Annotated in this window: 55 protein-coding genes and 2 pseudogenes (1 of these 57 cut by a window edge); 27 read left to right on the forward strand and 30 right to left on the reverse strand. The window is 63.5% G+C overall.

Annotated features, from left to right (window positions below; all coding sequences use genetic code 11):
* The 7 genes from FJ967_RS33995 to FJ967_RS20230 form a co-directional block, all read left to right on the forward strand.
* Positions 1-2694, forward strand: a 2694-nt coding sequence (locus FJ967_RS33995) for an Ig-like domain-containing protein (protein ID WP_140733591.1), incomplete at its 5' end; no start/stop codon positions are given.
* Positions 2695-2770: 76 nt separating this feature from the next.
* Entirely contained in the window at positions 2771-3142 is a 372-nt protein-coding gene (locus FJ967_RS20205; RefSeq protein ID WP_140733592.1) for a hypothetical protein, read from the forward strand.
* Between the two features lie 30 nt (positions 3143-3172).
* Positions 3173-3922: a transglycosylase SLT domain-containing protein gene (locus FJ967_RS20210; protein WP_140733593.1), complete on the forward strand. Its 750-nt coding sequence runs from the start codon at positions 3173-3175 to the stop codon at positions 3920-3922.
* Positions 3923-4027: 105 nt separating this feature from the next.
* A complete protein-coding gene (locus FJ967_RS20215) occupies positions 4028-5230 on the forward strand; it encodes an ABC transporter substrate-binding protein (protein WP_140733594.1) in 1203 nt (400 codons plus the stop codon).
* Positions 5190-5948: a thermonuclease family protein gene (locus FJ967_RS20220; RefSeq protein ID WP_246675329.1), complete on the forward strand. Its 759-nt coding sequence runs from the start codon at positions 5190-5192 to the stop codon at positions 5946-5948. Before FJ967_RS20215 ends, FJ967_RS20220 begins: the two co-directional genes overlap by 41 nt.
* Positions 5949-6046: 98 nt before the next feature.
* On the forward strand, positions 6047-6802 hold the full coding sequence (locus FJ967_RS20225; RefSeq protein ID WP_140733595.1) for a GGDEF domain-containing protein: 756 nt from the start codon (positions 6047-6049) through the stop codon (positions 6800-6802).
* Between the two features lie 144 nt (positions 6803-6946).
* On the forward strand, positions 6947-7819 hold the full coding sequence (locus tag FJ967_RS20230; RefSeq protein WP_181176027.1) for a phytanoyl-CoA dioxygenase family protein: 873 nt from the start codon (positions 6947-6949) through the stop codon (positions 7817-7819).
* An 89-nt stretch (positions 7820-7908) separates the two neighbouring features.
* On the opposite strand, the gene FJ967_RS20235 is transcribed toward FJ967_RS20230, so the two are convergent.
* Positions 7909-8808 (reverse strand): LysR family transcriptional regulator, encoded by a 900-nt coding sequence (locus FJ967_RS20235; RefSeq protein ID WP_140733596.1) that lies wholly within the window; start codon positions 8806-8808, stop codon positions 7909-7911.
* 125 nt (positions 8809-8933) lie between these two features.
* On the opposite strand from FJ967_RS20235, the gene FJ967_RS20240 reads away from it, so the two are divergent.
* The 4 genes from FJ967_RS20240 to FJ967_RS33450 all read left to right on the forward strand — a co-directional run bounded on the left by FJ967_RS20240 (position 8934) and on the right by FJ967_RS33450 (position 11943).
* Complete coding sequence (locus FJ967_RS20240) at positions 8934-10571, forward strand: ABC transporter substrate-binding protein (RefSeq protein WP_140733597.1); 1638 nt, start codon at positions 8934-8936, stop codon at positions 10569-10571.
* A 567-nt stretch (positions 10572-11138) separates the two neighbouring features.
* Positions 11139-11507 carry a VanZ family protein gene (locus FJ967_RS20245; RefSeq protein ID WP_140733598.1) on the forward strand — a complete coding sequence of 123 codons (369 nt, stop codon included), beginning with the start codon at positions 11139-11141 and terminating at the stop codon, positions 11505-11507.
* 38 nt (positions 11508-11545) lie between these two features.
* Complete coding sequence (locus tag FJ967_RS20250) at positions 11546-11734, forward strand: hypothetical protein (protein ID WP_140733599.1); 189 nt, start codon at positions 11546-11548, stop codon at positions 11732-11734.
* A 41-nt stretch (positions 11735-11775) separates the two neighbouring features.
* A complete protein-coding gene (locus FJ967_RS33450) occupies positions 11776-11943 on the forward strand; it encodes a hypothetical protein (RefSeq protein ID WP_181176029.1) in 168 nt (55 codons plus the stop codon).
* 22 nt (positions 11944-11965) lie between these two features.
* Here the strand turns inward: FJ967_RS33450 and smc are convergent, their stop codons facing one another.
* From smc to FJ967_RS20265, 3 genes are all read right to left on the reverse strand, one after another.
* Complete coding sequence (smc, locus tag FJ967_RS20255) at positions 11966-15424, reverse strand: chromosome segregation protein SMC (RefSeq protein WP_140733600.1); 3459 nt, start codon at positions 15422-15424, stop codon at positions 11966-11968.
* Positions 15425-15481: 57 nt separating this feature from the next.
* Complete coding sequence (locus FJ967_RS20260) at positions 15482-16225, reverse strand: DsbA family protein (RefSeq protein WP_140733601.1); 744 nt, start codon at positions 16223-16225, stop codon at positions 15482-15484.
* 164 nt (positions 16226-16389) lie between these two features.
* Complete coding sequence (locus tag FJ967_RS20265) at positions 16390-16890, reverse strand: DUF721 domain-containing protein (protein WP_140733602.1); 501 nt, start codon at positions 16888-16890, stop codon at positions 16390-16392.
* Positions 16891-16943: 53 nt separating this feature from the next.
* On the opposite strand from FJ967_RS20265, the gene mutY reads away from it, so the two are divergent.
* Entirely contained in the window at positions 16944-18068 is a 1125-nt protein-coding gene (gene mutY / locus FJ967_RS20270) for an A/G-specific adenine glycosylase (RefSeq protein WP_140733603.1), read from the forward strand.
* Positions 18061-18672, forward strand: coding sequence for an HAD family phosphatase (locus FJ967_RS20275; protein ID WP_140733604.1), 612 nt, complete (start codon positions 18061-18063; stop codon positions 18670-18672). Before mutY ends, FJ967_RS20275 begins: the two co-directional genes overlap by 8 nt.
* Positions 18673-18737: 65 nt before the next feature.
* Here FJ967_RS20275 and FJ967_RS20280 read toward each other — a convergent pair whose 3' ends face one another.
* Entirely contained in the window at positions 18738-19871 is a 1134-nt protein-coding gene (locus FJ967_RS20280) for a site-specific DNA-methyltransferase (RefSeq protein WP_140733605.1), read from the reverse strand.
* 175 nt (positions 19872-20046) lie between these two features.
* On the opposite strand from FJ967_RS20280, the gene FJ967_RS20285 reads away from it, so the two are divergent.
* Positions 20047-20736, forward strand: coding sequence for an HAD family phosphatase (locus FJ967_RS20285; protein ID WP_140733606.1), 690 nt, complete (start codon positions 20047-20049; stop codon positions 20734-20736).
* 47 nt (positions 20737-20783) lie between these two features.
* Here the strand turns inward: FJ967_RS20285 and FJ967_RS20290 are convergent, their stop codons facing one another.
* Entirely contained in the window at positions 20784-21518 is a 735-nt protein-coding gene (locus tag FJ967_RS20290; RefSeq protein WP_140733607.1) for a hypothetical protein, read from the reverse strand.
* A 130-nt stretch (positions 21519-21648) separates the two neighbouring features.
* Here FJ967_RS20290 and thrC point away from each other — a divergent pair, with 130 nt between their 5' ends.
* The 4 genes from thrC to FJ967_RS20310 are packed head-to-tail and all read left to right on the forward strand — an operon-like array spanning position 21649 to position 27854.
* Positions 21649-23046 carry a threonine synthase gene (gene thrC / locus FJ967_RS20295; protein ID WP_140733608.1) on the forward strand — a complete coding sequence of 466 codons (1398 nt, stop codon included), beginning with the start codon at positions 21649-21651 and terminating at the stop codon, positions 23044-23046.
* Between the two features lie 14 nt (positions 23047-23060).
* Positions 23061-24353 carry a pitrilysin family protein gene (locus FJ967_RS20300; RefSeq protein WP_140733609.1) on the forward strand — a complete coding sequence of 431 codons (1293 nt, stop codon included), beginning with the start codon at positions 23061-23063 and terminating at the stop codon, positions 24351-24353.
* Positions 24354-24365: 12 nt separating this feature from the next.
* Entirely contained in the window at positions 24366-24962 is a 597-nt protein-coding gene (locus FJ967_RS20305; RefSeq protein ID WP_140733610.1) for a GNAT family protein, read from the forward strand.
* Between the two features lie 54 nt (positions 24963-25016).
* Entirely contained in the window at positions 25017-27854 is a 2838-nt protein-coding gene (locus FJ967_RS20310) for an EAL domain-containing protein (RefSeq protein WP_246675330.1), read from the forward strand.
* Between the two features lie 32 nt (positions 27855-27886).
* On the opposite strand, the gene FJ967_RS20315 is transcribed toward FJ967_RS20310, so the two are convergent.
* Complete coding sequence (locus FJ967_RS20315) at positions 27887-28777, reverse strand: LysR family transcriptional regulator (RefSeq protein WP_140733612.1); 891 nt, start codon at positions 28775-28777, stop codon at positions 27887-27889.
* Between the two features lie 97 nt (positions 28778-28874).
* On the opposite strand from FJ967_RS20315, the gene FJ967_RS20320 reads away from it, so the two are divergent.
* Complete coding sequence (locus tag FJ967_RS20320) at positions 28875-29666, forward strand: MBL fold metallo-hydrolase (RefSeq protein WP_140733613.1); 792 nt, start codon at positions 28875-28877, stop codon at positions 29664-29666.
* 63 nt (positions 29667-29729) lie between these two features.
* Here FJ967_RS20320 and FJ967_RS20325 read toward each other — a convergent pair whose 3' ends face one another.
* Positions 29730-30338 carry a YqgE/AlgH family protein gene (locus tag FJ967_RS20325; RefSeq protein ID WP_140733614.1) on the reverse strand — a complete coding sequence of 203 codons (609 nt, stop codon included), beginning with the start codon at positions 30336-30338 and terminating at the stop codon, positions 29730-29732.
* 172 nt (positions 30339-30510) lie between these two features.
* Here FJ967_RS20325 and FJ967_RS20330 point away from each other — a divergent pair, with 172 nt between their 5' ends.
* The 3 genes from FJ967_RS20330 to FJ967_RS20340 all read left to right on the forward strand — a co-directional run bounded on the left by FJ967_RS20330 (position 30511) and on the right by FJ967_RS20340 (position 32435).
* Positions 30511-31317 (forward strand): protein-disulfide reductase DsbD domain-containing protein, encoded by an 807-nt coding sequence (locus FJ967_RS20330; protein WP_140733615.1) that lies wholly within the window; start codon positions 30511-30513, stop codon positions 31315-31317.
* 78 nt (positions 31318-31395) lie between these two features.
* Positions 31396-31878: a peroxiredoxin gene (locus tag FJ967_RS20335; protein WP_140733616.1), complete on the forward strand. Its 483-nt coding sequence runs from the start codon at positions 31396-31398 to the stop codon at positions 31876-31878.
* Between the two features lie 80 nt (positions 31879-31958).
* Positions 31959-32435, forward strand: coding sequence for a DUF2938 domain-containing protein (locus FJ967_RS20340; protein ID WP_140733617.1), 477 nt, complete (start codon positions 31959-31961; stop codon positions 32433-32435).
* A gap of 4 nt (positions 32436-32439) precedes the next feature.
* Here FJ967_RS20340 and FJ967_RS20345 read toward each other — a convergent pair.
* The 15 genes and pseudogenes from FJ967_RS20345 to coxB form a co-directional block, all read right to left on the reverse strand.
* A pseudogene (locus tag FJ967_RS20345) lies at positions 32440-32751 on the reverse strand (type II toxin-antitoxin system RelE/ParE family toxin).
* Positions 32741-32969 (reverse strand): annotated as a pseudogene (locus FJ967_RS20350) (type II toxin-antitoxin system ParD family antitoxin). The pseudogenes FJ967_RS20345 and FJ967_RS20350 overlap by 11 nt, the downstream one beginning before the upstream one ends.
* Positions 32970-32980: 11 nt before the next feature.
* Positions 32981-33559 (reverse strand): histidine phosphatase family protein, encoded by a 579-nt coding sequence (locus FJ967_RS20355; RefSeq protein WP_140733618.1) that lies wholly within the window; start codon positions 33557-33559, stop codon positions 32981-32983.
* Between the two features lie 44 nt (positions 33560-33603).
* Entirely contained in the window at positions 33604-34134 is a 531-nt protein-coding gene (gene rnhA / locus FJ967_RS20360; RefSeq protein ID WP_140733619.1) for a ribonuclease HI, read from the reverse strand.
* Positions 34131-35108: a homoserine kinase gene (locus FJ967_RS20365; protein ID WP_140733620.1), complete on the reverse strand. Its 978-nt coding sequence runs from the start codon at positions 35106-35108 to the stop codon at positions 34131-34133. Before FJ967_RS20365 ends, rnhA begins: the two co-directional genes overlap by 4 nt.
* 5 nt (positions 35109-35113) lie before the next feature.
* Positions 35114-36124 carry a 4-hydroxy-3-methylbut-2-enyl diphosphate reductase gene (ispH, locus tag FJ967_RS20370; RefSeq protein ID WP_140733621.1) on the reverse strand — a complete coding sequence of 337 codons (1011 nt, stop codon included), beginning with the start codon at positions 36122-36124 and terminating at the stop codon, positions 35114-35116.
* A gap of 82 nt (positions 36125-36206) precedes the next feature.
* The gene (locus FJ967_RS20375) at positions 36207-36962 is read right to left on the reverse strand and encodes an SURF1 family protein (protein WP_181176031.1); all 756 of its coding nucleotides are present in this window, start codon (positions 36960-36962) and stop codon (positions 36207-36209) included.
* Positions 36959-37345 carry a DUF983 domain-containing protein gene (locus FJ967_RS20380; RefSeq protein WP_140733622.1) on the reverse strand — a complete coding sequence of 129 codons (387 nt, stop codon included), beginning with the start codon at positions 37343-37345 and terminating at the stop codon, positions 36959-36961. The genes FJ967_RS20375 and FJ967_RS20380 overlap by 4 nt, the downstream gene beginning before the upstream one ends.
* Before the next feature lie 40 nt (positions 37346-37385).
* A complete protein-coding gene (locus FJ967_RS20385) occupies positions 37386-37898 on the reverse strand; it encodes a L,D-transpeptidase family protein (RefSeq protein WP_246675323.1) in 513 nt (170 codons plus the stop codon).
* A 70-nt stretch (positions 37899-37968) separates the two neighbouring features.
* Positions 37969-38847 (reverse strand): cytochrome c oxidase subunit 3, encoded by an 879-nt coding sequence (locus FJ967_RS20390; protein ID WP_140733623.1) that lies wholly within the window; start codon positions 38845-38847, stop codon positions 37969-37971.
* A gap of 1 nt (position 38848) precedes the next feature.
* The gene (locus FJ967_RS20395) at positions 38849-39478 is read right to left on the reverse strand and encodes a cytochrome c oxidase assembly protein (RefSeq protein ID WP_140733624.1); all 630 of its coding nucleotides are present in this window, start codon (positions 39476-39478) and stop codon (positions 38849-38851) included.
* Entirely contained in the window at positions 39478-39639 is a 162-nt protein-coding gene (locus FJ967_RS20400; protein ID WP_140733625.1) for a hypothetical protein, read from the reverse strand. Before FJ967_RS20400 ends, FJ967_RS20395 begins: the two co-directional genes overlap by 1 nt.
* A 2-nt stretch (positions 39640-39641) precedes the next feature.
* Positions 39642-40586 carry a heme o synthase gene (locus FJ967_RS20405; RefSeq protein WP_140733626.1) on the reverse strand — a complete coding sequence of 315 codons (945 nt, stop codon included), beginning with the start codon at positions 40584-40586 and terminating at the stop codon, positions 39642-39644.
* A 73-nt stretch (positions 40587-40659) separates the two neighbouring features.
* Positions 40660-42315, reverse strand: a complete 1656-nt coding sequence (gene ctaD / locus FJ967_RS20410) for a cytochrome c oxidase subunit I (RefSeq protein WP_140733627.1) — start codon at positions 42313-42315, stop codon at positions 40660-40662.
* A gap of 38 nt (positions 42316-42353) precedes the next feature.
* On the reverse strand, positions 42354-43355 hold the full coding sequence (gene coxB / locus FJ967_RS20415; RefSeq protein WP_181176033.1) for a cytochrome c oxidase subunit II: 1002 nt from the start codon (positions 43353-43355) through the stop codon (positions 42354-42356).
* 259 nt (positions 43356-43614) lie between these two features.
* Here coxB and FJ967_RS20420 point away from each other — a divergent pair, with 259 nt between their 5' ends.
* The 4 genes from FJ967_RS20420 (at position 43615) to FJ967_RS20435 (ending at position 47181) form a co-directional block, all read left to right on the forward strand.
* Positions 43615-44160: an invasion associated locus B family protein gene (locus tag FJ967_RS20420; protein WP_140733629.1), complete on the forward strand. Its 546-nt coding sequence runs from the start codon at positions 43615-43617 to the stop codon at positions 44158-44160.
* A gap of 73 nt (positions 44161-44233) precedes the next feature.
* Positions 44234-44701, forward strand: a complete 468-nt coding sequence (locus FJ967_RS20425) for a YbjN domain-containing protein (RefSeq protein WP_140733630.1) — start codon at positions 44234-44236, stop codon at positions 44699-44701.
* 119 nt (positions 44702-44820) lie between these two features.
* The gene (gene tldD / locus FJ967_RS20430) at positions 44821-46233 is read left to right on the forward strand and encodes a metalloprotease TldD (protein WP_140733631.1); all 1413 of its coding nucleotides are present in this window, start codon (positions 44821-44823) and stop codon (positions 46231-46233) included.
* A 255-nt stretch (positions 46234-46488) separates the two neighbouring features.
* Positions 46489-47181 (forward strand): transglutaminase-like cysteine peptidase, encoded by a 693-nt coding sequence (locus FJ967_RS20435; RefSeq protein WP_181176035.1) that lies wholly within the window; start codon positions 46489-46491, stop codon positions 47179-47181.
* Between the two features lie 109 nt (positions 47182-47290).
* Here FJ967_RS20435 and FJ967_RS20440 read toward each other — a convergent pair whose 3' ends face one another.
* The 4 genes from FJ967_RS20440 to FJ967_RS20455 form a co-directional block, all read right to left on the reverse strand.
* Entirely contained in the window at positions 47291-47566 is a 276-nt protein-coding gene (locus tag FJ967_RS20440) for a hypothetical protein (RefSeq protein ID WP_140733633.1), read from the reverse strand.
* A 137-nt stretch (positions 47567-47703) separates the two neighbouring features.
* Positions 47704-49995, reverse strand: a complete 2292-nt coding sequence (locus FJ967_RS20445) for a caspase domain-containing protein (protein ID WP_181176037.1) — start codon at positions 49993-49995, stop codon at positions 47704-47706.
* A gap of 141 nt (positions 49996-50136) precedes the next feature.
* Complete coding sequence (locus tag FJ967_RS20450; RefSeq protein ID WP_140733635.1) at positions 50137-51378, reverse strand: class I SAM-dependent RNA methyltransferase; 1242 nt, start codon at positions 51376-51378, stop codon at positions 50137-50139.
* The gene (locus FJ967_RS20455; RefSeq protein ID WP_140733636.1) at positions 51375-52139 is read right to left on the reverse strand and encodes a TlyA family RNA methyltransferase; all 765 of its coding nucleotides are present in this window, start codon (positions 52137-52139) and stop codon (positions 51375-51377) included. The genes FJ967_RS20450 and FJ967_RS20455 overlap by 4 nt, the downstream gene beginning before the upstream one ends.
* Before the next feature lie 179 nt (positions 52140-52318).
* Here FJ967_RS20455 and FJ967_RS20460 point away from each other — a divergent pair, with 179 nt between their 5' ends.
* Entirely contained in the window at positions 52319-52720 is a 402-nt protein-coding gene (locus FJ967_RS20460; protein ID WP_140733637.1) for a GFA family protein, read from the forward strand.
* Here the strand turns inward: FJ967_RS20460 and FJ967_RS20465 are convergent.
* The 3 genes from FJ967_RS20465 to FJ967_RS20475 form a co-directional block, all read right to left on the reverse strand.
* Positions 52717-53010 (reverse strand): hypothetical protein, encoded by a 294-nt coding sequence (locus tag FJ967_RS20465; protein WP_140733638.1) that lies wholly within the window; start codon positions 53008-53010, stop codon positions 52717-52719. The genes FJ967_RS20460 and FJ967_RS20465 overlap by 4 nt on opposite strands.
* 148 nt (positions 53011-53158) lie before the next feature.
* Positions 53159-55072, reverse strand: coding sequence for a 1-deoxy-D-xylulose-5-phosphate synthase (gene dxs, locus FJ967_RS20470; RefSeq protein ID WP_140733761.1), 1914 nt, complete (start codon positions 55070-55072; stop codon positions 53159-53161).
* A 239-nt stretch (positions 55073-55311) separates the two neighbouring features.
* On the reverse strand, positions 55312-55558 hold the 3' portion of the coding sequence (locus FJ967_RS20475; protein ID WP_140733639.1) for a pirin family protein. 674 nt of this gene lie beyond the right edge of the window; only the last 247 of its 921 coding nucleotides appear in the window; the start codon falls outside the window, past its right edge; its stop codon occupies positions 55312-55314.

Below are 55558 nucleotides of genomic sequence, written 5' to 3' on the forward strand. Positions count from 1 at the left end.
TGGATCGGCAGCCAGCTGATCGGCTACGTCCATGGCACCGATCCAAACCTTGCCGCCAACCAGGTGTTCACCATCGCCGTCAGCAATGTCGGCAACACCGGCGCCGACTACACAATGACCCTGCTGCAGCCGGTCCAGCACACCGTCAGCGGCACCGAGGACAACACCGCCCCGTTCACCGTCACCGCAACCGTCACCGACGCCGACGGCTCGACCGCGACAACCGCCTTCACCGTCGTCATCGACGACGATGTCCCGGTGGCCGTCAATGACACCTGGGTCCCGACCATCACCGGCCCGACCGTCCTCACCGGACTGCTCGCCAACGACAAGTTCGGTGCCGACGGCGTCGATACGGACAATGCTCCAACGCCAGGCCAGGTGACCGCAACGAACGGCGCCCATGGCACGGTTACCTACAACAACAATGGAACGTTCACCTACACGCCGACGGGCGTCTATGTCGGCACCGACTCCTTCACCTACACGATCAAGGACGGCGATGGCGACACGTCGACCGCGACGGTAACGCTCAACGTGCAGACCAACACCGTGCCGTCGGGCGGCGGAACAGTGGCGCTGACCTTGAACGAGGCCGCGCTCGACACCACACTCGACGCCACGGCGCCCGCCGATCTCCACGCCGGCGTCGTGACCGGCACCAACCCTGGCAGTCGCGGCGAAACGACCCAGGCAAACACCGGCATCACCTTCACCTCCACCGGCGAAGCCATCACCGTTGCGTTCGCCAACCCGACCGGCGGGGATCCGAGCTGGACCGCGCCGGTGGTCAATGGTCTGGCCGCCGGCTACACGATCAGCTGGGCGAAGGTCGGTGGCGAGCTTGTCGGCACGTTGATGCAAGGTGTCACCAACCTCGGCCCGGCAATCTACCTGTCGCTGTCGAACACCAGCGCCGGCGCCAACAGCTCACTGACGCCGGTGGTGACCGCGACGCTGACCGATCAGCTCCAGCATGCCGCAGGCTCCGGCAACATCACCATCAACGGCCTCCAGGTGGTGGCGACGGACACCAGCGGCGATCATGTTTCCGGCGCGGTCAACCTGACCGTGCTGGACGACGCTCCGCTGCCGTTCAGGCCCGACGGCATCTTCGTGGAGAACACCACGCATACCGCGCTGACGGAAAACCTCAACTTCGCCGCCAGCGCCGGCGCCGACGGCGTCGGCAATGTCGTGTTCAACGTGACCGAGGGTGCAGCCGTCACATCAGGCACTACAAACATATTCCTGAATGGCGAGCAGGTGTTCTTCCATATCGTCGACACGCACACGGTGGAGGGGCGGACCTCGGCCGCCAACGGCAGCGACCTCGCTTTCACGGCGACCCTGAACCCGGCGACGGACAGCTGGACCTTCACCGAGGCAGCGACGATGTTTGCCGGCAACCAGTTCAACACGGCGAATTTCTCGCCCAGCGGCGCCAACAGCCAGGCAATCGTCCTGGACTCCATCGGCTCGACAAGTGACCTGCTGGCAACCGCCAACAGCCCCAATTCCGTGAATACGAGCACGGGTAGTTGGGGTGTCGATGGCGGCAACAGCATCGCTCCCGGCGAAAAGATCCGTTTTGATTTCGTCAGCAATGCAACGACCGACGGCACCATCGCGGGAACGCCCGGCGGTACCGGAGCCGGAACCCACTATACGGATCACTATGAGGTGGCCAGCTATACCCAGGCGATCGGCAATGTCTCGGGGCCAGGACTGGTTTCGATTACGATCCGCCCGGTCAACGCCGACTATGACAACACCTACATAGGCGATGCTTCCGGCGAAAGCACGGCGCTCGGTGCCTCGGTTACGGTCGTCAACGGTTCCGGTGGCGCTGCTCCGACGGCCACGAACAATGGCGACGGGACCTGGACCATAACCGGCATGGCGCAAGGCGATACCTTTACCGTGATCGCCAATTCCGATCCGTTCAGCGCGATCGAGATTGCGGCCAATACCGGCTCCAATGACTTCAAGCTGGGACCGGTCACCTATACGACCGCCAACGCCGTCACGCCTTTCGACATCACGATCCCGGTCAATGCAACGGATGGTGACGGCGATCTGATCGCCAGCTCGGTGACGGCGCACCTGTCACCCGATGCCAGCACGTGGCAAGGAACGGCCAGCGCCGATACGCACACGACCACGCTCACGGAAATCGCGCTGTTTGGCGAAGACGGCAACGATATCTTGACCGGCCTTCCGGGACAGGCCGATCTGCTCGCCGGCGGGCGCGGAATCGACATCCTGTTTGGCGACACCGGGAACGACGCGCTTTATGGCGGCTCGGGCAACGACACGCTCAATGGCGGTGGCGGCAACGATCTGCTGGTCGGCGGGTCGGGGCAGGATACACTCACCGGCGGCACTGGAGCCGACACGTTCAAGCTCGAGCATCTCGATATCAAGGATCTGATCAGCGACTATAGTGGCGTCGGCGGTGACGGCGACGTGATCGACCTGACGTCGCTGTTCAAGACCGGAGCCGGCAACGTCGCCGACTTCGTGAATTACGACGCCTCGACGAAGACCTTGAGTGTGGATGCCGACGGAACGGCCAACGGTGCCGCTTTCGTGGATGTGGCGACGTTCCAGAACAACCCGGTGACCAATACGATCACCCTGCTCTACGACGATGGAACGACGACCCATACGACGACGGCAAATCTGGTCTAGGAGCATGGTGCGCCACCGGGATCATCATGATATATATTAGTCGAAGGTTTATTAGAGATACCGAGGGGAGTTCAGTATGAAGACTGTTGCAAAACTGCTGGTTTCGGCAACGGCTCTGTTGTTGACAGCCGGCTCCGCCGGCTATGCCGCCGACATCATAGGCGGTTCGACGGCAGACTATTGCCGCACCGTTGGGACATCCAACCTCGTGCTGACCGAAAACACGGTCGACCTCACGAAGCAGGTCGTAAAGCTGATGGATGAGTCCAGCGCCGTCGCCAGTAGCCCGGAATGGATCAACTCGTCCCGGCCGGTCTTCGTCTGGGCTTCTGAAGCCAAGGTCGCTTGCGGCAAGGCCTATGGCTATCTCAAGACCAACTATCGCGACGAGGACTATCTCAACAAGTGCGAGTGTTTTCACGACCGCATGGTCGAGTACATGAACTGACCGCGGAGCGAGCGCGCGCCGGCAGGTCCGATGATATGCGATCGCGCACCGCTCGCCGTGCTCGCTGGCGCGATTGCGCTGACAGGTTGGCTGATGCCGGCAGGTCTGGCCAGGGAATTCGACCAGCCTGCCGTCGAACAGGCACCTTCAGCTATCGCGGCGCCGCCAACACGCTGCAGCGCCGCATCCGCGTGGTCGCGCGAGACCTACAAGGCGTTCGCGACCTGTCAGGCGTCGATCTACGGCCTTGAACCGACGCTGGCGCATGCCGTGATCGAGATTGAAAGCGGCTTCGATCCCGATGCACGCGGAGGCGACGGAGAGGTCGGATTGATGCAGGTCATGCCGGCGACCGCCCGCATGCTCGGCTTTCGCGGTTCGCTCGAGGATCTTGGTGCGCCCGCGACCAATATCGCGCTCGGCGTCGAGTATCTGGCGCTGGCCAACAAGCTTGCCGGCGGTGACCTGTGCACGACCGTGATGAAATATCGCGCCGGGCACAGCGAGACCCGTTTCTCGGTGCTTTCCGTACGCTATTGCCAACGCGCCAGGGCCATTCTGGCAAGGGAGGGCCTGGAGGTGGCCGGGCCGTTGCCGGTGGCGACATTCGGCTATTCGGCTCTTTCGCAGGACCCGGGAGCCAGCGCGGCAGGGGCAAGGCGTGTCTGTGTGCGCAGGTTTTTCGTGCCCGGTCCGCGTTACATGAAATGCGCCGACTATCGAGAACCGGATCAGGCCAGACGGATCAGAACACTCCGGGCTCAGCTGTTTCGTGACTGAACAAGACCGCCAGATGAGACGCAGAATCGCCGCGAAGTATGTCGAGAAAGAAGCCGGGAAGGACATGTCAGCGGCGCGGGCCGCGGACAGAGGTTGGGGGCGAGGATGACATGTGACCGAAAGGTCCGCCATGGTCCGTGGACATGGGCCGCGGCCTGTGGGCTGGCCGTGGCGTTGTTCGGCTGTCAATCGGGCGGCTCGGTCTCCGATGCGCTCGACCCGGCCGCCATCGCCGCCGGCGCTCAGCAGCCCGGCGTCGCGGCCGCCGGCCCGGGCCAGGCCACGCAGACCTTCGGCACGGGCCCTGCGCGGATCGCCATGCTGCTGCCGCTGTCCGCCCCCGGATCCACAGGCGAGAACGGCAGAAAGATGCTGGATGCCGCCAAGCTTGCCATGACGGATCTGGGCAATCCGTTGCTGACGCTTACCGTAGAGGACACGAGGGGAGACGCCGCCTATTCCCAGCAACTGACGGTAAAGGCCATAACTTCAGGAGCGAAAGTGGTGATCGGTCCGACCGAACTGCCGGCGGCGCAGCACGTGGCCAGACTGTCGGGCTCGAATCGCCCTGTGGTCCTGGCCCTCGCCGACAATTTTGCCGGCGGACCGGGTGTCTATGCGGTCTGCCTTACCGAAGCCGACAGTGCGGCGGCAGGCGCCGGCGCGATCGCGGCCAAGGGCGGCAGGAAGTTCGTGCTGCTGGTGCCGGCAGGTGCCAATGCCGATGCTGTCGCAAAGCGGGTCGCCAACAGCCTCAGCATTTACGGAGCCGCCCTGGCCATCACCATACCTTACACGAGCGCCGACAGCGCGGCAAAGGCGGTGGCGGACATGGGTTCTCTGGTGGACGCTCCCGACGCCGTCATCGTCGCCAGCGGCGACGGCAATCCCTCGCCAATCCTGATCGCCCTGAAGGCAAAAGGCATTCCGGGAAAATCGACCTCCGTGGTCGGCACGAACCGCTGGCTGGAGCACCCGATCACTCCCCTTTTCGAAGGCGCCTATATCGCGACGCTCGACCAACACGAAACAGGTCCGATTTCGGATCGTTTCAAGGCAAGTTACAACCACCAGGCCGACGTCAATGTCGCTTATGCCTATGACATGGTCGCCCTGACCGCGGGGATCGCGAGCGCTGCCGGACCTACCGGCTTCAACAGGCAGGTTTTCGAGAATCCGAGCGGATTTCGCGGATCGACCGGCTTGTTCAGGTTCCGCGCGGATGGATCCAGCGAACGCTCGATGCCGTTTTACCGGGTTGAAAAAGGTGCGCTTAAACTGGTTGCCAAATCGACATCCAGCTTCTAGCCAATCGGGCGCGGGCGGCCTGATGGGACAAACGGGGCGCCTTCGCATGATGATCGCGGTGGCAGGCCTCGAGCTTCTCGTCGGCATCCTGCTGCTGGCCAAGGCAGCGGCCCTGTTCCCCGTCGAGCGGGCCGTCACCGACCCCACGCCTGATGTCAGCGATGACGTCGCGCAACATCCGGTTCGATCGATCGTCAATTCAGCCCGCAAGATCGCCGAGGATCTCATCGCGCCGCCGCAGATCGACGGGACCGAGATGGAGCGGGTGGAACCTCGTTTACCCCTCGGCGACCTCGGCCTGGCGTCTCGCCCCAAGTCGGCGATGCCCAAGGATTGGCGCGAAACGCTGCTCTACCGCCCTGTGGCAACCTCGTCGGCTGGTTTCGAAGCGATGGGGCGAAAACTGTTCATCAGCGGCACCCAAAGCGTCGAGACGGACAGGATCTGCAGGTTTCACGACATTGCCTGGCCTTGCGGACAGCGGGCGCGCGCGGCTTTCAACAACTGGATGCGCGGGCGGGCGCTGAACTGTTTCGTGCCTCCGGCGGTCGACCGCTTCCCGGTCGCGGCGACGTGCAGGCTGGGCAAGCAGGATGTCGGCGCCTGGCTCGTATCGAATGGTTGGGCGCTGGCCTTGCCGGGCGGCATCTATGGCAAGGCAGAAGCTACGGCCAGGACGGCGGAAATGGGAATCTTCGGTCCGTCTTTCCTGCAATGAGCCGGGCGATCTATTCCGACGCCTCAAATTGTATTGTTCTTCGAAACCTAAATCCTAATTTGCCGGTCTTATGCTTGGCGATCGAACGGAGATCGACCATGAGCAATACAGCAGTTGATGTCCCGGCCCGTCACGAATGGAAAGCGATAGCCTGGCTGGCCTTCCTTGGAACCGTCGTCAGCCTGGCCATGTCCCTGGCCGTGAATTATCTGCTTCTGTTCAGCGAGACGCTGACACCTTTCGGGCGCGGGGTGATCACCGCAACGCTTTTGCCGGTGGTGATCTGCCTGCCGCTTTTTGTGTTCATAGGCCTGAAACTGGCCGAGGTCAGTCGTTACAGGCGCGAACTCAACAGGGCCGCCACCTTCGATACGCTGACCGGTTGCCTGAACGGCAAGGTTTTCACGTCGCTGATCGAGCGGCGCGCGATCGAGGGTTCCCCTGCGGGCAGGCGATCCGGCGCCTTCCTGGTCATTCATCCGCAACATCTGAACGCCATCAACTTGCGCTTCGGCCTGAGTTGGGGCGACGAGGCCTTGCGCCTCATAGCCTCAAGCATACGGTCTTGCGTGCGCTCGCAAGACGTCATCGGCCGCATAGGCGCATCCATGTTCGGTGTCTTCCTTCCCGGAACGAGCGAGGCCGAGGCCAGAACGGTTGGCGAGCGTATCCGTGCGGGTGTGTCGCAGGTCTATTTTGCCCCTCAGGGCGCCGAGGAGATTCTGGCGGTGACCGTCGGGGGCGTGGTTTTCGAGCAGGAACTGGACTTCGAGGACATGTTCCGGCCGGCGGAAGAGAGCTTGTCTGGCGAAGGCGGCTTTGAACTGTCGCGTATCCAACGCGCCTCGAACTGACGGTCCCTGACCCCTTCCAGGACTGGTTCGGCTTGCCACGATTTTTGCGATAATCGGGAAAGTCGATGCCACAATGCGTGGCTTATCGCCCGCGATCCCTTCGCTACCATCCCTGGAGATCATCAGACAGGGATTCCCAGGGATATGCTGACGGACAAGCAGGCGCGCGAGGCGGTGGAGCAGTACCGCGAGGAAGGATATGCGGTCGTTCGACAATTCGTCGATGGCGACGAAATGATCCGGCTGAAGAAGGAAACCGATGCCGTCTATGCCGAAGGGCTCAAGCATCATGCCACTTTCCGGTACGGCAACCTCAACTTCCAGATCCTGCCCGAGTCGGATTTCGGCCAGCGCTATGTGCTGCAAGCCTACTGGTTCTCCTGGATCAATTCCTATTTCGAGGAATTCCGGCGCAACCCCAACTATCTGAAACTGCTCGAAGGCCTGATTGGCCGTGACATCAAGCAGATCGCCCAGCAACTGCACTGGAAGCCGCCCGGCGCCAATGTCACGGGTTACCGTTTCCATCAGGACCTGCGCTTCCGCAACCAGGCCGCCTTCGACAATGTCGCCGACGCGACGGTGACGACAGGCCTCGCGGTCGACCGGGCGACGCTCGACAATGGTTGCCTCCAGGTCGTGCCAGGCAGTCACAAACTCGGCTATCTCGGCCTGTCCGACGAGGGCAAGGGTGAACTGATGAAGGGGCTGACCGCGGAGGAGGAATTGCGCAAGGTCGGCATCGATCCGGCGACGATCGTTCCGCTGGTGCTGGAACCGGGCGACCTTGCGATGTGGGGGCTGCTTACCGTGCACGGCTCCTCGCCCAACCTGTCGCAGCACGACCGCGCCTTTGCCCTCTCCAGCTATGTACGGGCCGATTCGACACAACGTGGCGAATGGGCGTTCAAGGATGGTGCCTCGGTACCGCTCGGCGAAACGCCGGCGCTCTGCAAATACGAGAAGCTCTTCGAGGAGCCGGGACCGACGTACGACAACACCGCATGGTGGAAATGACACCGCCGGGTTTGCCGTTGGGGGCAAAGGGGGCCTGGCGTTCGCGCCGGGCCCTCACTGGCGTCGTCAGGCTATCCGTGGCCTCCGCGTCAGGTTGTGAAATCCGCCGACAGTTCGCGGATCAGGAAATCGACGAAGGCGCGCACCTTGGCCGCGATATAGGTCCGGTGCGGATAGAGAGCATAGATCGGGCTGGAATCCGGGCGAAACTCATCGAGCTGCACCTCCAGCCGTCCATCGCCGATCGCCGCATCGACCAACAGGCTCGGCAGATTGCCGATACCGAAGCCAGCGATCGTCATCTGATAGGCGGCTTCGACGCTGTTGGTCGAGATGCGCCCGCCGATCGCCGCGTCAAAAGGCCCGTCGGGGCCCATGAAGGGCCACGTGCCGAGCCGCTTGGCGAAATTGCTCAGGACACACGAATGATTTGCGAGTTGGTCCGGATGGGTCGGCCGGCCCTTTCTGTCCCAGTAATCCGGCGTGGCGCAGACATAGTTGCGGACCTCGCCCAGGCGCCGCGCGATAAGGGCCGAATCCGCCTGGCCGCCGAAGCGGATGGCAACGTCGTAACCCTCCTCGACGATGCCGACGACATAGCGTGCCGTCAGATCGAATTCGATTGTGGTCAGCGGGTTCTCATCGAGGAACTTCGGCACGAGCTTGGTGATGCGCGTGTGGCCAAGGACATTGGAGCAGGAAACCCGGATCAGGCCGCGCGTCTCCTTGTGCAGGCCGCGCGTCGAATCCTGCAGTTCGGAAATGTCATCCAGCAGGCTGCGGGCGCGCGGAGCATAGTCGCGTCCCGCTTCGGTGAGGCTGAGGCGCCGGGTCGTGCGGTTGATGAGGCGCACGCCGAGATCCTCTTCCAGCTCCTTGATCGTTCGGCTGACCGCCGTCGTCGACATGTTGAGATCGCGCGCCGCCGCCGAGAGGCTGCCCAGCAGGCAAACCCGATCGAACACCCGCATGGCGGTCAGAAGATTCATCCTGGTTCCCCCTCGCCGCATCGGCTTGACCACTCGCGGCTGCCAACAAAAGACCGTGCCCAGCGCATTCGCGGCAAGGGCATTGCACCGAATTTGGACGTAAAATCAACAATGGGAGACATGATATGACATCCAGGCCTCTTCATCCCGCGATCGACGCCCTTGCGCGGGGAGCCAGAAGCGGCGCGCTCAGCCGCCGCGAATTCCTGGCGCTCGCCAGTGCCTTCGGCGCCAGCACGGCGGTCGCCTACGGGCTGATCGGCCAGCCGGTTCCCGCGCTGGCCGATGAAGCGACCCAGCCCAGGAAAGGCGGCATCGTGCGCGTCGCCATGCAAGTGATGGAGCTGGAGGATCCACGCAGCTTCAAGGTCTCCCAGATGGGCAACATCGCCATGCAGTTTCTCGAACCGCTGGTGCGCTGGAAGCCCGATTTCACCTTCGCGCCGGTGCTTTTGCAAAGCTGGGAAATCAATGCGGATGCCACCGAATATGTGCTCAAGGTGCGCCCAGGCGTGAAATGGTCGAACGGCGACGATTTCACCGCCGCCGACGTCGCCTTCAACATCACGCGCTGGTGCGAGAAGGACGCCGCCGGCAATTCGATGGCCGGGCGCATGGGCGCGCTGATCGATCCCGAAACCAAGGCCGCCCGCGCCGGCGCCATCACGGTTCGCGACGACCACACCGTGGTGCTGACACTGGCGCAGCCCGACATCACCATCATTCCGGCGATGACCGACTATCCGGCGCTGATCGTGCATCGCAGCTTCAATCCGAAAGAAGCGGCCCTGTCCGCCAAGCCGATTTCGACCGGTCCCTTCCAACTTGAGAAGCTCGACGTCGGTGTCGCCGCTTCCGTGCGCAGGCGGCCGGACGGGTCCTGGTGGGGCGGCGAGGTGTTCCTGGACGGTATCGACTGGATCGACTACGGCACCGATTCCGCCGCCACCGTCTCGGCGTTCGAATCCGGCGAGATCGACCTCAATGGCCAGACGCAATCCTATGACGTCGCCATGCTCGATGGGTTGGGCCTGAAGAAGAGCGAGATCGTCACCGCCGCCACCATCGTCTCGCGCTGCAACGTCAACGCCAAGCCTTATGACGACAAGCGCGTGCGCAATGCCATCCAGCTTGCCGTCGACAACGAGGCGGTGCTGCAACTGGGCGCCAACGGCATGGGCATCGTGGCGCAGAACGATCACGTCGGCCCGATGCATCCAGAACATGCCGACCTGCCGCCGATCAAGCGCGATCCGGCCCGGGCCAAGGCATTGCTGGAGGAAGCCGGCCAGCTCGATTTCGAGTTCGACCTGATCTCGGTCGAGGCCGACTACCGGAAGGAAAGCTCCGACGTCGTCGCCCAGCAGATGCGTGACGCCGGCTTCAAGGTAAAGCGTACCGTCATCCCGGAATCGGCGTTCTGGAACGACTGGACGAAGTATCCCTTCGCCACGACCAACTGGAATGCCCGCCCGCTCGGCATCCAGACCTATGCCCTTGCCTATCAGAGCGGCTCGGCCTGGAACGAAACCGGCTTTGCGGATGCAGAGTTCGATGCCAAGGTTCACAAGGCCAATGCCATCGCCGATCCCGATCAGCGGCGCGCCGTGATGAGGGAGTTGCAGGTGATGCTGCAGGAGTCCGGCATCATCGTCCAGCCCTATTGGCGCAAGCTGTTCTGCCATATGAAACCCGCCTTGATGGGCTATCGCATGCACCAGGCCTATGAACAGGATTTCACCAGGGCCTGGCTCGCGGCCTGATACCCGATCTGGCGGGGCGGCGCATTTTTGTGGCGCCGCCCTTGCCGCATCTCTTCACTTGATCGCGCGCTCCGCCGCGGCAGGGTCGAGGCCGGTCGAGGGGCAGCCAGCGCCGCGCATCGGGCACGATGCGCAGATACGTCCGCACGCGCCCTGCCCCGATGGACTGGCGTGAAGTCTTGGCTGCGGTACCATGCCGGCCCGTACCTCTGACGGGCCAGAAATCCCGGTATCTACGTCTGTCATGGTCAGGCTCCCTTCCATGACCGGAGCTTAGCCTTGCGCGGAAGAAGCAGAACCCGCTTTGCGGGACAACGACCTTCCCAGAATCCGGGAAAATCCGGGCGCTCAATCGGCAATGGCTGACAGATGTGTCCTGCGCAGGCAAAATGAGCGGCGTCTTTGTATCTTCAGATGGCGACGAGGTGGCTCGTTGCATTTCAGACACGGCTGATGCAATCGTGGTTGCACGACGCCAGTCTGTCCCGGACTTTGGATATTGCCACCCCACCAATATCCCCGAGCCGGCTTCAAAGACTGGCGCACCGACGCGGACCGTGGAGCAGAATGAAGTTTTTCTCAGCCGCCGAGCGGATTGCTTTTGTCGCCACGCTGCTTGCCGTGCTGGTGCTGGCGCTGCTGCCGATATCCCGGCTGCAGGAATTCGGCATCGATATCGGCTTCCACTACGACAAGGCCAACCACGCCAGCGCCTTCGCCGTCCTGGCGTTTCTGGGATATCTGGGCTGGCCCGGTCGCAGGGCAAGGCTGATCGTCTTCCTCGCCCTGGTCGGTGCCGCGATCGAAATCCTCCAGGGCACGTCGCTGATCGACCGCGATCTCGACGTGTTCGACTGGATCGCCGATTGCATCGGCATGGCTTTCGGCCTGCTGGCGGCAGCGTGCGCGAGCTGGGTCTGGCGGCGCAGGAATTGAGATAACCAAATCGACGAATTGACGGCACAAGAAACACGATGACCCTGAAAATCAGGCTTCCAGGCGGCACGTTGAAATTGAAGCAACACCATGAATTGCGCCGCCGCGAGCAGAAGCGCGAGGTTCCGGTCTGGCAGGTCGGCAAGTATTTTATCATCTGGTGGCCGGCCACGATTTCCGACCGGCCATCCAAACACCCGGACGTGGAGCAGAACGACTTTCACTGACACTTTGTGAGATCGGCAAATCTGCGTATACTGACGCCGTCATGGCACTGCGAATCAGATTGCCCCGCGGCACGCTGAAGCTGAAGTCCTACCGCGAACTGCGAGATCGCGAGCGGGATCGCAGGGTGCCCGTGCTGAAACTGGGCTGGATCTATTTCGTCTGGGCCTCCGCCAAGCAGCATTCTCACAGACACGACCAAGCCGGCTGAAGACTTCCGGGTCCGAATGCCCTCAGCTTGCCTCGCGCATGGCCTCGGCAGCCTGCAGGTCGACCGAAACGAGTTGGCTGACACCCTGCTCGGCCATGGTCACGCCGAACAGTCGGTCCATGCGCGCCATGGTGATCGGATTGTGCGTGATGATGACAAAGCGCGTCTCGGTGGTCTTCGACATTTCGTCCATCAGATTGCAGAAGCGCTCGACATTGTGGTCGTCGAGCGGCGCATCGACTTCGTCAAGCACGCAGATCGGCGCCGGGTTGGTCAGGAACACGGCAAAGATCAGCGACATCGCGGTCAGCGCCTGCTCGCCGCCGGAGAGCAGCGTCATGGTCTGAGGCTTCTTGCCGGGCGGACGGGCAAGAATTTCAAGCCCGGCTTCGAGCGGATCCTCGGATTCGATAAGCTGCAATTCGGCCGTGCCGCCACCGAACAGATGCGAGAACAGCCGCTGGAAATGGCTGTTGACCACGTCGAAGGCGGCCAGCAGCCGCTCGCGGCCTTCACGGTTGAGGCTCTGGATCGCCTGCCTGAGCTTGCGGATCGCTTCGATGATGTCCTCGCGCTCCGACACGATCGTCTCGAGGCGCTCCGAAAGCTCCCTCTGCTCTTCCTCGGCGCGCAAATTGACGGCGCCGAGCCGCTCACGTTCGATCTTCAAGCGGTCGAGCTGGCGCTCGATCTCTGCCATTTCGGGCATCGGATCGTCGGCTTCAAGGCCGGTGTGGCGGATGACCAGGTGCGGCGGCGTGTTCAGCGTTTCCTGAATACGCGCCTCGACCTCCAGCCGGCGCTCGTCCGCTGCTGTCAGCCGCTCCTCGGCGCGAGCGCGGGTCTCGCGCGCTTCGGCCAGAGACTGGATGGCCGATGTGGCCGCCTTGTCCAGCTCTGCCTGCCTGTTCTCCGCTTCCTGCAGACGGTCGGCGGCCGCCCTGCGCAAGGTTTCGGCTTCAGTGAGCTGCGACAGCAGCGCACGGCGCTTGGCGTCGATCTCGTCGGGCGCATCGGCCAGCCGTTCGCGCTCGGCCTCGGCCTCGGCCTTGCGTTCGCCGAGCGATGCGATCTGTGTCGAGGCGTTCTCGGCACGCACCAGCCAGTTGCTGCGCTCGGCGCCGATGGCGTCCAGCCGGCGCGTTCTCGCATCGGCCTCGCGCCGCAGCCCTTCATGTACGGCGCGCGCATCGGCCAAGGCGGCTCGATCCCGGGCTACATTGGCCGAGGACTGCTCGAGCTGCAATTGCAGGTCGCCGAGATCGGGAGCGTCCTGCAGCAACATCTCGGCCTCGACGAAAGCCGCCGAAGTCTCCTCATGGCTGTCGACGATGCGGGCGCGCGCCTCGTCCAGCGCGGCACGCCGGCTGGACAATTCGCCGCCAGCCTTCTCTGCCTCCGCCAGTGCATTGCGGGCCGCGTCCAGCCTATGCTGGGCGTCGCGTCCGGCCTGGCGTGTGCTGCGTTCAGCCTCGCTCGCCAGACGGAGCGCCTGCTCGGCCTCAGCCAGCGCTTCCTCGGCCCGGCGCAGGACGAGCGTCGCCTGCACCGCCTCGGCATCGAGTTCGGCAAGCCGGTTCTTCTGGGCCAGCCGCTGCGCGGCGGCGGTCGGCGCATCGGCGCTGGCAGTCAGGCCGTCCCACCGCCACAGCGCGCCCTCGCGGCTGACCAGGCGCTGGCCGGGAGCCAGAGACCCCTGCAACCGGCGGCCGTCAGCGGCTTCGACAATGCCGATCTGCGCCAGACGGCGGGCAAGCTGCGCCGGCGCGCGAACCACGCTGGCGAGGCTTTTGATACCTTCCGGGAGCGCGGCGTCGCCTGGCTGGATACCGCTCTCGCCCCAATGGACGGGCGCGCTGCGGTCGAGCGGCACGTCGAGATCTTCGCCCAGGGCGGCACCCAGAGCCGTCTCGAAGCCGCGCTCGACGCTGATCTGTTCCAGCACGGAAGGAAAGAGGTCGCCGCTGGCCGCGTTCAGGATCTTCGCAAGGGTCCGGGCTTCGGTCTCGATCCGCGCCAGTTCCGCCCTGGCATCCTGAAGCGGCGGGCGGGCGGCACTTTCGGCGCCACGGGCGTCGATGACCGACTGCTCGGCCTGCGCCACGGCGGCCTCGGACTCTTCCAGCAGTGCCAGCGCCTGTTCGACCAGGACCCGTTTCTCCGCCGGATCGGGCAGGCCGGCGATCTTGGCAAGGATGTCGGACAATTCCCGATCGACATCGGCAAGCTGGCGGGCGAAGCGGTCGCGCCGCTCGGCGGTTTCGCGCAAAGTCCGTTCGATCTGATGGCGCGAGGCGGCGGCCTCGGCCCGCTCCGCGGTCAGCGCGGCAAGCCTGGCTTCGCTCTGCCCAAGCGTCGAGGCGGCTTGTTCGAATGCGGCGCGGGTGGTGGCCTCGCGCTCGGCGGCGCCGGCGTTTTCGGAGTTCAGCGCGGCCTCTTCCGCGCGCAGGCGCTCGAGAACGTCGGCATTGTCGCGCACCATCCGCTCTTCGCGAGCGATGTCGCCGTCGAGCTGCTGCAACCGGCGCTCGAGTTCGGCCTGGCGGGTCCGGATGCGGCCGGCCTCTTCCTCGATCTGGGACCTGGCGATCGACAGCCGCTGGAAGGCCGCGGCGGCCGCGGCCTCCGCGTCGCGCAGGTCGGGCAGGCGATGGGCGGAGATGGCCTGCTCCTTGGCCGCGTTCATCTGCGTGGCGGCGCGGTCACCGACGAGCGCCGTGGCGCCAGCCAGCGCCGAGCGCGCCTCACCTTCCTGCGTCTTGGCCAGCGTCCAGCGCAGATGGAGCAACGTTGCTTCGGCCTTGCGGATGTCGGCCGAGAGGTTCTTGAAGCGGGAAGCCTGGCGCGCCTGGCGCTTCAGGCTTTCGATCTGGCTTTCCAGTTCACCGACGACATCGTCGAGCCGTTCGAGGTTCTGCTCGGCCGCCTTCAGCCGCAGTTCCGCCTCGTGGCGTCGGGTATGCAGGCCGGAAATACCGGCCGCCTCTTCGAGCAGGGCTCGGCGCGCCTGGGGCTTGGCCTGGATCAGTTCGCCAATGCGGCCCTGCCCGACCATCGACGGCGAGCGCGCGCCGGTCGACTGGTCGGCGAACAGAAGCTGCACGTCCTTGGCGCGCGCTTCCTTGCCGTTGATGCGGTAGAGCGAGCCCGCTTCGCGCTCGATGCGGCGCGACACCTGCAATTCGTCGGCATCGTTGAAGGCCGATGGAGCCGAGCGGTCGCTGTTGTCGAGGAACAGCGTGACCTCGGCGGTGTTACGGGCAGGGCGCGTGCCCGAGCCGGAAAAGATCACGTCGTCCATGCCGGACGCACGCATGTTCTTGTAGGAGCTTTCGCCCATCACCCAGCGCAGCGCCTCGACAAGGTTCGACTTGCCGCAGCCATTAGGCCCGACAATACCCGTCAGCCCGCGTTCGATGACGAACTCGCCGGGCTCGACGAAGGACTTGAAACCGAGGAGGCGGAGGCGCGAAAACTTCATTCACGCGCCCCGTAAAGGCGAGCGCCGAAACGCTGCCGCTTCAGCGCTGACCTGATGTCAGAGCAGCGGGTCGATGATGGCCGACATTTCCTCAATCGACATCGCCCCTTTGTAGGTCTTACCGTTGATGAAGAAGGTCGGTGTCGAGTCGACCTTGAATTCATCGGCGCCGCGCTTCTGAACCGATCTCACATCGTCCAGAAGTTTCTGGTCCGTCAAGCAGGCCTCGAACGACTCCTGTGTAAAACCGGCAAGCTTCGAGATTTGCAGCAGGGCATCCTTGGTGTTGGACACGCCGACCCAGTTCGCCTGCTGCCGGAACAGCACGTCGACCATGGGGAAATAGTTGTCCTTGGCGCAACGCGCCAGCATGAAGCCGGCTTCGGCGCTTGGGTCGAACGGGAATTCGCGCAGGATGTAACGGGCCTTGCCCGTATCGATGTACTTGGTCTTCAAATCCGGGAAGGTGGTCTCGGCAAAATGCGCGCAATGCGGGCAGGTCATCGAGGCGTATTCGACGATGGTGACCTTGGCGTCATCCTTGCCGAGCTGCTTGTCGGGCAGCGCGCCCGGCTTCAGCAGTTCGGCCATGTCCACCGTGCCCTGCGCTTCCGGCACCTGGACCGCGGCAGGCGTGGCCGGCTTTGGGGGCGTTGCCGGATTCGCGGGCTTGACGTCCGCCGCCTTGGCCTCTTCGCCGGAATCGCTGCAAGCGGCGAGCAGGGCCACCGCCGGGATGGCGGCCAGCGAAGTCAGGACGTTTCTGCGAGAGAAGCTTTGGCCAAACGGAGGACGGCTCATACGAATCACCTGATAAGGGTTGGATTTTGCAATGCAAAGGCACGAAAAAGCGAGAGTTGGCGCGAATTAAGGCATCCCTGTCCCCAATCCAATCGCGAAACCTGACAAGGGTGATCACGAATGCGCGAGATTAACGACAATCCTGTGACTCTTTCCAGTGAGAACTAAGCTTTCCTCCCGCCCAGAATTGTCGCACCCAGCCTTTCCAGCGAGGCGCGCAGCCCGTCATCCTCGATCAGCCCGACAGTATTGGACAATTTCGCTTTTTCGGCCTCGCTCAGTGCCCTGAGGACAGGCTTGGGCCGGGCTTTACCTGAAGTAACAGGCTTCTGTACGATCCTGATGCGGCCTATCGCGGTGAAGCCCAGGAAAGCGTTCACCCGGTTGATGATCTCGCCGGTCTCGTGCTGCAGGTGCAGCGCGGCCATGCCCTCGCAGGCGATCACCAGCACGGCCGGTTCGAACGGATCGTCCTCGTGGAGACGGCGCGGCCATTGGATTTTCTCCGGCCGCGAGTGGTTGGCGAGGCGTGGCCCGGCGATCTCCTCCCAGGACTGGACGAGGCCAATCGAGATGCCCGCCCGCTTGCGCAGCACCGGATCGAGGATCTCGGTGGCGAGATCGCTCACCGGAACGGGATTGCCGAAGGGCCTTTTCCCTGCCATGTGCGTTCTCCAGCCACGACCCAGCAGATACCGGCCAGGCCAACGCAAGATCAATGGCACCAGCAGACCAGACCCGCAAGGCCATCCCAGACGACACCGCGTCACGCCTGCTCGCCTGGTATGACGCGCACCATCGCGAATTGCCGTGGCGCGTGAGCCCGCGTGACCATGCCCGCGGTGCGCAACCCGATCCCTACCGCATCTGGCTGTCCGAGGTGATGCTGCAGCAGACCACCGTCGAGGCGGTGAAGTCCTATTTTCGCGCCTTTGTCGAGAAATGGCCCGATGTCATGGCACTGGCCGCGGCGCCGATTGAGGACGTGATGAAGGCCTGGGCCGGGCTCGGCTATTATTCCCGCGCGCGCAACCTCAAGGCCTGCGCCGATCTTGTCGCCAGCCGCGGCGGCCGGTTTCCCGACACCGAGACCGGCCTGAGGGAATTGCCCGGGATCGGCGCCTATACGTCGGCGGCAATCGCCGCGATCGCCTTCGACAGGCCCGCAGCCGTCGTCGACGGCAATGTCGAGCGGGTGGTGACCCGGTTGTTTTCGATCACGACGCCGTTGACCGAGGCCAAGCCCGAGATACGGGCCTATGTCGAGCGCATGGTGCCGGCGAAGCGGCCAGGCGACTTCGCCCAGGCGATGATGGATCTCGGCGCCACGATCTGCACGCCGCGCCGGCCAAGCTGCATGCTGTGCCCGCTGCGCGAGGGCTGCAGCGCGATCCTGTCGGGCGACCCGGAGCGTTTCCCGGTGCGGCTGCCGAAAGCCGACAAGCCGCTACGGCGCGGCGCGGCTTTCGTGGCGGTGCGCGATGACGGCGCCATTCTTTTGCGCAAGCGGCCGGAGAAAGGCCTGCTCGGCGGCATGACCGAAGTACCGACCACCGGTTGGACGGCGCGGATGGATGGCGCCACGACACGGGCGGCGGCGCCCTTTGCGGGTGACTGGCGGCGCGCCGGGACGATCACGCATGTCTTCACCCATTTCGCCCTGGAACTCGAAATCTTTCACACCCACACCAAAGGTGAAGTGCTGGAAAGGCATTTCTGGTCGCCCGCCGTCGAGGTTTCCGGCGAAGCGCTGCCGACTGTCATGAAAAAGGCAATCGAAGCGGCGATACCGGGCGCGACGAAAAAGCCGTTGCCAAAGAGTGCAAAGAGGCCCCATGACTGAAATCCGCCACATCGTTTTCGACATTGGCCGCGTGCTGATCCACTACGATCCCAACATTCCGTTCAGCCGCCTCATTCCCGATGCCGAAGAGCGAAAATGGTTCTTCGACAATGTCTGCACGCATGACTGGAACATCGAGCAGGACCGCGGCCGGACCTGGGAGGAAGCCGAGGCGCTGCTGATCGCGGATCATCCCGAGCACACTGAGAACATCCGCAATTTCCGCCGCCACTGGAACGACATGGTGCCGCACGCCTATGAGGACAGCGTCGCCATTATGCTCGGCCTGATCGAAAGCGGCCACGACGTGACCATGCTGACCAACTTCGCCTCCGACACGCTGGCCGAGGCCCGGCGGCGCTTCGATTTTCTCAACCGTCCGCGCGGCGTGACCGTGTCGGCCGATATCCGTCAGATCAAGCCGGACCGCGAAATCTACGACCATCACGTCGCCGCGTTCGGCCTCGAACCGTCCGCGACGCTGTTCATCGACGACAGCCAGAAGAATGTCGACGGCGCCAGGGCCGCCGGCTGGCAATCGGTGCTGTTCACCGATGCCAAGACACTTCGCGCAGACCTTGAACGGTTCGGAATAAAGGCGTGAACCGAATCGCTTCCGGCGATCCGCTGAGATTTCGATTCAACGAAAGATGAGGCAAGCGGCAGGGGTCAGCCCCCTGCCCGCTCCATGCCAAGGCGTGCGATGCGGCGCAGTTCGTCGATCGGGGTCAGGCCGCCCGAGCGCTCATAGTGCCAGAAGGTCCAGCCATTGCAGGCGTCCAACCCCTGCACCTCGGCGCCGATCTTGTGGATCGAGCCGGCGCTGTCGCCGATCGCCACCGTGCCGTCGGCGCGCACCTTGGCGGCCCAGCGCTTCTTGGCGTCATAGAGCGTGGCTCCCGGCGTCATCAATCCGGTATCGATCAGGCTGACGAAGGCGACACGCGGCTCGGCGCGTTTGCCGGTGAGCACGGTCAGATCCGCTTCGTCGAGCGGCCGCACGGCGTCGATGCGCTCATTGGCGGCGTCGATATAGGCCTGCTCGCGCTCGATGCCGACGAAATGACGGCCCAGGCGCTTGGCGACCGCGCCCGTCGTACCGGAGCCGAAGAACGGGTCGAGGACAACGTCGCCCGGCTTGGTCGAGGCCATCATGATACGGGCAAGCAGCGCCTCGGGCTTCTGCGTCGGATGCAGCTTGTCGCCATTGTCGTTCTTCAGGCGCTCGCCGCCGGTGCAGATCGGGAACAGCCAGTCGGAGCGCATCTGGACATCGTCGTTCGACGCCTTCATCGCCTCGTAGTTGAACGTATAGCCCTTGCCCTTCTGGTCGCGCGAGGCCCAGATCATCGTCTCATGCGCGTTCTGGAAGCGGCGGCCGCGGAAATTCGGCATCGGGTTGGTCTTGCGCCAGACCACGTCGTTGAGGATCCAGAAGCCGAGATCCTGCATCTTGGCGCCGACCCGGAAGATGTTGTGGTAAGAGCCGATGACCCAGATCGTGCCATTGGGCTTCAGCACGCGGCGCGCCGCCAGCAGCCAGGCGCGGGTGAAGGCGTCATAGGCTTCAAAGCTCTCGAACTGATCCCAGTCGTCGTCAACCGCGTCGACCTTGGACTGGTCGGGGCGGTGCAGATCGCCGTCGAGCTGCAGATTGTAGGGCGGATCGGCAAAGATGACGTCGATCGACTTTTCCGGCAGCCGGTCGAGCGCCGCTACGCAATCGCCCTTCAGGATGGTGTCCAACCATTCGGATTGCTGGGGAGCGTGGGAAAGCTCGTCGAGAAGACGCACGGCTGACATATTTACACCCAAGGCACGCGTTACTGTTTACTCCCCGTTATGGTTACCGATCAGCGTAAATATTCGGTGAAGCTTTAGCGATCCCGTGGCGAAGTTTGCGAAGCCGTGCCCGTTGGTGTATGCCGCGCCGCCTGAGCCGCTCACGGCCATTTCATCCTCCATCGTCCGGATTGCCATGCCCCAACCAGATCTTGTCATTTTCGATTGCGACGGCGTGCTCGTCGATTCCGAAATCGTCGCCGCGCGGGTCGAGGCCGAACTGATCACGCTCGCCGGCTATGAAATCTCGGCGGAGGAGATTGCCGAGACCTATGCCGGCCTGACCTTCAAGGACATCCTCATGCGGATCGAGGAAAAATCCAAAATCCCGTTCCAGGTCTCGCTGATCGACCGCGCCGAGGACCTGGTCGACCGCAAGCTGCGCAGCGACGTTCGCGCCATCGAAGGCGTGCGGGAGGCGGTCGCCTCCGTCACGGCGCAGCGCTGCATCTGCTCCAACTCACGCTCCGAGCGCATCGAGTTCATGCTGGAGAAGGTGCATCTGCTGCCGTTCTTCGCCGGACGCATCTTTTCGGCAATGGAGACACCGACGGGAAAGACCAAGCCGGCTCCCGATGTGTTCCTCTATGCCGCCGAAAAATTCGGCGCCAATCCGGCCCATACCTTCGTCATCGAGGATTCCGTGCATGGCGTGACCGGCGCCAGGGCCGCCGGCATGCGCGTGATCGGCTTTACCGGCGCCAGCCACAGCTATCCTGGCCATGCCGACGCATTGACCGAGGCCGGCGCCGAGACGGTCATTCGCCGCTGGGCCGAATTGAAAGGCGTGATCGCGGCGCTTTCGGAATGGTCTGAAGACGCCTGAGCAGGTGCGCCCGGTCGGACGCACATCATCTGGAATAGCCGCTCAGCTCAGTTCGTCGCTGCGGCCTTTTTCCTGTGGGTCTTCTTCTTCGGCTTGTCGGTCGTCGCCTTCGGCGTGGTTTCATCATAGCCGGCATAGGCCTGGTAGTCCTGCGCGGACGGTGCCGGCACGACAACATTGTTGTCGGTGAAGACGAACTGGGTGGCGACCGAAGGATCGGTGACCTGGACCTGATACTGGTGAATCTGCGAATAAAGCACGTCGGTGCCATGCATGACCGCGGTTCGGATCGGCATGGTGATGGTGCCTGGCGTGAACTTCGGTCCCGGCACGATCTTGCCGGCAACCGCGATCTTCATCGTCAGTTGCCCGTCGGCATTGGCGCAATCGCGGGTCACGTCGGAAATCGACGCCTGGTAGATGATCCTTGCCGAATCGTCGGGCGGCGTCGCCGCGGCGGCGTCAGCGTCGGCCTGGGCAGCAGCATCCGCCTCGGCGTCGCCGGTCTTCTTGAGCTTCGGCTTGGGTTTCTTCACCTCGTTGACGTAGGTGTTGAAGAAGGCCGTACCATCGCGAACCGTCACTCTCGGGCAATAGGCCCGCAACTGGCTGGCCATTACCTTGGGGTCCTGCGGGGGCGGCGGCGCGGTCGGGTCTTTTTTCTTGCCGAAGCCGAGATCCAGGATGCCGTTGTCGCCCGATTGGCAACCGGCGACGGCGAGCATAAAGCCGGTCAGCGCAAGACCCGCCAAAAAGCGACCACTTGATGTACGAAACGCCATGAAACTCCCACTTCCCTCTCGCAAAGCTGGTGACGTATATCAACGGCGCGGCAAAAATGCGACTGGAGCCGGCACAGAAATTAACCACCTTGTGGTGAACGGAAAACCAAGCGGCGAACGGATCTACGACATGCACTATGTGAGTACTCGCGGCGAAGCGCCCGCGCTTGGATTTTCCGATGCCGTCCTGGCCGGCCTGGCGCGCGATGGCGGGCTTTATGTGCCGCGCGAGTGGCCGCATTTCTCGGCGGCCGACATCCGCGCCATGCGCGGCCTTGCCTATCCCGACCTTGCCATACGCGTGCTGACGCCGTTCCTCGGCGGCGAGATCGCCGCGCCGGTTTTCGAGCGACTGGTCCGCGAAGCCTATGCCACTTTCCGCCATGAGGCTGTCTGCCCGCTGGTGCAGACCGGCGCCAACACCTTTGTCCTCGAACTCTTCCACGGGCCGACGCTGGCGTTCAAGGACGTGGCGATGCAGTTGCTTGCCCGGCTGATGGACCATGTGCTTGCCGAACGCGGCCAGCATGCCACTATCGTGGGCGCCACCTCGGGCGATACGGGGGGCGCCGCCATAGACGCGTTCGCCGGACGCAGCCGCACCGACATCTTCATCCTTTTCCCGCACGGCCGCGTCTCGCCGGTACAGCAGCGGCAGATGACGACGTCGACGGCCGACAATGTCCACGCGCTGGCCATCGAGGGCAATTTTGACGACTGCCAGGGCCTGCTGAAGGACATGTTCAACGATCACGGCTTCCGCGACCGGGTTTCGCTGTCGGGGGTCAATTCGATCAACTGGGCGCGCATCATGGCCCAGATCGTCTATTATTTCTCCTCGGCGCTGTCGCTCGGGGCGCCGGACAGGCCAGTGTCGTTCACCGTTCCAACGGGCAATTTCGGCGATATCTTCGCCGGCTACGCCGCAAAGAGGATGGGCCTGCCGATCGAGCGGCTGGTCATCGCCACCAACGACAACGACATCCTCGCCCGCACCTTCGCGACCGGCGAATACCGGACCAAGGGCGTGTTTGCGACCACCTCGCCGTCGATGGACATCCAGGTGTCGTCGAATTTCGAACGCCTGCTGTTCGAGGCATCCAACCGTGACGCCGCGACCGTGCGGCGCTACATGGCCGGCCTGAAACAGTCGGGCGCTTTCGCCATAGAACCCCGGGAAATTGCCGGAATGCGGGCCGAATTCGATGCCGGCCGCGCCACCATGGACGAGGTCGCCGACACCATCCGCTCGACGCTCGCGGCCAGCAACTACCTGCTCGATCCGCACACGGCAGCGGCCGTGCATGTGGCGGCGGACAAGGCGGACGCCGCCGTGCCGATGGTGGTGCTGGGCACCGCGCATCCGGCAAAATTCCCCGCCGCCGTCGAAGCCGCCAGCGGCGTCTCGCCCGCCCTGCCCGCATGGCTAGGTGGATTGATGACATTTGAGGAAAAATACACGGTACTTCCATCCGACCTGAAAATGGTGGAAGATTACGTCAGTCGCCGCGCGCGGGCGGCGCGTTAGGGAGTACGAGCCATATGGGTGTTGAGGTAAGCCGTCTGTCGAACGGCCTGACAGTCGCCACCGAAACCCTTCCAAGTATCGAATCGGTTGCCCTTGGTGCCTGGGTCAAGTCCGGCGCCCGCAATGAACGTGACGAAGAGCATGGCATGGCCCATCTGCTCGAGCACATGGCGTTCAAGGGCACGAAGCGGCGAAGCGCTTTCGAGATAGCCTCGGAAATCGAGGATGTCGGCGGCGAAATCAACGCCGCCACCAGTGTCGAAACCACATCCTACTACGCAAGGGTGCTCTCCGACGATGTGCCGCTGGCCGTCGACATCCTGTCCGACATCCTGCAGGAGTCCGAATTCGACCCGCAGGAACTCGAGCGCGAGCAGCACGTCATCCTGCAGGAGATCGGCGCCGCGCACGACACGCCCGACGACATCGTCTTCGACCGTTTCACCGAAACCGCCTTTCGCCATCAGACCATTGGCCGCTCGATCCTGGGCACGCCAGAAACCGTAAAATCCTTCACCTCCAAGCAGTTGCACGATTTCATAGAGCGCCAGTACGGCGCCGAGCGGATGGTGATCGTGGCGGCCGGTGACATCAAGCATGACAAGTTCGTGCGGGAAGTCGAAAGCCGGCTCGGCGGTTTCCGCAGCAAGGCCGACAGCACCATTCCGCAATACGCGCAGTATGTCGGCGGCGATTTCCGCGAGGATCGCGACCTGATGGACGCGCAGATCGTGCTCGGCTTCGAGGGACGCGCCTACCATGTGCGCGACTTCTACGCCTCGCAGGTGCTGTCGATGATCCTCGGCGGCGGCATGTCATCGCGCCTGTTCCAGGAAGTCCGCGAGAAACGCGGCCTCTGCTACTCCGTCTATGCCTTTCACTGGGGCTTTTCCGACACGGGCATATTCGGCGTCCATGCCGCGACGGGGCAGAGCGACATCGCAAAGCTGGTGCCTGTCATCATCAACGAGTTGCAGAAGGCCGGCGAGAGCATCCTGCAGGAAGAACTCGACCGTGCACGCGCACAGTATCGCGCCGGGCTGATCATGTCCGCCGAGAGCCCGGCCAGCCGCGCCTCGCAGATCGCGCGGCAACTGCTCCTTTTCGGGCGCCCGATCGCCAAGGAGGAATTGATGGAGCGCCTGTCGGCGCTGACGGTCGATCGGCTGACCGACCTGTCGTCGCGGATGTTCTCGACCAAGCCGACGCTTACCGCTGTCGGGCCCGTGGGTACGCTGGCACCATATGAGGCGATCCTGGATTCGCTTCCGGGCACGCAGACCACGGCCCGCAGGCTCGCCGTCTAAGTCCCAAGCGCCGTGTTCGCGCTCCCTTTCTTTCGCCGTGACTTGCCGGCACTGAAGGGCAACCTCGTCACGCTGCGCGTGCCGTTCACCAACGACTATCGCGAGTGGTCGACGCTGCGCGGTGAAAGCCGTGCCTTCCTGGAGCCGTGGGAGCCGCGCTGGACCCCAGACGAGCTCGACCGCACGGCATGGCGCCTGCGCATCAGCCGCTACCGCGAGGACTATGCACAGGGAACCGCGATCGCCTTCTTCATCTTCGAGAAGTCGAGCGGCAAGCTGGCGGGCGGCATCACGCTCGGCAACATACGCCACGGCGTCTCGCAAAGCGGCCATGTCGGCTACTGGATCGGCGAACGCTTCGGCGGCCGCGGCCTGATGACCGACGCGGTCAAGGTGGTGGCCCGTTTTGCCTTCGATACGCTGAGGTTGCACCGGATCGAAGCGGCCTGTATTCCCGACAATATCAGGTCGATCCGCGTGCTTGAAAAAGCCGGATTCCGGCGCGAAGGACTCTTAAGATCCTATCTCAGGATCAACGGCATCTGGCAGGACCATTACCTCTACGCCCGGATCGCCGACGATCCCCCGGGCGTTGGAACGAAGGACTGATTTTTGACGAATTTCCTGCGAAACGGGCCGTTGTTCGCCTTTGTCCTCGCGACAATGCTGGTGCTGTGCGCCGCTTCATCGGCGTTTGCCGTCGAACCGATCAAGATTGCCCGCGACGATGTCGCGCTCGACCTGTCGCGCGCCGTCGAAATCTATCGCAACCAGGGTGAAAACTTCCAGGTGTCGACCGCGCCCGGGCCGGACGGCATCGTGCGGCGCATCGAGGTCGAGGCCAACGATGCCCGCTCGACCGGCGACTGGGCGGTGTTCGCGCTCGCCAACACCACCGACCAGCAGCTCGACCGGCTGATCGTCGCGCCGCATTTCCGCCTGGTCAATTCCGGCATCTTCTGGCCGGATCTCGGCTCGACGCGCATCGCCGCCATCACGCCCAGCGAAGGCTTCGCGCTCGACCGCCAGACCAGCCCCGACGCCGACGTGTTCCGGGTGACGCTGAACCCCGGCACGGTGATCACCTTCATCGCCGAACTCGCCTCGCCGAAGCTGCCGCAGGTCTATCTCTGGGACCCGGAATCCTACAAGGACTCCGTCAATTCCTACACGCTGTTCCGCGGCATCGTCATCGGCATCGCCGGCCTTCTGGCGCTGTTCCTGACCATCCTGTTCGTCGTCAAGGGGACCTCGATGTTCCCGGCGACAGCCGCACTCGCCTGGGCAGTGCTTGCCTATATCTGCGTCGATTTCGGCTTCCTCAACAAGGTCATCGAGATCTCGCCCGGCAATGAGCAGATGTGGCGAGCCGGAACGGAGGTGGCGCTGGCGGCGACCTTCGTGGTGTTCCTGTTCGCCTATCTCAACCTCAACCGGTGGCACGGCCATTTCAGCTATGGCGCGCTGGTCTGGATTCTGGGCCTGTTGCTGATCGCCGGCGTCGCCATCGTCGACCCCGCCGTCGCCGCCGGTATCGCCCGCATCTCGTTCGCCGCCACCGCGTTGACCGGGCTCGGCCTCATCATCTTCCTCGGTATTCGTGGCTATGATCGCGCGATCATGCTGGTGCCCAGTTGGGTCATGGTGCTGTTGTGGCTGTGCGGATCGTGGATGGCGATCACCGGCATGCTCGACAACGATATCGCCCAGCCGGCGCTCGGCGGCGGCCTGATCCTGATCATCCTGCTGATCGGCTTCACCGTCATGCAGCACGCCTTTGCCGGCGGCGCCTTGCATCAGGGGCTGTTCTCCGACCTTGAGCGGCAGGCGCTGGCGGTGGCAGGATCGGGCGATACGGTGTGGGACTGGGACGTGTTGCGCGACCGCGTCGTCACCAAGCCCGATGTCAGCCTGCAGCTCGGCCTTGCCCCCAACAGCCTGGGAGGTGCGGCGCGCAACTGGCTGCCGGTACTGCATGCCGATGACCGCGACACGTTCCGCACGACGCTCGACGTGGTGCTGGAGCATCGCCGCGGCAAGGTGGCGCAGAATTTCCGCCTGCGCGGCGCCGACGGGCACTATCACTGGTTTGCCCTGCGCGCCCGGCCGGTGATCGGATCGGACGGCGAGGTCATACGCTGCGTCGGCACCATGGTCGACGTCACCGAACAGAAGAAATCCGAGGAAAGGCTGCTGCACGACGCCGTGCACGACAATCTGACGGGCCTGCCGAACCGCGAATTGTTCATGAACCGGCTGGAGGCGATCATCTCTATCGCCCGCACCGAGGAGAAGGTGCGCCCGACCGTCTTCGTCATCGACATCGACCGCTTCAAGCAGGTCAATGACGGGCTCGGCATCTCGGCCGGCGACACCATCCTGCTCACCATAGCGCGGCGCCTGCATCGTCTGCTGAAGCCGAAGGATTCGCTGTCACGCTTTGCCGGCGACCAGTTCGCTCTGATGCTGCTGTCCGAGCAGGACCCCGCCCGCATCGCCGGCGTGGCCGACGCCATCAAGCATGCGATCAACAACCCGATCACCTTCGCCAAGCGCGAGATCGTGCTGACCGCCTCGATCGGCCTGATCACCTGGACCTCGGCCCAGACCTCGGCCGAGGACATGGTCAAGGACGCCGAGCTCGCCATGCACCAGGCCAAGCGCTTCGGCGGCGATCGCATCGAGCCGTTCCGCCCGGCCTTCCGCACCGTCGGCACCGACCGGCTGCAGTTCGAATCCGATCTGCGGCGCGCCATCGAGCGACGCGAATTCACGCTGGCCTACCAGCCGATCGTGCGGCTGGAGGATGGCAGCGTCGCCGGCTTCGAGGCCCTGTTGCGCTGGGACCATCCGCGCCGCGGCATGATCCCGCCGGCCGATTTCATCCCTGTCGCCGAAAGCTGCGGACTGATCGTGCAGCTTGGCCTGTTTGCCATGCAGCAGGCGGCGGAGGATCTCGCCGGGTGGCAAAAGCAGATCGGCGACGCGCCGCTATCGGTCTCGGTCAACCTGTCCAGCCGCCAGCTCATCCGCCGCGACCTGGTCAGCGACGTCCGCTCCGTCATCGCGCGCGCCAATCTGAAACCGCGTTGTTTCCGGCTCGAACTCACCGAGTCCCTGGTCATGGACAACCCCGAGCAGACGGCCCATGTGCTGACCAAGCTGAAGCAGCTCGGCATCGGGCTGTCGCTGGACGATTTCGGCACCGGCTACTCCTCGCTCGCCTATCTCACGCGTTTTCCGTTCGACACGATCAAGATCGACAAGAGCTTCGTCGACGACAACACGCCCAAGCGCGCGGTGTTGCTCAAATCCATGGTCAACATGGCGCATGAGCTCGGCCTGTCGGTGGTCGCCGAGGGCATATCGGACGAGCGCGACGCGCTGGAGCTGCGCCAGATGGGGTGCGAGTATGTGCAGAGCTTCATGTTCGGCGCGCCGATGCCGGGCGATCAGGTGCTGAAGACGCTGAAAGAACAGTATCCGCTGACGCAGGCCTAGAGACCTTCGACATCCGGTTCGTCGCGCACCGACTATCGTTGCGGGTGCCACAGCGCGTTCACCAATGCGGACAACGCCGCCGGCTGAAGCTGACGGCTGGGATAGTACAGGAAGAAACCGGGGATTGGCGGCGTCCAATCCTCCAGGACACGGACAAGCCGTCCCTCCGCGATATGCTCGGCGACTTGCTCCTCATAGGCAAGGCCGAGACCAACACCAGCGACCGCCGCCTCAATCACCAGATGAGTATCGTCGATGATGAGCGGGCCGCTGACGCTGACCGTGACCGGCTTTCCGCCATGCTCGAATTCCCATCGGGATGGACCGCCGGGAAGGCGCAGCGCTATGCATCGATGATCATTGAGATCCGTCGGCTTTTGCGGAATGCTTCGTGACCAGAAATAACCGGGCGATCCCACGACAGCCAGCCGCAATTCCGGCGTGAGGCGCACCGCGATCATGTCCTTCTGAATGTACTCGCCGAGCTGGATACCGGCATCGAACTCGCCGGCAACGAGGTCGACAGGGCCTGTCACGGTGACAATGTCGAGAACGATGTCGGGGTAGGCTTCGGCGAATGCCGCCAGCCGTGGCAGCAACACCATGACGGCGGCCGAGCGTGACATCACAATTCGAAGGCGGCCCGCGGGGCCGCGGCCGAGGCTTCGCGCCCCGTCAAGGGCCGCGGCGATCTGCTCAAGCGCCGGAGACAGGTCCTTCAGGAGAGCGGCCCCGGCAGCGGTCGGCGCGACGCTCTTCGTCGTTCGAGCCAGAAGCCGCAGCTCGAGCCGCTGCTCAAGCCCGCGGATCGTGTGGCTCAGCGCGGACTGGGACACGCCCAGTTTTGCCGCCGCCCGTGTAAAGCTTCGTTCCCGGGCGACCATCGCGAACGCAGCGAGTTCGTTCAGCTCGCTTCTCATCATTCATGAATATCACTCATGAAGCCTTGCCATGCAATGGGTCTATCCTCATGGATGACGCTGTCCTAGGTTTGATCCGCAACGGCAGTTTGAGGTACCCATGATCATAACATCGCGCAGCGACAATTTCCTCGGCTTCACCACGGGCGCCTGGAGGGTCTGGTCGCTCTCGGACGGCTATATCGAGATGCCGGCGGACCTGCTGCGGGATCCGCGCAACAAGCCGGTGCCGCAGGTCGCGCAGGCGGGAGCGCTGCGCCTTTCCGTCAATTGCTTTGCGCTTGCGGGTCCCGGCGTTGACGGTATCCTGATCGACAGCGGGGGAGGAAACTGGGCTTCCACGACAGGACGCCTCGAGCAGACATTGGCCGAAGCCGGCATCGATCCTGCCTCGATCATAACCCTGGCGCTCACCCATGCCCACCAGGATCATGTGTACGGGCTTCTGGCCCGGCGCGACTGGGTGCTCTTTCCGAATTTGCAGGCGATCGTCATTGCCGAGGAGGCTGTCGAGAGCTTTGCCGCCGAAACAGGCCTTGCGCGGTTCCAACCCTTGTTGAAGCCCGTGCGGAATGGCGAACAGGTCGCTGAGCGGCTGACAGCGGTTGCCCTGCCGGGTCATGCTCCCGGTCACACCGGCTACGCGTTCGACACGAAAGAGGATCGCTTCCTGTTTTTCGGGGACGTGGTTCATGTGCCAGCCCTGCAGTTTGGCGATCCTGCGTTGAGCTGGGGTTACGACGACGATCAAACGATCGCGCGTGCAACACGGCAGGAGGTTTTCCGCGACGCCGCCGAGGCTGGAACGTGGGTCGCCGGAGCCCACCTTGGCTGGCCGGGCGTCGGCCGCGTGATGCGTGAGGGCGGAGCTTACCGCTATGAACCGGCATAGCGTATAACCACGCCGGACATCGGATTTCGCCTGTCTAAGCAGCGCTTGCGTCGCCGCCAGGGATTAGGCGTGTCCGGCGGCCAGGCTCAAATGCGCGAGGTCGATGCCGATCGAGGCGAGAATCCGGTCGTATTTGCGCTCTATGTCGGCATCGAAAAGCAATTCCGGCGTCGCCGGGCAAGTCAGCCAGCCATTCTCGGCGATCTCGGTTTCCAGCTGACCGGCGCCCCAACCGGAATAGCCGAGCGCCATCAGCGCGTGGCGAGGGCCGCGTCCCGACGATATCGCGCGCAATATGTCGACGGTCGCCGTCAGGCAGATGTCGTCGGAAACGGTGAGCGAGGATTCCACGCGATAGTCGCCCGAATGCAGGACGAAACCCCGGCTGCGGTCGACGGGCCCGCCATTGCGCACGACGAAATCGCGTGCCTGTGCCGGCAGGCGGATCGCCTCCTGCTCGTTCATGATGCCGAGCTGCACCAGAAGGTCCGGGAACAGCATCTGCTGCGTTTGGTTGATGATCAGCCCCATCGCGCCTTCATCGCTGTGGGCGCAGATGTAGATGACCGAGCGCGTGAAACGGTCGTCCTTCATGCCGGGCATGGCAATCAGGAACTGATCGTCGAGAAAGCCGCTGCCGGCGGCTGTCTTCTTGTGGCGCAACAAATCCATGCCGGGAAGGGTAACGTGTTTCCCCGGCGCCGAAAAGATGTGCGGCACCGGATTCGACCAAAGCCCATATTGCGAGGCCGGCCTTGGCTTAGCCGCGAAGGTCACGCAAATATGATATCAGCACGACCATGAAATCATTGCGCGGCCACGAACGGACGATCAAATCACGCCCATGCAAAGCTTGAAAATCCTGTTGCTCGGTGCCGCCATCGGCCTGGCGGCCGCCCTCCCCGCCACCGCCTCCTCATCGGCCTGGTACAGCAGCGAAGGCGGCAAGGTGCGGCTGGTGACATCAGGCAAGCCCGACGATGCCGGCCGTATCCAGGGCGTTCTCGATATCGCACTCAAACCCGGCTGGAAGACCTATTGGCGCGACCCCGGCGACGCGGGTGTTCCCCCACAACTCGACATTTCGGCCAGCACCAACATCGCCGATGCGACATTGTCGTTTCCCGCCCCCCAGCGCCATGACGATGGCTATGGCAAATGGGCCGGCTACAACTATCCCGTTTCGCTGCCGGTGACGTTCACGCTGGCGACACCGAACCAGCCGGCCGTCATCGATGCCAACATCTTTCTTGGCATTTGCGAGACCATCTGCATCCCGGTGCAGACACGGCTGAGCGTCGATCCCGCTTCCGATCCCGACAATGCCGATGACGCGGCACTGGTGAAGGCAGGTTTCACCGCATTGCCGGCGCCGGCCAAGCCTGATTTCGGCATCAACGTGCTACCGGGCGATCACGAGACGCTGGTTGTCGAGGCAAGTTTTCCCGGCGATCCGGAAGCAGCGGATTTCTTCGTCGCCGGCGAGCGCGACTATATGTTCGGTACCCCGTCGCGGGTGGAAAAGGGCGGCAAGTTGATCTTCACCGTGCCAATCCTCGATCGCCCTTCGACGACGCCGACGGATGGCGGGCTCCACTACACGCTGACGAGTTCGGCCGGCGCGGTCGAAGGGCTGCTGCCCTTCCCTTGATGGCGCCGTGATGGTTGCAGGAAGCCGCCGAGTTCGCTACGCAAGCACGCGTCCTTCCCCATCCCAAGCGAGGAATTCATGATCATCTCCGTCGGCGACAAGCTGCCCGAAGCGACCTTCAAGACCATGACCGACGACGGCGCCAAGCCGATCGCGTCGGCCGAGATTTTCCCGGGCAAGAAAGTGGTGCTGTTCGGCGTTCCCGGCGCCTTCACGCCAACCTGCAGCAACAACCACCTGCCCGGCTATCTCGAAAACCGTGACGCGATCCTGGCGCGCGGCGTCGACACGATCGCCGTGGTCTCGGTCAACGACGTCCACGTCATGGGCGCCTGGGCGCGCTTCACTGGCGGCGAAGGCAAGATCCTGTTCCTCGCCGACGGCAATGGCGATTTCGCCAAGGCGGTGGGCCTCGACGCCGACTATTCCGGTGGCGGGATGGGGCTGCGCTCGAAGCGGTTTTCGATGATTGTCGACGACGGCAAGGTCACCGCGCTCAATGTCGAGACCAAACCCGGCGTCGACGAGTCCGGCGCGGCGCATATTCTGGGCCAGCTCTGATCCGCGAGGGCCGCTCGGGCGAGGCCGCAATGGCTGGCCTCGCCTGGCTGCAGAACTGCCGGCTTTCGGGGGATTCCGCAATGTTTGACATCTTTTGGCGCGCCATCGCGATTGGCGTCGGCGCCACAGTCCTGATGGATATCTGGGCATTCTTCCTGCACAAGGCGTTCGGCCAGCCCCGGCCGAACTGGGGTCCGGTCGGCCGCTGGGTCTGGCATCTCAGGGACAAGGTGTTCCACGACGATATCGGCAAAGCCGCGCCTTACACGCATGAGCATGCCCTTGGCTGGGCCTTCCATTATTTCGTCGGCATCGCCTACGGCATCATCCTGGTGATGCTGGCGGGCGCGGGCTGGCTGGCAGCACCGACATTCCTGCCCGCCTTCATCCTCGGCATGGTCACCGTCGGCGCCGGCTGGTTCTTGCTGGCGCCGGGCATGGGCGCCGGCTGGGCGGCCTCGAAGCGGCCGAACCCTATGCTGATCCGCGCGCTCAACCTGGTCTCGCACACGGTGTTCGCGCTCGGCCTCTACGGCACGGCGCTGCTGATCCGCTAAATAGCTAGAACAGGTGGCTCAAATCTCGCCGCCCGTCCACCACACGGACGATTTCAACCCACTCGACTAGACCATCTTCCGTGTCTGGAACCGTTTCGTATGGCAAGACAAATGGCGCCTCCACGAGCATTCGTGCGGATGGCCTGATATCCGATCACCTGACACCCATGCGCGGCTGGTCTGCAAGCTGCATGGCTCGCGCTTCCAACTGATCATAATGGCGATCGGCCGCCCGTATGTTTTCGCTGCCTATGGTCACATAAATATCGATGAGGTCGGCCTTTGCCGCCGGTGACCGGACCAGCCTAACGGCCATGCGACGAGGCTTCCGTCAGCTTTCGCCGGGCTTCCTTTCGCAACGCGTCGAAATCCACCAGCTCCGGCCTGCCGCTCGCCTTACGTTCATCCCACGCCTGTCTTAGCCGGCGGATATCGTCACGCCGCAGTTCGCGCTTAGCCAGCCAGTCACGCACCGCTTCCCGCACAATCTCGTTTGCGGTTGGCATACTCGCCCGCTTCGACAGCCTCTCGCATGAGGGACCCTGTCAAGGCAGCCTGTCGATCGGCTGCCAGCCGTGCAGGACGCGGCGCGCAGCGATGTCGAACGCAAAATAATTGCCGCCGCCCGCCGGCTGGTCGCTTTCGCGGCTGATGCCAGCGCCGCTCAGCCAGAGCAGCAGGAGCGTGCCGACACCGCCATGCCCGACAAAGGCGATGTCTCCAGCGCTGCCTTCATCGAGCACGGCCTGGATCTCGCCGGCGATGCGCTGCTGCGCGTCGATGGCCCGCTCCCGGCCGCGAATGCTTTCATGCGGATTGGCGAAGAACCGATCGGCCACCACCTCGAACTCCGCAGGCGGCAAGAAGCCGGTCGCCGAGCGGTCGTTCTCATGCATCCGCTCCCTTACCTGCACCTCAAGGCCGAGATGCCGCGCGAGCACTTCGGCGGTTTCAATCGCCTTGCGCTCGCCTGACGACACCACACGCCCGATCGATGCGATCCACGGCTGGTTCAGCATTGCGTGCGCCCTCGCCCGGCCGACTTCGGACAGGCCCCAATCCGGCACCGGAATGGCGGCATCGATCTGAACCTGAGGATGGGTGACGTAGTAGGCAAGCGGCATGACAGAGGCGCCTCGTCCGGTCGTGGGTCGTTACGACCGGAAGCTCAATAGCTCTGCGTCGAACGACGTGCCTTCGTGGCCGGCGGCTGCTTTGCCTGGACATCCGGTCTGGGTGTTGCCGCTGCCTTGAAAGAACCTTTCTTGAACGGCGCCATGCCTTCCCTGGCCAGTTCGTCGGCGCGCTCGTTCTCGGCATGGCCGGCATGGCCCTTGACCCAGTTCCAGGTGACCTTGTGGCGCCGGTTGGCCTCGTCGAGCGCCTGCCACAGTTCGCCGTTCTTGACCGGCTTCTTGTCTGATGTCTTCCAGCCATTCTTCTTCCAGCCATGGATCCATTTGGAAATACCGTCCATGACATATTTGCTGTCGGTGTGAAGCTCGACGGTGCAAGGCTCCTTGAGCGCATTGAGCGCCGAAATGGCGGCGAGCAGTTCCATGCGGTTGTTGGTCGTTTCGGCCTCGCCACCGGAAAGCTCCTTGGTGGCGCCGTTGAAGCGCAGGATCGCGCCCCAGCCGCCGGGGCCGGGATTGCCCGAACAGGCTCCGTCGGTAAAGATTTCAACCTGCTTGCTCATGACACCCCGTTTTCGGCCAATCCATATTCCGAAGGAGATTTGATCGCCCGATGGAAGCGCATCCTTCTGATGTATTCGGTCGGGTCTCGTTTCATCACCAGACCGCCATCGGGAACGGTCAGCCAGTCGTAAAGCCGGGTCAGCATGAAGCGCAGCGCCGAGCCGCGCGCCAGCATCGGCAGCGCCGCCTTCTCTGCGGCGCTCAAGGAGCGCACGCTCTGATAACCGGCAAGCAACGCCTTGCCCTTGGTGAGGTTGAAGGAAAAGTCCTTCTCGAAGCACCAGGCGTTGAGGCAAGTGGCGACATCGTAGGCATAGAGGTCGTCGCAGGCAAAATAGAAATCGATCAGGCCGGAGAGCTTGTCGCCGAGGAAGAAGACATTGTCCGGGAAAAGATCGGCATGGATGATGCCCTCGGGAAGGTCCCTCGGCCAGTTCCGCTCGAAATCGGCGAAGTCGGCATCGACCTCGGCGGCAAGACCAAGCTCAACCTCATCGGCGCGGGCGCGGGACGCGTCCCAAAGCTTGCGCCAACCGTCGATGGCGAGTGCGTTGGCGCGGACCATGGAGAAATCGGCGCCGGCCAGGTGCAGCGCGGCCAGTGCCTTGCCGACCTCGGCGCAATGCGTTGCCGTCGGCCGCCGCAGCGAAAGCCCTTCGAGAAAGGTGATAATGACCGCCGGGCGGCCGGCGAGCGTGCCGATGACGCTGCCGTCATACGCGGTCACCGGCAGCGGACAGGACACCCCCTTGTTGGCGAGATGACCCATCAGCCCGAGGAAGAACGGCAGATCCGCCTTCTCGACGCGCTTTTCATAGAGCGTCAGGATGTAGGATCCGGTCGAGGTGTGGAGCAGGAAGTTCGAGTTCTCGGTACCCTCGGCGATACCCTTGTAGGACAGGAGATCGCCGACCGGATAGTGCTTCAGGAAAGCGCCGAGTTCGCCTTCCGCAACGTCGGTGTAGACGGCCATGTGGCTTACGCGGCCCCGTTGACGAAGGCCATGTCGGCCGGCGTCAGTTCGACATCGCGCAATACCCGCATGACCGGAAAATCCTCTGTTTCGGTGGCAGTGATGGCCAGGTCGATGGTCACGTCGAAACGCTGTCGAAACGCGTCGATGATCTCGTCGACGATGATCTCCGGCGCCGATGCTCCCGCTGACAGGCCAAGCGTCGAAATGTTGCCGATGTCATTCCACGGAATTTCCGCGGCACGCTGCACGAGAAGCGACATTGTCGCGCCGGCCCGTTCCGCGACTTCGACAAGACGGCGCGAATTGGAGGAATTGGGCGCGCCGACGATCAGATAGAGGTCGGCACCGGGGGCGGTGTCCTTGACCGCTTCCTGGCGGTTGGTGGTGGCGTAGCAGATCGATTCCGCCGCCGGCGCCTGCAGATCCGGAAAGCGCTCCTGCAGGGCACGGATAATGCCGGCGGTATCCTCGACCGAGAGCGTGGTCTGGGTGACGAAACCGAGTGCCTTGGGATCGGCGGGCTCGAGCCGGGCGGCATCGGCCTCGGTCTCGACCAGCGTCACCGCGCCTTCCGGCAATTGGCCCATGGTGCCGATCACCTCGGGGTGGCCGGCATGGCCGATCAGCAGCACATGGCGGCCAAGCCGCTGATGGCGCATCGCCTGCTTGTGGACCTTGGAGACCAGCGGGCAGGTTGCGTCGAGATAGAACAGGTTGCGCGCCTGCGCGTCCGCCGGCACGGATTTCGGCACGCCGTGCGCCGAGAAGACGACCGGGGACTGTCGGTGCTCGGCCGGGATTTCGGAGAGTTCCTCGATGAACACGGCGCCAAGGCTTTGCAGGCCTTCGACGACATAGCGATTGTGCACGATCTCGTGGCGGACATAGACCGGGGCGCCATATTTCTTCAGGGCCAGCACGACGATCTGGATGGCACGGTCGACACCGGCACAGAAGCCGCGCGGCTGGCAGAGCCGGATCGTTAGAGGAGGCTTGGCGGTCGTGTGAAGCATTGAATCCTGCCGGTTCGTCAGCGCCGAAATGAGGTGCCCACCCCTGCCCTGTCAAGGGCATCGGTTGGAAAGAGAGTGTCGTTCATTCCTCTTTTGCGGGCCGGCGGAGCCGCAGGACGAGCACCGCGGCAAGCGCCGCCGCAAGACCATACCAGGTGACGGCATACTGCAGATGGCTGTTCGGCAGGTCGATGATGGTGACGCCGCCGACCGGCAGGCCGCCGGGATTTGGCGTCTTGTCGGCATCGATGAAGATCGGCACCAGCTTGAACCCGGCGGGCAGCCCGGCGCTCGCGGCCATGACGTCGCGGTCCTTCCAGTAGAAGATGTTCTTGGCCACGTCATTGTCGGGCAGCATCATCGACGGCTTTGCCGGCAGCGGATTGCGGGCAAGCCCGGTGACCGTGACCTTGCCCGCCACCTGCCCTTTGGCGCGCTTGGCGGGGTCCTTCAGATCATATGGCACAAAGCCACGGTTGATCAGCACGAAACGGCCATCGTCGAGGGCCAGCGGCGTGTAGACATTGAAGCCGGCATCCCCTTCCCAGGTCGCGTAGAAATGCCGCTCGCCGGAATGCAGGAAAGTGCCCGAGACCGTGACCGGCGTGTAGTCGACGTCGCCGGTCGCGGCGAATTGTTTTTCGACCTCGGCCAGCGGCAGCGGTGCAGAATGCGTGCGCTGGTCGATGGTCCGCAGCAGGCCTTCCTTCCAGTGCAGGCGCTGGACCTGCCAGGTGCCAAGTGCCAGCAGGATCGCGAGCAGCAGCAAGCCAAGGCCGAGCAACAATGCCGACCGAGGCCACGAGCGGCCGGGATTCTTGAAGGATGCTTCGCTCATTCGCCGCGATCCAGTCGCCCCTCGGCGGCCTTGTTGGCGTATTGCAAGGTGAGCAGCACGCCCTTGATCAAGCGGAGCGCCGTCAGGCACAGCACCAAAGCGAGCGGAATCCAGACCAGCAAATGCAGCCAGAGCGGCGGGCTCAGCGTCACCTCTACCCAGAGCGCCAGGCCGACGATGATGAAGCCTATGATCAAAATAACAAACACCGCCGGCCCGTCGCCGGCATCGGCAAAGGAATAGTCGAGCCCGCAATTGACGCAGCGCTTGCCGACGGTGAGGAAGCCGGCAAACAGCCGTCCCTCGCCGCAGCGCGGGCAGCGGCCATGCAGGCCGGCCGAAATCGGCTCGATCGGCGGCCAGATCGCCCTGTCTTCACTCATGGATAGAGCCTTCAGTCATGGATAGAGCCGTCACTCATGCCTATTGCTCGATTTCGATTGGCGTCCCATCGGCCACCATGGCCCAGATTTCGTCCATGTCGGAGTCCGTAACGGCAATGCAGCCATCGGTCCAGTCGACCAATTGAAGCAGCCACCCCCACCAGCCGAATCCGTTCGGCTGACCATGGATCATGATCATGCCGCCGGGATCGACATTGCGCGCCTTCGCGGCCGCCAGATCCCGGGCGTCAGGATAGGAGATGTGGAGCGACTTGTGGGCGATGCTGTTGGGGTTACGCCAGTCGAGGACATAGCGCCCTTCAGGCGTGCGCTGGTCGCCCTCCTCGTGCTTGTGGCCGATCGGATCGCCGCCAAGCGCGATACCGTAGCTGCGCAGCACCTTGCCGTCTGAGATCAGTTCAAGGCGCCGCTCCGCCTTGTGGACACGCACGAGATCGACTTTTTCACCGGCAGAAGCCGGCGATGTGGCGATAATGAATGCAAAAATCACCCGGGAAATTGTCAGCCGCATCCGCCATCGATCGGCGATCATTGCGCCGAAAAGAAGAAGGCGGCCGCGTCGCCGCGACCGCCTTCCCGAAATCGAAATCCCGGATGCCGGATCAGTGGCCTTCGATCACCGCGCCGACCGATCCCCAGATGTAGATCGAGGCGAACAGGAACAGCCAGACCACGTCGACGAAATGCCAGTACCAGGCGGCGGCCTCGAAGCCGAAATGCTGCTTGGGGGTGAAGTCGCCCTTCATCGCCCGGATCAGGCAGACCAGCAGGAAGATGGTGCCGATGATGACGTGGAAGCCGTGGAAGCCGGTCGCCATGAAGAAGGTGGCGCCGTAGATGGAATCCTTGAAGCCGAACGGAGCGTGCATGTATTCGTAGGCCTGCACCATGGTGAACAGCATGCCGAGGCCGACGGTCAGCACCAGGCCGTTGATCAGCCCCTTGCGGTCGCCATGGATGAGCGAGTGGTGGGCCCAGGTGACCGTGGTGCCCGAGAGCAGCAGGATGATGGTGTTGTAGAGCGGCAGGTGGAAGGGATCGAGAACTTCCATGCCCTTCGGCGGCCAGACACCACCGGTAAACGTGTGGCGTGCGTAATTCTGCACCTCACCGGCAAAAAGGCTGGCGTCGAAATAGGCCCAGAACCAGGCGACGAAGAACATCACCTCCGAGGCGATGAACATGATCATGCCGTAGCGCAGGTGCAGCGACACGACGCGCGTGTGGTGGCCCTCATGCGCTTCCTTGATCGTGTCCGACCACCAGGCGAACATGGTGTAGAGCACGATCACCAGGCCGATGAAGAACAGCCACGGATTGGCGATGTTGAAGCCGAAGATCGGGAAGGAACCGCCCTTCAGATATTCCATCAGGGCGACACCGCCAAAGGCCATGACGAGCGCGCCTATCGACCCCAGGAAAGGCCATGGGCTCGGGTCGACGAGATGATAGTCGTGATGTTTTGCGTGCGCGTCTGCCATATCAACCCCCGAGATTTTCGGTATCTGAAACTGTCTTGCTGTTGCCCTGGGCCGGCTCCGAGGAGGCGACGGGCTTGTTCTTCTCGACCGGGAACATGGTATAGGACAGCGTGATCGTCTTGATGTCCTTCAGTTCCGGCACGTTCACGATATCGGGATCCACATAGAACAGGACCGGCATATCCAGCGTCTCGCCGGGCTTCAGCGACGTATCGGTGAAGCAGAAGCACTCGACCTTGTTGAAGTAGGGGCCTGCGAGTTCCGGTTGCACGTTGAAGGTGGCGCGGCCGGTGACGGGCTGGTCGAACTTGTTGGTCGCCTGGTAATGCGCCTGCACGGTCTGCCCGATCTTCATGGTCATCGAGCGCTGGACCGGCTGGAATTCCCAGGGCACGCCGGCGATGTTGGCGTCGAAGCGCACCGTGATCTCACGGTCGAGCACGCGGCCGGCATACTGCTTCTCGACGCGCTGCGTCGTGCCGCCATAGCCGGTCGCCTGGCAGAACATCCTGTAAAGCGGCACCGCCGCATAGGCCATGCCGATCATGCCGGTAAAGAAGGCGAGGCAAACCGCCGCGACCACGCGGTTGCTGTTCTTGCCCGCGGGCTTTCTGGGCGTCTCGGCGCTCATCACATCTTGCCCGAAAGGTTGTGGGCGAACTTCACGATCGTCGCGATGTAGAAAATGACGACCAGCACGGCCAGCGCAACGCCGATGGCGACGGAACGGCTGCGTTGGGCCTTCTTCTGGCGGTCGGTCAAGGTGACCGTCTCGAGCTTGTCCTCCGCCATCGTCATGCTCCACCCATGGCAAGCGCGCGTTCGACGACACTGTCGGCCAGATAGACCGCGAAGATGGCGAAGAGATAGAGCAACGAGTAGGCGAACAGCGCCTTGGCCGGCTTCATGGCGCGGTCATCGTCGGCCATGCCAAGCACTTTCCAGGCGTACCAGACAAAGCCAAGCCCCAGCAGCAGGGCGGCAACGCCATAAACCGGCGTGGTATAGCCAAGCAGCCACGGCAGCACGCCGACGGGAGCCAAAACCAGCGCATAGGCGAAAATCTGGCGGCGGGTCGAGGCCTCGCCGGCGACGTTCGGCATCATCGGAATGCCGGCGCGCCCGTAATCCTCGGACTTGAACAGCGCCAGCGCCCAGAAATGCGGCGGCGTCCACAGGAAGATGATGAGGAAGAGAATGATGCTTTCAAGGCTGACCGAGCCGGTCACGGCGGCCCAGCCGATGACAGGCGGAAAGGCGCCCGCCGCACCGCCGATGACGATGTTCTGCGGCGTCCAGCGCTTCAGCCACATCGTGTAGACGACGGCATAGAAGAAAATGGTGAAGGCCAGCAGGGTCGCCGCCAGCCAGTTGGCGAGCACGCCAAGCGTCATCACCGACAGTGCCGACAGCACCAGCCCGAAGGCCAGCGCCTCATGCGGCTGGATACGGCCGGACGGCACAGGACGGCTGGCGGTCCTGGTCATGACCGCGTCGATGTCGGCATCATACCACATGTTGAGTGCACCCGAGGCACCAGCGCCAATGGCGATCGACAGGATGACGATCACCGCCAGCAGCGGGTTGATGGTCACGGGTGCCGCCACCAGTCCGACAAAGGCGGTGAACACCACCAGCGACATGACGCGCGGCTTCAGCAGGGCGAAGAAATCGCCCGCCGTGGCTTCCGACATGCGGAAGCCCGCTTCGTCAATGCTGGTTTCGTCGACTAGGGCCATGCGTACTCAAGTCCATCATTCCGTTGGCCAAAACCGCCGGCAGGCCGGCGGTTCTGTATTCGAGGGGGCCGCCTTACTTGATCTTCGGCAACTGCTCCCACTGGTGGAAGGGCGGCGGCGAAGGCAGCTGCCATTCAAGCGTCGTTGCGCCCTCACCCCATGGGTTAGCACCGGCGATGCGCTTCTTCTGGAAGGCTTCGAAGACGCCATAGAGGAAGATCGCCACGCCGACGGCCGAGATATAGGAACCGATCGACGACACATAGTTCCAGCCGGCGAACGCGTCCGGATAGTCGATCGTGCGGCGCGGCATGCCTGCGAGGCCGAGGAAATGCTGCGGGAAGAAGATCAGGTTGACGCCGACGAAGGTGACCCAGAAATGGGTGTTGGCGATAACCGGCGAATACATGTAGCCGGTCATCTTCGGGAACCAGTAGTACCAGCCGGCGAAGATGGCGAACACCGCGCCCAGCGACAGCACGTAGTGGAAGTGCGCGATCACGAAATAGGTGTCATGCAGCGAGCGGTCGAGTCCGGCATTGGCGAGCTGGACACCGGTGACGCCACCGATGGTGAACAGGAAGATGAAGCCCAGCGCCCACAGCATCGGCGTCTTGAACGAGATCGACCCGCCCCACATCGTCGCGATCCAGGAGAAGATCTTCACGCCCGTCGGCACCGCGATGACCATGGTGGCGAAGACGAAGTAGCGCTGCGTGTCGAGTGACAGGCCGGTCGTGTACATGTGGTGCGCCCAGACGATGAAGCCGACGGCGCCGATCGCAACCATGGCGTAGGCCATGCCGAGATAGCCGAACACCGGCTTCCTCGAGAATGTGGAGATGACGTGGCTGATGATGCCGAAGCCCGGCAGGATCAGGATGTACACTTCCGGATGGCCGAAGAACCAGAACAGATGCTGGAACAGCAGCGGATCGCCACCATTGTCGGGCGCGAAGAAGGCCGTACCGAAATTGCGATCCGTCAGAAGCATGGTGATGGCGCCGGCAAGAACCGGAAGCGACAACAAGAGCAGGAAGGCGGTGACCAGCACCGACCAGGCAAACAGCGGCATCTTGTGCAGCGTCATGCCCGGCGCGCGCATGTTGAAAATGGTGGTGATGAAATTGATGGCGCCGAGGATCGATGACGCACCGGCGATATGGATCGACAGGATCGCCAGGTCCATGGCCGGACCGGGCTGGCCCGAGGTCGAAAGCGGCGGGTAGAGCGTCCAGCCGCCGCCGACACCATAGGCGCCCGGCGCGCTCGGCATGAACATCGAGGTCAAGAGCAGGATGAAGGCCGGAGGCAGCAGCCAGAACGAGATGTTGTTCATGCGCGGGAACGCCATGTCGGGCGCGCCGATCATGATCGGCACCATCCAGTTGGCAAAACCGCCGATCAGCGCCGGCATGACCATGAAGAAGATCATGATCAGCGCGTGCGCGGTGGCGAAGGCATTGTACATGCTCTTGCCGCCGTCGATGGCGGCATCACCGTTCATGCCGTAGACCATCTGCGCCAGACCGCTGAAGATCTGGATGCCAGGCTCCTGCAACTCCATGCGGATGGCGACCGACAGCGCGCCGCCGATGATGCCGGCCATGATCGCAAAGATCAGGTAGAGCGTGCCGATATCCTTGTGGTTGGTCGAATAAACCCAGCGCACCCAGCCGTGGTAAGGCTTGTGGTCGTCGTGCCCGTCATGAGCTGCAGCGTCTGCCATGTTCCGCTCCGTTCCCTAAATCTTGCTAACCCGCGGCATCAATTGCCGGCGGCCGCTACCTTGTTCTGGCCATCGACCTCGGCCATGAGCGTCTTGTTGGCGCCGGGCAGATCGGTCTTGGCCGCCGCCAACCAGGTCTTGAACTGCGCATCGGAGACGACGCGGATGGCGATCGGCATGAAGGCGTGGTCCTTGCCGCAGAGCTGCGAGCACTGGCCGTAGAAGATGCCTTCCTTTTCCGCCTTGAACCAGGTCTCGTTGGTACGCCCTGGAATGGCGTCGACCTTGATGCCGAAGGACGGCATGCCGAAGGAGTGGATCACGTCGGTCGCTGTGACAAGCACACGGGTCATGGTGTTGACCGGCACAACCAGTTCGTTGTCAACCGCAAGCAGGCGCGGATAGACCTTGCGATCCTCCTTGCCGGCCTTGGCGCGATCGCCGTCCTGGAGGATGGCCGAATTGAAGGAGAGCGTGCTGTCGGTCTGGTACTCGTAGTCCCAGTTCCACTGATTGCCTGTCGCCTTGACGGTGAGCTTGGCTTCTTCCGGCGGGGTGTACTGCGCGGTCAGCAGCTGGAACGAGGGAATGGCGAGGCAGAGCAGGATCACCACCGGGCCGACGGTCCAGATCACCTCGATCAGCGTGTTGTGGCTGGTCTTGGAGGGGACCGGGTTTGCACTCGCGCGGAATTTCACGATGCAGTAAGCGAGCAGAAGCAGCACCAGGATGGTGATCGGAACGATGAACCACATCGTGTAGTTTCCGAACCACTCGATCTGCCGCATCATGTCGGTCGCCGGCGCCTGGAAGGTGGTCTCCCACTCCACGGGCTGATCGGCATGGGCGGATGTGCCTGCAAGAATCGTGGCAGCGGCCCCAGCACTGGCTAGAAACTTGGCGTTTGCTAGGAAATTTCTCATCGCCCTCTTCGTCTCCCAGTTCCTCGCGGCGGTGCCAGCGAGAATAACGAACAATGCCGGGACGGGAATCCCGACAGTCTCAAGCTGGTTCAAACCATACTCTTTTTCCCTCCGCAAGAAAGGAGCGGAGGAAACTGTGCGGCATTTTTGCGCGCAAGCCGTGACGGGGGTTTGAAGGCGACCACCTCGGCCGCGAATCGTATATGTCCGACACATCGTCCAGCCCTTGGCCGCAAGGCGTGCCTGGCGTCGTAATTCAGGCGAAATTGGCAGGGAAAAGCGCGCTATTGGCTTTTTCGGGACAGCCAAGCCGCGGTCTCGTCCTTTACTTGGCTTTGGCGCGGCTTAAAGTGCCGTGATTCGCAATGGAGCCGTCATGAACTACTGGCTGTCGAGAACCGGGCTTTCGAGAACCCTGGCCAAGGTTGCCGTTCTCGTCGCCATCTCCTGTGCCGGCCTCTCCGTCACGGGCCACGCGAATGCAGCCCAGCCCAGCGGCACGGTCAAGTCGACGCATGGCGCATGGTCGATCATCTGCGATACGCCGGCCGGCGCCACCTCGGAACAATGCGTGATGATGCAGAACGTCGTCGCCGAGGATCGTCCAGAGATGGGGCTTTCGGTCGTCGTATTGCGCACCGCCGACAACAAGGCCGAGATCCTGCGCGTGCTGGCGCCGCTCGGTGTGCTGTTGCCGAACGGCCTCGGCCTCAACGTCGACGGCAAGGATATCGGCCGCGCGTATTTCGTACGCTGCTTCCAGGACGGTTGCTATGCCGAGGTCATTCTCGAAAAGCCGCTGCTCGATACGCTGAAGACCGGCACGTCGGCGACATTCATCGTCTTCCAGACCCCGGAAGAGGGTATCGGCATCCCTGTGGATCTCAAGGGCTTTGCCGAGGGTTTTGCCGCTCTTCCCTGATAGCAGGGCGCTTGCGAAAAATCCGAGCCTGGCGCAGAATTCCAATGGGATTTGGGGTTTTGTGGGGATTATCATGCGCGCGTTTTCGTTGCTTCTATCGTCTGGTCTGATGATGACCGGTGCGGTTTCGTTTGCCTGGGCCGACGATACCGAGATCATCACGGCGCCCGACCCGGCCGCGATCGTCGAGCTTGCGAAGGGCTATGGGTCGGCGAAGCTGGACAAGGACGACGGCGGCGACCCGATGGTCTCCGGCCGGCTTCAGGGCATGAAATATGTGATCTACTTCTATGGCTGCGAGAACCATGAGAAGTGCAAATCGATGCAGTTTTCATCGGGATACACCGATCCCTTCACCGCCGAGCAGGCCAATGAATGGAACAAGAAGTATCGCTGGGTGAAGGCGTTCTCCGGGGATGGATCCAACTTCAAGATGGACGTCAGCTTCGCCGGCGGCATCACCAAGGCAAATCTCGACGCGCAGTTCTCCAACTGGGATTCGATGACGAGCAACATCAAGGAATTCATCGACCAGAAGTGACCGTCGCCAGCCGGTCCGACGTCGTATTTGTCTGCCAGGATCGGATGCGACGATTGTCTCCCGGGGAGTTCGCGCCTACATCGTGGTGAGAAATCACTTCTCCCACGCACGGACGCGCCATGAACAGCCTGATCGGCCAATTCGACATTTCAGACGACCGCATCAAGCGGATCGTCGCCGACACCATCAAGGGCGCCGACGACGGCGAACTGTTCCTCGAATACAGCGAAAGCGAAGCGCTGATGTTCGACAACGGCCGGCTCAAGACCGCCAACTTCAACACCGACCAGGGCTTTGGCCTGCGCGCGGTCGCGGGTGAAGCCAGCGGCTACGCCCATTCGAGCGACCTGTCGGAGGCCTCGCTGCTGCGCGCGGCGCAAGCTGTCTCGACCGTCAAGGGCGGCTATTCCGGCACGCTTGCCGCCGCGCCCGCCCGCACCAACCGCCATCTTTATGGTGACGAGAACCCGATCCCCTCGCCTTCGTTCGAGGCCAAGGCGAAGCTGCTGCAGGAGATCGACGCCTGGCTGCGCGCCGAGGATCCACGGGTGCGGCAGGTGACAGCCTCGATCGCCGCATCCTGGCAGCATGTCGAGATCGTGCGTGCCGATGGCCAGGTGGTGCGCGATATCAGGCCGATGGTCCGCGTCAACGTCTCGGTCGTCGTCGGCGACGGCGACCGTCAGGAGAGCGGCTCCTATGGCATGGGCGGACGCAAGGCGTTCGGCGACTTCCTGATCGAGGACAGCTGGAAGCACGCCGCGAGCGAGGCGCTTCGGCAAGCGCTGGTCAACCTGGAGGCTGTTCCCGCCCCGGCCGGTACTTTCGACATCGTGCTGTCCAGCGGCTGGCCGGGGGTGATGCTGCACGAAGCCGTCGGCCACGGCCTCGAAGGCGATTTCAACCGCAAGAAGACGTCGGCCTTCGCCGGCCTGATGGGGCAACAGGTAGCCGCCAAGGGCGTGACCGTCGTCGACGACGGCACCATCCCCGAGCGGCGCGGCTCACTCACCGTCGACGACGAGGGCACGCCTTCGGCCCGCAACGTGCTTATCGAGGACGGCAAACTGGTCGGCTACATGCAGGACCGGCAGAACGCACGGCTGATGGGCATGAAGGCGACCGGCAACGGCCGGCGCGAAGGCTATGCGCACCAGCCGATGCCGCGCATGACCAACACCTACATGACCTCTGGCGACATGGAGCCGGACGAGATCATCGCTTCGGTCAAGAACGGCATCTACGCCGTCTCTTTCGGCGGCGGCCAGGTCGACATCACGTCGGGCAAATTCGTGTTCGGCTGCACCGAGGCGTACATGATCGAGAACGGCAAGGTGACGCAGCCGATCAAGGGCGCCATGCTGATCGGCAACGGACCGGACGCCATGCATCGCGTCTCGATGGTCGGCAACGACATGAAACTCGACAATGGCATCGGCATGTGCGGCAAGGCCGGCCAGGGCGTGCCCGTCGGCGTCGGCCAGCCGCATCTCAGGATGAACCAGATGACGGTCGGCGGCACCCGGGTGTGAGCGTCATGGTTTGCGAGTGACGGCTCCCGCCACGATGTCCGAGACCGGGATCGTCATTCAGCCGGCAGCCGGAAATGCGGCGGAAGCGGGCTTCGCCGCTTTCGCTGGCCTTACAGGCCCGGCCAAATCCACGTTTGCAGGCTGAATGCTGCCGGCACCTTGAAGTGGACACAATCCGCTTGAAGAATTTGTTAACTGCTTGGGCCTTTTCCGCGCGAGCAGGGTCGGTGTTCTCGTTGCGGTGATGGTCTGGCAATGCGGCGTTCGCCTGGTGTGCTGACTTCGTCTTTTCTGGTTGGCTTTGTTTCGTTGATTGGTGCGACATCGCTGCAAGCTGGCCCGGCGGCAGCACAGTCGACGGTGTTCAAGTCGCGATCGACGCAATCTTCGGCAGCCGGGCTGCGCTCCGCTGCCGTGGGTGGAAGCACCAGCGTCCCCTACGGTTGGATCGATTTCTGCCACCGCCGGCCGAAAGAGTGCAAGGTGCCTGCCATGCCGGCCGCGACGGTCAAGCTGACCGCGCGGAACCTGGGCATCCTCAAGCGGATAAACCTCAAGGCAAACAATTACATCAAGCCCGTCAGCAACTTCGAGCACTGGGGCACGACGATGGACCACTGGGACTATCCGGTGGACGGCAAGGGCGACTGCAAGGTCTACGCCCTCTACAAGCGCAAGCTGCTCATGGAGGCAGGATTTCCGCGGCAGGCGCTTTTGATGACTGTCGTGCGCGACCTCGACAATGAAGGACACACGATCCTGACGGTGAAAACCGACAAAGGCGATCTCGTCCTCGACAATCTGGTCAACGACATCAGGCCCTGGAACGCGACGGGCTATTATTTCTTGAAACGCCAGTCGCAGCAGAACCCTAGTATCTGGGTGTCGGTCAACCAGCGAGGCGGCAGGCCGAACACCCCTTCGAACGTTGCCAATCTCATAGACTGAGCTCGTCAGGAGCGTAACGGTCCCGGTAGACCCGATTCATATCCGAGAAATTGCCGCCAGCCCCCCGCCGGAGAGGCTGGCAAGCGAACCCTCGCCGCGAAACGGCCGGTCAGGTGGCCTTGCCGCCGTTCTTCTTGCAGTCGGCGCGGAACTTCTCGCGTGCCTTGCCGTGTAGTTTCTGGGCATCCGCAAGCGCGGAACATTGCTTCGAAATCGCGGTTTTCTCAGGCGTCATCGCGGTCGTCTTGGCCTTCTTCACGGGGACGGCCGTGGTGGCGGCGGGCGCCGTCGTGGTCGTGGTAGCAGCGGTGGTCGCCGCCGCGGCTGCTCCCGTCGCGATGAAGCCGGCCAAAGCGATAGACGTCAGAACGCTTGCAATCCTCATTATGGTCACTCCCTTGAGCGCCCTGCCCGGCATCGACTGGTAACAGCGGGCCAAGGGACCGCGCAATCAGGACCGCAACCAGCCACGCAGTTGTGATATGAGCGTGTACGCGCGGCAGGGCCGCGGTCCGACATACCTTACTTCCTGCAGGCAGGCTCATTGGGATGTCCGCAAGGCGGCTTGTTGCCTGCTTGCCGCTGCGGCCTTTGCTGTGTCTGCGGCTGCCGCCGCATCTGTTCGGCGTGGAACTGCGGCTTCGGCGGTCTCGAAGACATCTCGGCCTGCTGCTTCAACTGGCGATGCGGATTGCCGCCCGACACCGTGGCGCCCGCTGATCCGCCATCGGCCGGCAGCTTGTGCAGCTTGGGACCCTTGCCCTGCCCGTTGACCGCCCCATTCCCGGCGTCCGGGCCACCGGCGGCTTGACCGTGAAGCTTTTTGACTTTGCCGTTGGCCGCGATCTGCCCATTCGGCGCGGCGGGACCGGTCTTCAGTTTTGCCCGAGCGTTTTGCTCACTGCCGGCAGACCCGGCGGTGCCGCCCGGAAGCTTATGGAACTTGCCGGCCTTGCCTTGTTCATTGGCCAGCGGAGCGCTGCCATTGGCATCCGGTGCGGCATTGCCAGTTGCCTGGCTCTGCTTGCGCAGCCGCTTGCCGGATTTGTCGGCACCCAGATTCTGGCTGTTGAGGACGGGCTTGCCGTTGACAAGCGGCAGGCTCTTGCCATCGGCGCCCGGCAGGGCGTGGCCTGCCAACCTGTCGGCCGGCATTGTCTTCGGCAGCGGCCCGCCCACATTCTGCGTTCCTGTGTGGACGAGCTTCGATGGCAAGCCGCCTGGATTGACCTTGGCGAGCGCGGCTTCCTTTTTCTGCAGGAAAGCCGGCAGCGCGACCTTCGTCGCGAGTGCGGCCGCGCCCAGCCCTACCGCGCCGGCGGTCAGCTTCTGGCCGGTGGTGAGGCCGCCCTGGTTCTCGTTGATCGTCTTCTCGTTGATCGTCGTGTTGTTGACGATGGTGGTGTTGTGAATGTTGTTGAAGATGACGTCATTCGGCGGCGGGAAAATGTCATGGGGCGGGTTGACCCAAGCCGGCACGGGCACGAAGACCGGCGTCGGCAGCACGAAGATACCAACCGGCGGCGGGGGCGGCGCCAGCACGACGAATTCCGGGGGCGGTGGCGGCAGAAAGATCACCGGAGGCGGCGGCGGCGGCGCGAAATCGAATTCCGGATCGTCGAAATAGAGCACGGGCCGGTCGACATAGACGATCTCTTCTGGCGGCGGCGGCGGCACGTCATAGGCATAGACCGCAAAACCCTGCGGCGGCTCCAGGTCGGCATCGAAATGTTCGAGCCTGCGGCGGGCATCCCAGGCATGCGGGCCGTGCGGATAGCGCCCGAGATAGGACCAGTAGGCTTCCGGCGTGTCCCTGAGCCAGGTCTGGCGCCAGGTGATCGCCTCGCGCCGCGCCGCCAGGATCGCGCGCACGCGCCTGGCCATCGGATCATGCGGATAGGCGACGAGAAAATCCTCGTAACCGCGCATCGTGTCCCGGTCGAGCGCCGCCACATAGGCATCATGCGCGTCGAAGTCGCGGATTTCCCTGGTCCGGCTGGCCCTTGCCTCGGCCGCCGAGACCTGCGGCGGCGGCGCTTCCGGACCACGGTCGAAGAAAACGAACGGATCGTTGATCTTGGAGACGTCCCAGGGCAATTCGGCGCCCTGCGTCACCTCATTGACCCGCAGCCGTGTCCGGTCGAACACATCACCCAGTTGCAGACCGCCGTCGCGGATCATCTCGGCGAGCGCCTGCGCATAGGCGCCGTAGGGGCCTTTCCCTTCCGGTGCGACCGTGCCGGGGGCGGCGTTGAAGGCGATCAGCATGTTCGGATCGGGGTCGACCAGCGAGAGGCCGCCGGCCAGCGGCTGGTTCGACTTCGCGAAGGAATTCGGACGCGCCGCGTCGAGCACGACAATGTTGACCTTGTTCGGCAGTGCCGAGAGCGGCTTGGTCAGATCCGATACCCGCACCGCTGCCATCGGCACGTCGGTTGTACTGGCGATCTGGGCGTCGACCGGCACGAAGTAATTCTCGCCCTCGAACTGCAGCCCGTAGCCGGCGAGATAGACGAAGACGACCGCATCCGGGCCGGCCGCCGTGGCCTTGGCGAGGAAATCGCGGTAGGCGCCGCGCAGGGATTCCTGGTCGACATCGCGTGCGCCGACCACGTCGAAGCCTGCCGCCTGCAGTGTCTGGGCGATCAGGCCGGCATCATTGGCCGCCGTGGTCAACGTCCCCGACGGGTAGGCGGCATTGCCTATGACGAAGGCGAGGCGTTTTTCGCCCTGCGCCAGCGCGCCGACCGTCGAGCCGAGGGCGAAGAGCGAGAGAGCCAGGAAAAAGCCCAGGAATTTCGAGACGATCCGCATCGCGATCAGCCCTCAACTGAAACGTCCCCCGCAGGACGGTCCAACTACGCTGGCGCAACAAGGCGGCTTTGCGGCATCATTCCGGCTCCTTTCGGACAGGACGGGCCGGATTGGCCGGTCTCAACCGATTGTGATCGGATGTCAGCGCCTGCGCCTGGGCTTTTCCAGCAGGGCGACCGCCTCGACATGCGGCGACCATAGGAACTGGTCGATCGGCGTCACGCTGTTCAGCGTGTAGCCGCCATCGATGAGGATACGCAGGTCGCGGGCCATCGTCACCGGATTGCACGACACCGCGGCAACCAATGGAACGTCCGAACGGGCGATCTGCTTCGACTGGTCTTCGGCGCCGGCCCGCGGCGGATCAAAGACAAGACCGTCGAAAGCGGTCAACTCCTTGAATGTCAGCGGCCGGCGAAACAGATCTCGCCGTTCGCCCGTCACGCGCTTGATGCCGGTCGCGAAGCGTGATCCCCGGTCGAGCGCCGACAGCGCAGCCGCGTCGCCTTCCACCGCATGGACTTCCGACTTCGCGGCCAGACGCAGGGCAAAGCTGCCGCAACCGGCGAAAAGATCGGCCACCCTCCTGGCACGCTTCAGATGTCCACCGACGATCTCGGCCATGATCCGTTCAGCAGCCTCGGTCGCCTGCAGGAAGGCGCCCGGCGGCACGGCGACCGCGACGCCGCCAAACATGACCACCGGCTTCTTCGGCTCGATGACGATGTCGTCATCGATGGACAGTCTGGCAAAACCTTGCGCAATGACAAAATTGGAAGCGATACGGCGCTGGTGTTCGCCGAGCTTGCCGCAGTCATGCGCCGCGACATCGAGGCCCGAAGCCGTCACGGTGACCGCCATCTTGAACGATTTGGTGGTGGCACATATCAATTCGGCCAACGCCTTGAGGGGCCCGAGCGCGGCGACGATCTCGGGCAGCGAGATCGGGCATTCGGATATCGGGATGATTTCCGGTGACAGATGGCGATTGAAGCCGAGCAGCATGCCCGCATCGGTGCGCCGGGCGGCAAGCACGACACGGCGACGCGTGTGCGGCTCACAGGCAACCAGCGCGTCAACCTCGCAATCGATGCCCTTGCCCTTCAGCGCATGCACCACCTTCTCACGCTTCCACTGGCGATAGGCCCCGGCTTCGAAATGCTGGAGGGCGCAGCCGCCGCATTCGGTGAAATGGCGGCATGCCGGTTCGATGCGCAGCGGCGAAGGCTCCAGCACCGCGATCAGCGTGGCGCGATCCTTCTCGCGCGCCGCGGTGACGGCCTCGCCAGGCAGCGTGAAGGGGATGAACAGATCGCCGCTTTCGGTCTCGGCGATGCCGTCGCCCTGGGCGCCCAATTTCCTGATGGTGAAGCGTGCGCTCATCTGTCCTTGATCCCACCGAGCAGGAATTCACGATTGCCGTCGCCACCTTCGATCGGCGAGGGACGCAGTCCGAGCGAGCGCCAGCCGGGTTGCGCATCCAGCCAGTCCCGCAGCAGGCCGGCGACCCGGTCGGCATCATCGGGATCCCTCAGCAGGCCGCCCTTGCCGATCGCCTCCCTGCCCGCCTCGAACTGCGGCTTGACCAGGAGCAGGGCAATGGCACCAGCCTTGGCGATGGCCAAAGCCGGCGGCAATGCCAACCGCAGCGAAATGAAGCTGACGTCGGACACGATGAAATCCGGAATACGGCCCGCGAGATCCGCCGCCGCGAGATCGCGGGCGTTCAGCCCCTCGATGACCGTGACGCGCGGATCGGTGCCGATATCGGGGTGCATCTGGCCGTGGCCGACATCGATGGCCGTGACATGGGAGGCGCCGCGTTCGAGCAGCACCTGGGTGAAGCCACCGGTCGAGGCGCCGATGTCAAGCGCCTCGCAGCCGGCCGGATCGAGGCTGAAATGGTCGAGCCCGGCGATCAGCTTGAGCGCGGCGCGCGAGACGTAGGCCTGCGCCGGATCGTCGATGGCGACAACGCAGCCGTGCCGAACGGCCTGGCCGGGCTTTCTGGCAACGGCGCCGTCAACCGTCACCGTGCCGCGCTCGACCGCGTCGCGGGCGCGCGAACGGCTGGCAAACAGACCGCGCTGGACAAGCAGGTCGTCAAGCCGCTGGCGTGTGCTGGCTGGCAAAGGGGAATTCATCGGCCTTCTCTGGCGAAAGCCGGGCGCGAAGGCAAGGAGATTGGGAGAAACAAGGGGTAGGTCGCGCGAGAGCGGCAGATCCATCGAGGCGCGCCACGGCTTGCGCCGATCGCACCGGGTCCGGCAAAATGCCAGTCCAGCAGCGGAGCCCTCCGTGCCGGAACCTGAAGAGAGAATGAATGCTGACGGGAATCTGCCACTGCGGTTCTGCCCATTGGACGCTGGAAGGCGACCCGGGACCGATCACGGCTTGCAACTGCACGCTTTGCCGCCGCTATGGCACGCTCTGGGCTTATGATTATGTCGATGAGCGCATTCACGTTTCGGGACCGGTGGCAAGCTATACGCGCGCTGGAAAGGACGATCCGTCGCTCGAAATCCTGTTCTGCCCGACCTGCGCATGCGTACTCGCCTGGCGAGGCTTGCGCGCCGGTAACTCCGGCCGAAGACGCATCGCCGTCAATGTGCGGCTGGCGCCGCCCGAGGCCGTCGCCGACTTGCCGATCGACCATTTCGATGGCCTCGACACATATGGCGACCTGCCGCGCGATGGTCGCTGCGTGCGCGACATGTGGTTCTAGAAGATGGTGCGTGAACCCTGGCGTTCGACGGCCGGGGACAGACCATCGTCCGTGTTCCCTGAAGCCTGTTCGCGCGGACGCTCGGCCGTAACTGCGGGCCGAGGGGCGGCGTCCGGCACGACCACCAGCTGCGGTACCTGCCTGTAAGAAAAGCCGCCCCTGATATCGCCCATCTTGCCGGCGACGATGCCGACCGCCGCCTTTTCAAGGTTCCGGTCGTAGGGCGTTTCGGCAGAGGCCGATGCGGCCGTCACGGCCAAAACTGCCACGCCGCACAGAAGCGTCTTCATTCTCGTTGTCTCCCTGCCTGCCCGTGATTTAGCAGGGCGCCGTTGAGAAACGGCCAAGGGACACGGTAAGCGAAACGCCAAACGACAGCGTTAACAAGGCGTTACGAAATCAAGCCGGCAAAATGATTCAGGCATTTGAGATTTTGATTCAGGCGCGCTGGGCGTGGCTGTCGCGCCCCAGCGCGGCAAAGACGGTGCGCACGATGCCGGCCGAATCCAGCCCGGCATCGGCATACATCTTTTCTGGTTTGGCGTGGTCGGTGAACGTATCCGGCAGCACCAGCGGACGCACCTTCAGGCCGCTTTCCAGCAGCCCTTCATGGGCAAGGAACTGCAGCGCGTGGCTGGCGAAGCCGCCGATGGCGCCCTCCTCGACCGTCACCAGAACCTCATGCGAGCGGGCCAGCCGCCGGACCATATCCTCATCGAGCGGCTTGGCGAAACGGGCGTCCGCCACGGTGGTGGAAAGCCCGGCGGCGCCGAGCTCCTCCGCCGCGATCAGGCAGTCCTGCAGGCGCGTGCCAAAGGACAGCAGGGCGACCTTGGTGCCCTCCCTGACGATGCGGCCCTTGCCGATCTCCAGCATGACACCGCGCTCCGGCATGTCGACACCGACGCCATTGCCGCGCGGGTAGCGGAAGGCGATCGGGCCGTCATCATAGCCGGCAGCGGTGCGCACCATGTGGCGCAGTTCCGCCTCGTCGGCCGCCGCCATGACGACGAAGCCCGGCAGGCTCGCCAGGAAGGTGGTGTCGAAGGCGCCGCAATGAGTGGCGCCGTCGGCGCCGACGAAGCCGGCGCGATCGATGGGGAAACGCACGGGCAGTTTCTGGATCGCCACATCGTGGACGACCTGGTCGTAGGCGCGCTGCAGGAAGGTCGAATAGATCGCGGCGAAGGGCTTGTAGCCTTCCGTCGCCAGGCCAGCGGCGAACGTGACCGCATGCTGTTCGGCGATGCCGACATCGAAGGTTCGTGACGGGAATATTTCGCCGAACAGATCGAGGCCGGTGCCGGTCGGCATGGCGGCGGTGACAGCGACGATGCGGTCGTCCTCGCGGGCCTCCTGGATCAGGCTTTCGGCGAACACCCTGGTGTAGGCGGGCGCATTGGCAGGCGCCTTGGCCTGCGCGCCGGTGATGACGTCGAATTTGTTGACGCCGTGATATTTGTCGGCGGCGGCTTCCGCCGGCGCATAGCCCTTGCCCTTCTGGGTGACGACATGGATCAGCACCGGGCCCTTGCCATTGTCGCGGACATTTTTCAGCACCGGGATCAGGTGCTCCAGATTGTGCCCGTCGATCGGACCGATGTGATAGAAGCCGAGCTCCTCGAACAACGTGCCGCCGGTGACGTAGCCGCGTGCATGCTCAACCGCCCTGGTAATGGCGCGATCGGCCCGCTTTCCCAGATAGGAGGTCAGTTTCTTGCCGAAATCGCGCAGGCCGACATAGGCCTTGCCGGAGGCGAGCCGCGCCAGATAGGCGCTCATGGCGCCGGTCGGCGGAGCGATCGACATGTCGTTGTCGTTGAGGATGACGATGAGCCGCGCATCGAGCGCGCCGGCATTGTTCATCGCTTCATAGGCCATGCCGGCCGACATGGCGCCGTCACCGATGACGGCGATGACATTGTTGCGGCCGGCGGAGAGGTCGCGAGCAGCGGCCATGCCGAGACCCGCCGAGATCGATGTCGAGGAGTGGGCGGCACCGAAGGGGTCGTATTCGCTCTCGGCACGGCGGGTGAAGCCGGAAAGGCCGCCTTCCTGGCGCAGCGTGCGGATACGGTCGCGGCGGCCGGTCAGGATCTTGTGGGGGTAGGCCTGGTGGCCGACATCCCAGATCAGGCGATCGTCAGGCGTGTTGAAGACATAGTGCAGCGCCACCGTCAGTTCGACCACGCCGAGGCCGGCACCGAGATGGCCGCCGGTACGGGAGACCGCGTCGATCAGTTCGGCGCGAAGTTCGGATGCCAGTTGCGGCAATTCGCTCTCGGCCAGCGAGCGCAGGTCGGCCGGGATGCGGACCTTGTCGAGAAGCGGCGTATGCGGCGTTGCGTTCACGGGCACCCAGGCTTTCTGTTCATCGGCGGGATAGGCCGCCGGCCGGCGAAAGTAAATGCGTGTCGGTGACGCGGCCCCGATCTCAAAATGACAATGCGTCGAAACAGCTTATGTCCGCGCTTTCAAGTCCTTGCTTTCATGCATATCGTGGCCCCGAAACCGGGCCGCTTTTGGGCGATATTCCCTTGTTTTTATGCATGTCGTGATCCCAGAACCGTGCCACTTTTGGGCAACATGCATCAGTTTTCCGGCAGCGGGATGAACTCTTCCACATCTCCAGGAACGATATCGAAGCGGCCGGTCTTCCATTCCTGCTTGGCCTGCTCGATGCGCTCCTTCGATGACGAAACGAAATTCCACCAGATGTAGCGTTTGGAACCGAGCGAAGCGCCGCCGAACAACATGAAGTGCGCACCGCGTTCGGACGAAACGACGATCTCCTCGCCCGGCTTGAACACCAGGAGCCGCTCGGCCGGGAAACGGTCG

Origin of the sequence: Mesorhizobium sp. B2-3-4 (assembly GCF_006442315.1) — a bacterium.
GTDB lineage: Bacteria > Pseudomonadota > Alphaproteobacteria > Rhizobiales > Rhizobiaceae > Mesorhizobium.

Coding starts and splice junctions, on each gene's coding strand:
- FJ967_RS20310 (WP_246675330.1), top strand. CDS start 25,017: ATGCTGGTGCTGTGCGCCGCTTCATCGGCGTTTGCCGTCGAACCGATC.
- FJ967_RS20320 (WP_140733613.1), top strand. CDS start 28,875: ATGATCATAACATCGCGCAGCGACAATTTCCTCGGCTTCACCACGGGC.
- FJ967_RS20225 (WP_140733595.1), top strand. CDS start 6,047: ATGAGCAATACAGCAGTTGATGTCCCGGCCCGTCACGAATGGAAAGCG.
- FJ967_RS20425 (WP_140733630.1), top strand. CDS start 44,234: ATGCGCGCGTTTTCGTTGCTTCTATCGTCTGGTCTGATGATGACCGGT.
- FJ967_RS20390 (WP_140733623.1), bottom strand. CDS start 38,847: ATGGCAGACGCGCACGCAAAACATCACGACTATCATCTCGTCGACCCG.
- FJ967_RS20375 (WP_181176031.1), bottom strand. CDS start 36,962: ATGAGCGAAGCATCCTTCAAGAATCCCGGCCGCTCGTGGCCTCGGTCG.
- FJ967_RS20210 (WP_140733593.1), top strand. CDS start 3,173: ATGATATGCGATCGCGCACCGCTCGCCGTGCTCGCTGGCGCGATTGCG.
- smc (WP_140733600.1), bottom strand. CDS start 15,424: ATGAAGTTTTCGCGCCTCCGCCTCCTCGGTTTCAAGTCCTTCGTCGAG.
- FJ967_RS20460 (WP_140733637.1), top strand. CDS start 52,319: ATGCTGACGGGAATCTGCCACTGCGGTTCTGCCCATTGGACGCTGGAA.
- FJ967_RS20330 (WP_140733615.1), top strand. CDS start 30,511: ATGCAAAGCTTGAAAATCCTGTTGCTCGGTGCCGCCATCGGCCTGGCG.
- FJ967_RS33450 (WP_181176029.1), top strand. CDS start 11,776: ATGGCACTGCGAATCAGATTGCCCCGCGGCACGCTGAAGCTGAAGTCC.
- mutY (WP_140733603.1), top strand. CDS start 16,944: ATGGCACCAGCAGACCAGACCCGCAAGGCCATCCCAGACGACACCGCG.
- FJ967_RS20300 (WP_140733609.1), top strand. CDS start 23,061: ATGGGTGTTGAGGTAAGCCGTCTGTCGAACGGCCTGACAGTCGCCACC.
- FJ967_RS20385 (WP_246675323.1), bottom strand. CDS start 37,898: ATGATCGCCGATCGATGGCGGATGCGGCTGACAATTTCCCGGGTGATT.
- FJ967_RS20240 (WP_140733597.1), top strand. CDS start 8,934: ATGACATCCAGGCCTCTTCATCCCGCGATCGACGCCCTTGCGCGGGGA.
- FJ967_RS20280 (WP_140733605.1), bottom strand. CDS start 19,871: ATGTCAGCCGTGCGTCTTCTCGACGAGCTTTCCCACGCTCCCCAGCAA.
- FJ967_RS20445 (WP_181176037.1), bottom strand. CDS start 49,995: ATGCGGATCGTCTCGAAATTCCTGGGCTTTTTCCTGGCTCTCTCGCTC.
- ispH (WP_140733621.1), bottom strand. CDS start 36,124: ATGCTTCACACGACCGCCAAGCCTCCTCTAACGATCCGGCTCTGCCAG.
- FJ967_RS20450 (WP_140733635.1), bottom strand. CDS start 51,378: ATGAGCGCACGCTTCACCATCAGGAAATTGGGCGCCCAGGGCGACGGC.
- FJ967_RS20250 (WP_140733599.1), top strand. CDS start 11,546: ATGACCCTGAAAATCAGGCTTCCAGGCGGCACGTTGAAATTGAAGCAA.
- FJ967_RS20340 (WP_140733617.1), top strand. CDS start 31,959: ATGTTTGACATCTTTTGGCGCGCCATCGCGATTGGCGTCGGCGCCACA.
- FJ967_RS20260 (WP_140733601.1), bottom strand. CDS start 16,225: ATGAGCCGTCCTCCGTTTGGCCAAAGCTTCTCTCGCAGAAACGTCCTG.
- FJ967_RS20405 (WP_140733626.1), bottom strand. CDS start 40,586: ATGGCCCTAGTCGACGAAACCAGCATTGACGAAGCGGGCTTCCGCATG.
- FJ967_RS20395 (WP_140733624.1), bottom strand. CDS start 39,478: ATGAGCGCCGAGACGCCCAGAAAGCCCGCGGGCAAGAACAGCAACCGC.
- FJ967_RS20420 (WP_140733629.1), top strand. CDS start 43,615: ATGAACTACTGGCTGTCGAGAACCGGGCTTTCGAGAACCCTGGCCAAG.
- thrC (WP_140733608.1), top strand. CDS start 21,649: ATGCACTATGTGAGTACTCGCGGCGAAGCGCCCGCGCTTGGATTTTCC.
- FJ967_RS20245 (WP_140733598.1), top strand. CDS start 11,139: ATGAAGTTTTTCTCAGCCGCCGAGCGGATTGCTTTTGTCGCCACGCTG.
- FJ967_RS20365 (WP_140733620.1), bottom strand. CDS start 35,108: ATGGCCGTCTACACCGACGTTGCGGAAGGCGAACTCGGCGCTTTCCTG.
- FJ967_RS20285 (WP_140733606.1), top strand. CDS start 20,047: ATGCCCCAACCAGATCTTGTCATTTTCGATTGCGACGGCGTGCTCGTC.
- FJ967_RS20205 (WP_140733592.1), top strand. CDS start 2,771: ATGAAGACTGTTGCAAAACTGCTGGTTTCGGCAACGGCTCTGTTGTTG.
- FJ967_RS20215 (WP_140733594.1), top strand. CDS start 4,028: ATGACATGTGACCGAAAGGTCCGCCATGGTCCGTGGACATGGGCCGCG.
- FJ967_RS20380 (WP_140733622.1), bottom strand. CDS start 37,345: ATGAGTGAAGACAGGGCGATCTGGCCGCCGATCGAGCCGATTTCGGCC.
- FJ967_RS20290 (WP_140733607.1), bottom strand. CDS start 21,518: ATGGCGTTTCGTACATCAAGTGGTCGCTTTTTGGCGGGTCTTGCGCTG.
- FJ967_RS20275 (WP_140733604.1), top strand. CDS start 18,061: ATGACTGAAATCCGCCACATCGTTTTCGACATTGGCCGCGTGCTGATC.
- FJ967_RS20315 (WP_140733612.1), bottom strand. CDS start 28,777: ATGATGAGAAGCGAGCTGAACGAACTCGCTGCGTTCGCGATGGTCGCC.
- ctaD (WP_140733627.1), bottom strand. CDS start 42,315: ATGGCAGACGCTGCAGCTCATGACGGGCACGACGACCACAAGCCTTAC.
- FJ967_RS20230 (WP_181176027.1), top strand. CDS start 6,947: ATGCTGACGGACAAGCAGGCGCGCGAGGCGGTGGAGCAGTACCGCGAG.
- FJ967_RS20325 (WP_140733614.1), bottom strand. CDS start 30,338: ATGGATTTGTTGCGCCACAAGAAGACAGCCGCCGGCAGCGGCTTTCTC.
- rnhA (WP_140733619.1), bottom strand. CDS start 34,134: ATGAGCAAGCAGGTTGAAATCTTTACCGACGGAGCCTGTTCGGGCAAT.
- FJ967_RS20455 (WP_140733636.1), bottom strand. CDS start 52,139: ATGAATTCCCCTTTGCCAGCCAGCACACGCCAGCGGCTTGACGACCTG.
- FJ967_RS20235 (WP_140733596.1), bottom strand. CDS start 8,808: ATGAATCTTCTGACCGCCATGCGGGTGTTCGATCGGGTTTGCCTGCTG.
- FJ967_RS20435 (WP_181176035.1), top strand. CDS start 46,489: ATGCGGCGTTCGCCTGGTGTGCTGACTTCGTCTTTTCTGGTTGGCTTT.
- FJ967_RS20465 (WP_140733638.1), bottom strand. CDS start 53,010: ATGAAGACGCTTCTGTGCGGCGTGGCAGTTTTGGCCGTGACGGCCGCA.
- FJ967_RS20355 (WP_140733618.1), bottom strand. CDS start 33,559: ATGCCGCTTGCCTACTACGTCACCCATCCTCAGGTTCAGATCGATGCC.
- FJ967_RS20440 (WP_140733633.1), bottom strand. CDS start 47,566: ATGAGGATTGCAAGCGTTCTGACGTCTATCGCTTTGGCCGGCTTCATC.
- FJ967_RS20265 (WP_140733602.1), bottom strand. CDS start 16,890: ATGGCAGGGAAAAGGCCCTTCGGCAATCCCGTTCCGGTGAGCGATCTC.
- tldD (WP_140733631.1), top strand. CDS start 44,821: ATGAACAGCCTGATCGGCCAATTCGACATTTCAGACGACCGCATCAAG.
- FJ967_RS20335 (WP_140733616.1), top strand. CDS start 31,396: ATGATCATCTCCGTCGGCGACAAGCTGCCCGAAGCGACCTTCAAGACC.
- FJ967_RS20400 (WP_140733625.1), bottom strand. CDS start 39,639: ATGGCGGAGGACAAGCTCGAGACGGTCACCTTGACCGACCGCCAGAAG.